This is a genomic window from Agrobacterium sp. LR_9 (assembly GCF_041954855.1).
Lineage (GTDB): Bacteria > Pseudomonadota > Alphaproteobacteria > Rhizobiales > Rhizobiaceae > Agrobacterium > Agrobacterium leguminum.
Genome location: NZ_JAVAYA010000001.1, coordinates 224,082 through 280,846 on the forward strand (window position 1 = coordinate 224,082; position 56,765 = coordinate 280,846).

Sequence of the window (56,765 nt, forward strand, 5' to 3'; positions counted from 1 at the left end):
CTTCCCGTTCCGAGACTCCGGTAATTCTGGCTGCCTTTGCGGCCAGCTCCTGAAGCAACTGCTTTTTGGAATTCACCTTGAGGGCGGGAATAATCGCATCTTGTTGCAGCAAATCTGCCAACGCCATTCTCTTTTTCCTTCATGCCATCGAGACGATGCAGGAGGCAGGTGCACTTGCGCGCTCTGCCTCCCACGTCTTGTCAGACTGTTCAGCTCTTGATCGTTTCCGCGTCGATCCAGCCAATATTGCCGTCATGACGCCGGTAAACGATGTTGAGATATTCCTTGCCCGGGCTGCGGAACAGCAGAACCGGTTCGTCCGTCATGTCGAGCGCCATCACGGCGCTGGCGACGGACATTGTCTTAATCTGTTTCGAACTCTCCGCTACGATGGTGGGTGCGTAATCCTCGGGAACCTCGTGGTCCTCATCGGGAATAGCATCCATCACCGTATAGGCGATTTCCTGCGACACGCCATTCGCACCATTGTGGTGGTCCTTAAGCTTGCGCTTGTAGCGGCGCAGGCGCTTCTCGATCCGCTCTGCGGCCGCATCGAAGCTGGCCTGCGGATCATTTGCCTGACCCGCCGCATGCAATACAACGCCGGTATCGAGATGCAGCTTGCAGTCCGCGGCAAAACGCGATCCGGACTTCTCCACGGTCACCTGGCCTGAATACCCCCCATCGAAGTATTTGGTAACCGCCAGACCTATATTGTCCTCGATCCGCTGACGGAAAGATTCACCGATCTCCATATGTTTACCAGATACACGCACACTCATGGAAATTTTCCTTTTTGTAGTGATTTGCGAGTACCAGCTTACGTCAAGCCGCGCGCGCATCCAAGCGTTTCGAAGACCTTAAAAAGCCCTCATTCGAATTTTACGCCCATGGACGGTGGAGATGAATCCGTTACAAATGACCTTGCTTACGTGTGCGGCGGGCTTCTAGCCCTTGCCGTGACGAGAGTCAATGGTGCGGCAAAAAACCGCCATAAACGTGATCGCGGCCGCCCCTCAGAAGGCGGACAGCTTGGCCATCGCCTTCTTTTCCCGGCGCCTTTGCACGGAGGAGGGGATGTTCATCGCTTCGCGATATTTGGCGACAGTGCGGCGGGCGATATCTATGCCGCTCTTTTTCAGATTGTCGACGATATCATCGTCTGAAAGAACCGCCTCGGCGGCCTCCTGTGCGATCATGGCCTTGATGCGGTGGCGCACCGCTTCTGCCGAATGGCTGTCTCCGCCTTCCACGGCGCTGATCGACACGCTGAAGAAATATTTCAGCTCGAACAGACCGCGCGGCGTCAGCATGTATTTTTTCGATGTCACCCGGCTGACGGTGGATTCGTGCATCTTGATGGCGTCGGCCACCGTCTTGAGGTTCAGCGGGCGCAGATGATCCACGCCATTGACGAGAAAGGCGTCCTGCTGGCGCACGATTTCCGTCGCGACCTTCATGATTGTCCGGGCGCGCTGATCGAGGCTGCGGGTCAGCCAATGCGCCGTCTGCATGCACTCGGCCAGAAAATCCTGATCCTCGCCTGCACGTGCCTTATGTTTAGACACCTCTGCGAAATAACTCTGGTTGATGAGCACGCGCGGCAGGGTCTCGGGATTGATTTCCACCAGCCAGCCGCCGGTGGAGGAGGGACGAACGATAATGTCGGGAACGATGGTCTCCGAAACCATCGAATCGTAACCCGCGCCGGGGCGGGGATTGAGCGTGCGGATTTCCGCCAGCATGTCGAGAAGATCTTCCTCATCGACGCCGCAGATTTTTTTCAAGGAGGCAAAGTCGCGTTTCGCCAGAAGTTCCAGATTGTCGACGAAAGCCCGCATTGCCGGGTCGAGCCGGTCCTTCTGGGCAAGCTGGATTGCCAGACATTCGCTTAAGGAGCGGGAGAATACACCCGGTGGGTCGAAACCCTGAAGCGTCTTCAGAACGTGCTCGACCGCTGACGGTGCCGCTCCCAGCCGTTCGGCGACGTCGTCGACGGCATCCGCCGCAATATAGCCGGTCTCATCAAGCTGGCCGATCAGCGCATCGGCGATCATCCGGTCCTCGGCGGCGGATATGGCGAGCGGCAGTTGCTGATTGAGATGGTCACCGAGGCTCTGTCTGGCCGCGACGAAATCGTCGAGGTCGTAACTTTCCCCCGACTCCTGGCCGGGCATGGATTTCCATTGGCCGGCCAGTTCGGGCGCATCGGCCTTTCTGGGCTCGGCATCGTCGGGAAAGACGTTTTCGAAGCTGGTGTCCAGTTGCTCGCCGAGATTTGCGGCGCGGTCGCCATACCAGTCGTCGCTGTCGGACGTCACCGTCGCGGATCTCTCCGGGCCTTCGCCGTCCACGTCACCGAAACTCTCAGTCTCTGCCGGGGCATCGCTGCTCAAATCGCCATCGTTTGCCGCAATTTCCAGCAGTGGATTGCGCTCCACCTCCTGCGCAATGAACTGCGTCAGCTCGAAATGCGTCATCTGAAGCAGCTGGATGGACTGCATCAGTTGCGGTGTCATCACGAGAGACTGGTTTTGACGCAGCAAAAGGCTGGCAGACAATGCCATGGCGGACGCGAAACTCCCCTTACAGCTTCTCCATCGCCTGATTTTCCAGAAATTTTACTGAGACGACGGAACTTGGCCCAAAAATTGCTTTTTTATCTTGTTTGGTCAAGCGTCAGGGCGGGGCGCGATGAAGAATCTTTCGCGCGCCGATCACGATGATTTTAGGTGGAAACGACCTAAAATCTTAAATCATGATCTAGATCATATAATTAGAGCGGGATTTCAAGCGAAAACCGCAGACGCTTTTCGCGATCCCGCTCCAGGCGTTCAAAGGCTGAAATTATTGCCGAGATAGAGGCGGCGTACATCCGGATTGTTGACGATATCGTCCGGACGTCCATGCGTCAGCACCTCGCCGGCATGGATGATGTAGGCGCGGTCGATAAGACCGAGCGTTTCACGGACATTGTGATCGGTCACGAGAACGCCGATGCCGCGCGCTGTCAGGTGTCTCACCAGATTCTGGATATCGCTGACCGAAATCGGATCGACGCCCGCGAAAGGTTCGTCGAGCAGCATGAAGGTCGGATCGGTCGCGAGTGCGCGCGCGATTTCCAGACGCCGCCGCTCACCACCCGAAAGCGCCACGGCAGGCGACTTCCGCAGTTGCGCGATATGAAACTCTTCCAGCAGCTCATCGAGCTTGCGGTTGCGCTTGGCAGCGTCCGGCTCATGCACTTCCAGCACGGCGCGGATGTTTTCCTCGACCGTCAAGCCCCGGAAGATCGATGCTTCCTGCGGCAGATAACCGACGCCGAGACGGGCGCGCCGGTACATCGGCATGGTGGTGACATCATTGCCGTTGATGGCGATCTTGCCAGTATCCACGGGCACCAGGCCCGTGATCATGTAAAAACAGGTGGTTTTACCCGCACCGTTCGGGCCGAGCAGTCCCACGGCCTCGCCTCGGCGCACGACCAGCGAAACCCCGTTGACGACACGGCGCGTATTATAGGTCTTCGTCAGGCCATGCGCGATCAGCGTGCCCTGATAGGGGGTCTTGTCCGCCGGCGAGGCCGCATCCGCGGATCGGCTGCGCCCGCCGCCGAATATCTTTGAGATCGAGGGTATCTTCACGAGGAAAGACTACTGTTTTTTCTGCGATTTCGGATCGAGCATGATCCGGACAGGGCCGCCGCAGCTTTCCAGCTTGGCCTGTCCCGTATTCATCAGAACGGTGAGCTTGCAGCCGGTGAAGACATTCGTGCCTTCGGACAGCACGACCTGCTTGCCGGTCAGGATGAAGGTCTGCGCCGCCATGTCGAATTCGCCGTGATCGGCCGTCGCCTTCTGGGTCTCGGACGTCAGATAGACATTATTGTCGACGAAGATTTTTTCGATATTGGCGTCGCCGCTGGTGAGCGAAGAACCCTCGCCCTTGTAATTCACGGTCATCTTGCCGGCCTGAAGGGTGGTCGTTCCCTGCACCACTTTCACATTGCCGGTGAAATAGGCCTTGCGCTCCTGATCGCGAATCTCGAGCTGATCGCTTTCAATCGCGATAGGCTGGTCGCCGGAGAGTTTGACGCCCTGCATGTTGCTGGTGGTGTTCTGGGCGAAAGCCACAGTTGCAAGACAGGAAAAGACAAGGCCTGCGGCTGCAAGGCCGGCGGATTTGCCAAGGGAAACGGGACGGGAAATTTGCATCATCTGGACCGGGCTCTCACTTGCCTTCATTCTTGATATTGGATGCAGCGATACGTACCCGTACCTGCCCCGAAAATGTAATTGTCTTGCCATTATCGGCGATGTCAATCGATTGCGCAACAATCGAGCCGTCGTTTGTTTTGATCGAAACCGGCTCCTGGCTGCTCATTTTTCCGGCCTTCAGATCGACATCCGCAGACTGGAACTTCGCTTGTATGCCATTGCTGAGATTGATGTCAAAAGGGGCGGTCATCTTCAGCTTGTTGGTCGCCCGGTCGAAAATGCCTTCCTGGGCGATCACCTGCGCGACACTGTCGTTCACCGGCACTGCCGCCAGAACCTTCTCAAGCGTCATGAGATTGGGGTTGGCGATGTCCTGCAACGCACGGTCGGCGTTCATGGAATAATCGATCCCCTTCTCGTTGCGGCCGGCAACAGCGGGTTTTTCCATCACGATCTTGCCGTCTTCAATTCGGGCGCTCTCCAGAGAGACCTCATCGGGCGCCCAGGTTCGGATAACCGAAACGGCGATGAAAGCTAACGAAATGATTGCCGCGCCGAGCGGCAGAATGATTTTCAGCCGCTTTACGCGCGCAGAATGCCGCAGCGCGGTGTCATAGGCGCCGTTCTGGTCATTGGGCAGCGAAAATGCTGGCGCGGGTTCGCGGAGTCTTTCGAGCATAAGAGTGGGTCCGGAATGCTTCTAGGGCACCATTGTGGCGCACAATCGAAGCTTGTGTCTCTATCTAAATGTCTTTGGCATGAGTGCTTTGTCCTGCCAATATGGTTTTTGTCTGGAGAGGTGCAAGGGAAATGCGAATTTTATCGTAATTCTGGTTTCCTTATTGTTTCCTTGCGGCTTCGCGTTAGAAGAACCATATGGCCTGAAGCGCAAAAGCGGATGACAGAGGTTTTTATGGACAACATGGCGATAGCGGATCGCAGGCGGTTGCGCCGCAAGCTGACTTTCTGGCGGGTTGCCGCCGTTCTCCTGCTTGTCGCCGGCGCTTTCGGTCTTTACCGGTTTTTATGGGATGGACCGCAGCAAAGCGCGAAGCCCCATATTGCCCGCGTCGAGGTCTCCGGCCTGATCACCGACAATACCGAACTTCTCGAGCGGCTCGACAAGATCGCCAAGAGCGAGAACGTCAAAGGGCTGATCGTGTCGATTTCCTCGCCAGGCGGCACCACCTATGGCGGTGAGCGCATCTTCAAGGCCATTCGTGGCGTTGCGGAAAAGAAGCCGGTTGTCTCGGATGTGCGCACGCTCGCTGCTTCGGCAGGTTATATGATCGCATCGGCAGGCGATGTCATCGTCGCCGGCGAGACCTCGATAACCGGCTCGATCGGCGTGATCTTTCAGTACCCCCAGCTTGGCCCGTTGATGGAAAAGCTCGGCGTTTCGTTGCAGGAAATCAAGTCGTCGCCGATGAAGGCGGAGCCTTCGCCGTTCCACGAGGCGCCGGAGGAAGCGAAGACGATGATCCGCGCCATGGTAATGGACAGCTACGGCTGGTTCGTCGATCTTGTGGCCGATCGCCGCAAGCTGCCGCGCGAAGACGTGCTGAAACTGGCGGATGGATCGATTTTCACCGGCAGGCAGGCGCTCGCCAACAAGCTGGTCGATACGCTTGGAGGCGAAAAGGAAATTCGCGCCTATTTCGAAACACGCGGTGTTGCCAAGGATTTGCCGATCGTCGAATGGCGTGCGCCATCATCCCGCTCGCCTTTTGCGGTTTTCAGTGTTGCGCAAATAGCGAAGTTTCTGGGATATGACGATTTAATTCCCTTCGCAGGCCCCGGCCAGCTCGGTACGGACAAGTTGTTTCTTGACGGTCTTGTTTCCGTTTGGCAGGTTGAGCCGCGTTAAAAATCCAATTCTTTCAGGGGGCAACCGTGATCAAGTCTGAACTGGTGCAGATCGTTGCTGCGCGTAACCCGCACCTTTATCACCGTGACGTGGAAAACATCGTCAATGCGGTGCTGGATGAAATCACCGACGCCCTGGCGGCAGGAAATCGTGTCGAGCTTCGTGGTTTCGGCGCATTTTCGGTGAAAAACCGTCCGTCGCGTTCCGGTCGGAACCCGCGCACGGGTGAGTCGGTTTTCGTCGAAGAAAAATGGGTGCCTTTCTTCAAGACGGGCAAGGAACTGCGCGAGCGCCTGAACCCCGGCATGGGTGACGAAGAGGACGATTGATCGTCCTCAGCCCGCGCCGGAAACGGAGCGAGCGGAGCCCCGCAGCGATGGAGTATTCTCGGATGTCGAAAAAAATCATCAACCTCATCATCCTGCTTCCGCTGGCGATTATTCTCGTCATCCTGTGCGTGGCCAATCGTCAATCCGTGACGCTGGCGCTCAATCCATTCCGACCGGAAGATGGCGTTCTGTCCTTCACCGCACCGTTTTTCGTATTCCTGTTTCTGGCGGTCATTTTCGGTGTGCTGCTGGGATCGGCGGCCACATGGTTCGCCCAGGGCAAACATCGCAAACGCGCCCGTATCGAGGCGAAAGAAGCCGTTCGCTGGCACGATGAGGCAAACCGCCAGAAGGCGGCCGCAACCGGGCAGCTGCCGCATGCGGGCCAACTCCCGGCAAAGTGATGGTGCCGACGGTCGCTCCGGCTCTAGTCGAGCGGCGTTCGGAATGCTATTTGCTGGCGCAATAAGACGCGGGCAGAAGCGGAAAGATTTCCATTGAAGAAAAAAGACAGCCGGCCGGGCAATCGCGCGCGCGCCGGGAGCGATAAAAAACAGGTCCATGCCGCAAAGCCGGCGCGCCGTGCGGATGCCGCACCGAAAAGGCGCGAGCCCGATGCGGTGCGCAACGTGCAGAAGGCCGCGCCGAAGGAAAAAACCGTTGTAGCGGTCGCTGTTGAACAGGTTCCTGCGCGCGCGCTTATGCAGCGCACCGGTGAACTGCCGGCAGAACAGGTTCCAGTCATTCTGGAATCAAGCGGCGCGGGCGATTTTCATCTGATTGACAGCGGCAACGGCCTGAAGCTCGAACAGTACGGTGACTACCGCGTCGTTCGTCCCGAGGCGCAGGCGCTGTGGCAGCCTTCCGTTCCTGATCGTGTGTGGCAGAATGCCGATGCCGTCTTTACCGGCGACACGGATGAGGACGGTATGGGGCGCTGGCGTTTCCCCAAGGCGGCTCTGGGTGAAACCTGGCCTCTTTCCCTGCTCGGGGTTGAATTTCTTGGCCGTTTCACCGCTTTCCGTCACGTCGGCGTCTTTCCGGAACAGATCGTTCATTGGGAATGGCTGAAAAATGCCGTCGAGACCGCCGACCGTCCGCTGAAAGTGCTGAACCTCTTCGGTTACACCGGCGTCGCGTCGCTGGTCGCGGCGGCCGCAGGCGCTGAAGTCACCCACGTGGATGCCTCCAAGAAGGCGATTGGCTGGGCGAAGGAAAATCAGGCACTTGCCGGGCTTGAACAGGCGCCGATCCGCTGGATTTGCGAAGACGCGATGAAGTTTATCCAGCGCGAGGAACGTCGCGGCAGCACATACGACATTATCCTCACCGACCCGCCAAAATTCGGCCGCGGCACCCATGGCGAGGTCTGGCAATTGTTCGACCATCTGCCGCTGATGCTCGATATCTGCCGCGAAATCCTGTCGCCCAAGGCGCTCGGCCTTGTGCTTACGGCCTATTCGATCCGGGCCAGCTTCTATTCGATGCATGAACTGATGCGTGAAACCATGCGCGGCGCCGGTGGCGTCGTCGCGTCCGGCGAACTGGTCATTCGCGAAGCCGGGCTTGATGGCAAGACGCCGGGCCGTGTGCTTTCCACATCGCTGTTCAGCCGCTGGGAGCCGAAATGATGAAAGATATGCGCGAAAACACCACGCGCCGGGTTGGCCAGGTCAAGGAAGTGACGAGCCTTGCCAATCCCATCATCAAGGATATCAAGGCGCTCACCCAGAAAAAGGGCAGGGAAGAGACCGGCACCTTCATGGCGGAAGGCCTGAAGCTGGTCATCGACGCGCTTGAACTCGGCTGGACGATCAAGACGCTGGTTTATGCCAAGGCCGCCAAGGGCAAGCCGCTGGTGGAGCAGGCGGCGGTGACGACGGTCGCATCGGGCGGTCTGGTGCTCGAAGTCAGCGAAAAGGTTATCGCCTCGATCACCCGCCGCGACAATCCACAGATGGTCGTCGGCATTTTCGAACAGAAATGGAAGGCGCTGAAGGATATCCGCCCGGAAAAGGGCGAGACCTATATCGCGCTCGACCGGGTTCGCGATCCCGGCAATCTCGGCACCATCATCCGCACGGCTGATGCGGCGGGCGCTTCGGGCGTCATTCTCGTCGGGGATTGCACCGATCCGTTTTCGCTGGAAACGGTGCGCGCCACCATGGGGTCGGTCTTCGCCACGCCCGTCGCCCGCGCTTCGGTCGAGGAATTCCTGTCCTGGAAAAAATCGGCACATGTCAGCGTCGTTGCCACCCATCTGGCCGGCTCGGTTGACTACCGAAAGATCGACTATGCCGGAAAGCCGGTCGTGCTCCTGATGGGCAATGAGCAATCCGGCCTGCCGCCGGAACTCGCCGGCAAGGCCGACCAGCTCGCGCGCATTCCCCAGCAGGGCCGCGCCGACAGCCTCAATCTCGCCATCGCAACTGCCGTCATGCTGTTTGAAGCACGGCGACATCTCCTCGAACTCGCACCGGTGACGTAATGCCCAAAGCGGCTTTGTTCTCGAAATTCGGCCCGGCCTTTGCTCTGATCGTCGCCGCACTGGTGCTGGACCAGATCGTCAAGCAGCTGGTCGAAGCCTATCTGCCGCTGCAGGAGATGGTTCCCGTTGCCCCGTTCCTGGCGCTTTACCGCACCTATAATCTCGGCGTGGCCTTTTCGATGCTGGAGGACATGCATGGCTGGTTCATCGTCAGCATGCGGCTCGTCATCGTGGTCTTCGTCTTATGGCTGTGGCGCAAGACGGCGGCGGACCGCACCTTTGCCCATCTCGGCTTTGCCTTCATTATCGCAGGTGCTGCCGGCAATCTGCTCGACCGTTTTTTTTATGGACATGTCATCGACTATATCCTGTTTCATACGCAGACATGGTCTTTCGCGGTCTTCAATCTGGCTGACAGTTTCATAACCATCGGCGCAGCCTGCGTCATTCTCGACGAGTTTTTGCACGCCCGGACGGCTAAAAAGTAAAATTTTAGGGTTTCAGCCAAACATATCAAAACCGCTGCCGTGGTAGCGGTTGCCTATGAGCGAACTGGCAAGACTTCGGCAGAAGGTTTCAGACGAGCTGGGCCTGGCCGCGACGGCGGCGCAGCCGGCGGATCGTGTCGAGGCAACAACGCGCCATGCTGATGAAGAACATGCGACCGATACCAGGTCGATTGCGCTCTATGTCGCCGCGTCGTTATCGGTCGGGGCTTTTTCCGCAGCCCTGATCGCGCTTGCGGTGCCTTATGCGGTTACCGTTGCGCTGGCGACCTTCTTTGGCGCGGTTCTCGTCGGTGTGCTGCTCTATGCGCTCTTTGATGAATCTTTCCATCAACCCACCGCACGGGCTGCGGATTCCGATCTTCGGCTGCGGCAAACGCAAAACCGCTCTCTGATTGCAGAGATGCAGGAATTCATGGGCGATATCGTCGTGATCCGTGACATGAACAGGCGCATTGTCGAAGCGAACCGGATCTTTCGCGAAATGACCGGCTGTGCGGCCCCCGAAGGGCTGAGCTGCGAGGAAATCGGCATCGCTTTCCGTCCGGGCGACAAGGTCCATGCCTATGATGTGGAGATCGCAACCACGTTCGGTCAGCGCATCTTTTCCTGGCATGATGTCGTGACCCGCGATCTGGCAAGCAGCCGTCTCCTCATCAGCAGCATCGCCAGAGACGTGACCGAAGAGCGGCTTGCGCTCGGCGAGCGCGAGGACGCCCGGCTGCGCGCCGAAAAGGCCGATGCCGAAAAGGCGCGGCTGCTTGCCACCGTAAGCCATGAAATCCGCCTGCCGCTTTCCGGTATGCTCGGCATGAACCATCTTCTGTCGCAGACGAGGCTCAACGAGGAGCAGCGAAATTATCTCGATGGCATGCGGCAATCCGGCCAGTCGCTGGTGCAGCTTGTCGAGGATTTGCTGGATTATTCGACCATGGAGGCCGGCCGCTTCAGGCTCAATCCGCGCGCGGAAAACCTGCGCCGGCTGATCGAGAGCATCGTCGAGATGCTGGCCCATCGCGCCCATGAAAAAGGCATAGAAATAACCTCCTTCGTTGCGCCGAATGTGCCCGATCATCTCGATTTCGACCCGGCGAGGCTACGTCAGGTCCTCTTCAATCTCCTCGGCAATGCCGTCAAATTCACGCAGGAAGGCGGCGTCGTCATCCGGGCGCGCATGGCCGACGACGAATTGCACATTGCCGTCGAGGATACCGGCCCGGGCATGAGCCGGGCGGAACAGGCCCGTATTTTTGGGGAATTCGAGCAGGCGGGCCCGTTGTCGCAGCGAAGCGCCGGCACCGGCCTTGGACTTGCGATTTCCGCCCGTATCGTGCGGGAATTCGGCGGCCGCCTCACGGTTTCGAGCCGCAAGGGCAAGGGCAGCACTTTCAAACTGGCGTTTCGCCCCGCGGGCGCGCCTGCCGAAATGGCAGATCCGGCAAGGCCTCATTGCCTGCGGCATACAAATGTCCTGCTCATCGCACCAAAGGGCGTGGCGGCGGCGGTGACGATGGAGGCGATCGAGGCTTTCGGCGGTCAATGCACTCTCATCCATCAGCCTGAGGATCTGGAAAAGCTGAGGAAGAGTTCTGCCACACGGGTGGCCGACCTCACCGACATCATCGTCGACCGGCGCATTTCGCCGCTCTTCAGGGACGCCCTGAGGGATTGGCCGCAACAGAATATCCGCCGCACGCTGCTGGTCAGCCCCGAAGAGCGGCCGTCGACCATGCATGTGGCCTTCGATGCCTGGTTGATCCGGCCATTACGGGAAAAATCCCTGATCGACGTCCTGTGCGGCCGTCTGCGCGGCATTGAGCGGCGCGACGCCATCAACGACAACCACCCGGATGTGGGATTTTCCTCACGGGTGGCGGAAGGGGCGAGCGGTATCGAGATACTCGTGGCCGAAGACGATGCCGTCAATCAGCGCATCATCCGCGCCGTTCTGGAAAAAAGCGGCTATATCGTCCGCGCTGTCGAGGATTTTGAGGCGTTGCGGCAATCTGTGGAGCCGGGCGCATCCCGCTTGCCTGACCTCATCGTCTCCGATCTCAACATGCCGGGCGGCGAGGGGCTCGATGTGCTTCCCGACCTTCTCCATACGCTGAAGGGCGAAAGAAATATTCCCGTCATCGTGCTCAGTGCAGATGCGAGTGACGCGACTGCCGAAATCCTGCTTGAGGCCGGTGTCGGTGCGGTTTTGACCAAGCCTGCCGACCCGCGACGGCTGGTTGAGGAAATTCGCCGTCTGCTGGAGGCGAAACGCCTGTCGCTATCATAACTTGACAGACTCGCGCTGGCGGCATTTTGTCACTATTCTGTCGTCAATTAGTGATTTATGACAGGAAAATTCTTTGGTGGCGGAGCGATTCCCCATGGTTGCCGAAATCCTCAATCACGACATTTGTGAAAACAATGTTGTCATTCATCCTCGTCCCGAGGCAGCTCAGGACAATGAGGGTCTTTTCGGCCGTATCGGCACGCTGGAAACACGGCTCGCCAGAAATGAACGCGAGATCGATGCCGCGCAATCCGTGCGTTACCGTGTTTTCGTCGAGGAAATGAAGGCGCGGCTTCCCGCGGAAGCCATGCGCCGCAAGCGCGACATCGATGCCTGGGACAGCGTCTGCGACCATCTGCTGGTGCTCGACAAGGCGATCGAAGGCGACAGCGAAGACCAGATCGTCGGCACCTATCGCCTGCTGCGGCAGGAAATCGCGCTTGCCAATAACGGTTTTTATTCCGCCAGCGAATTCGACATCGCCGGTCTCGTTGCGCGCCATCCCGGCAAGCGTTTCATGGAGCTTGGCCGTTCCTGCGTGCTGCCCGAATATCGCACCAAACGCACCGTCGAGCTTCTGTGGCAGGGCAACTGGGCCTATGCCGTGAAACACCGCATGGATGCCATGATCGGTTGCGCCTCCTTCCCCGGCGTGCAGCCGGAAGCCCACGCGCTTGCCTTGTCCTTCCTGCACCATAATTGCGTGGCCAAGGGCGAGTGGGAGGCCTCCGCCCTTCCCGAGCTTTATCATGAGATGGACCTCGTTCCGGCCGAAGCGCTCAACGCCCGCAAGGCGCTGAACGCCATGCCGCCGCTGATCAAAGGCTATATGCGCCTTGGCGCCATGTTCGGCTCCGGCGCGGTCGTGGACCATGCCTTCAATACCACAGACGTCCTCGTAGTCCTGCCGGTTTCGTCCATTGCCGGCCGTTACATCAGCTATTATGGCGGCGAGGCCGAGCGCATCAACGGCTGACCGGGTTTCGGCGCAGCCGGGCGGGATGTTCCTGTGGGCAGCGTTCCCGCGCGTGTTGTGTTGAGGTGGAGATTGCCGCTAGTGTCGGCCCTTCTTTTCCGCAACACGATATGACATCGGCAGGCCATTGACGGACGTTCTGACAACCGCTTCCCTGATCTCGGAAGAGAGCCGCGCGACGGCCACTCCGATGATGGAGCAATATATCGAGATCAAGGCGAACAATCCCGGTTCGCTGCTGTTCTACCGCATGGGCGATTTTTACGAATTGTTCTTTGACGATGCGGTCGAAGCCTCCCGCGCTCTGGGCATCACATTGACGAAACGCGGCCAGCATATGGGTCATGATATCCCCATGTGCGGCGTCCCCGTCCATGCGGCGGATGATTATCTGCAGAAACTCATCCTGCGCGGTTATCGCGTCGCCGTCTGCGAACAGGTGGAAGATCCGGCGGAAGCCAAGAAGCGCGGATCGAAATCCGTGGTCAAGCGTGATGTGGTGCGGCTTGTCACGCCCGGCACGCTGACCGAGGAAAAACTGCTATCGCCGACGGAATCCAACTATCTGATGGCGCTCGCCCGCATTCGCGGCAGTGCCGAGGCGCAGTTTGCGCTCGCCTGGATCGATATTTCCACCGGCGTCTTCCGTCTGGCGGAAACGACGCTGACGCGGCTTCTGGCCGATATCTGGCGCATCGATCCGCGCGAGCTGATCGTCGCCGACAGCCTCTTCCATGACGAGGAACTGCGGCCGGTCTTCGATGTGCTTGGCCGCGTGGCCGTGCCGCAGCCGGCGATCCTCTTCGACAGCGCCACGGCGGAAGGGCGCATCGCGCGTTATTTCAGCGTCTCGACGCTGGACGGCTTCGGCACCTTTTCGCGGGTGGAAATGGCGGCCGCCGCCGCTGCCGTCGCCTATGTCGAGAAAACCCAGATCGCCGAGCGCCCGCCGCTTGGTGCGCCGGAGCGCGAAAGCGCCGCTTCGACCCTTTTCATCGATCCCGCCACCCGCGCCAATCTGGAACTGGTGAAGACGCTGTCGGGCGAAAGGGACGGATCGCTGCTGCATGCCCTGAACCGCACGGTAACAGGCGGTGGCGCGCGGCTTCTTGCCGAGCGGCTGATGTCGCCCTTGACCGACCCGGAAAGGATCAACGCTCGCCTCGATGCCGTGGCCTATCTGATCGATGACATCTCGCTGTGTGACGGCCTGCGTGATGCGCTGAAACAGGTTGCGGATATGCCGCGTGCGCTCTCCCGCCTTGCGCTGGAGCGCGGCGGCCCGCGCGATCTCGGCGCCATCAGGCAGGGGCTGGCTTCTGCCGAGAAGATTGCCGCCATTCTCGATCAGGGATTGTTGCCGGACGAGCTGGCGGCGGCGCTCGCGGATTTGAAAGCCCTGCCCGGCGGTCTCGAAGCCATGCTCGGCTCGATGCTTGCCGACGATCTGCCGCTTCTGAAGCGTGATGGCGGCTTCCTGCGTGAAGGCGCCAATCCCGAACTCGACGAGGTGCGGGCGCTTCGCGACCAGTCGCGCCGGGTGATTGCCGGGCTGCAACTGAAATATGCCGATGAGACCGGCATCAAGTCGCTCAAGATCAAGCACAACAATGTGCTTGGCTATTTCATCGAGGTGACGGCAGGCAATGCCGATGTGATGATAGCGACGGACGAGGCCAAGGCGCGTTTTATCCACCGCCAGACCATGGCGGGCGCCATGCGCTTCACCACCACCGAGCTTGCCGATCTTGAAAGCCGCATTGCCAATGCCGCTGCGCAAGCTTTGACCATGGAACTGGAAGCCTTCGAGCGCATGGTCAAGGCCGTTGTTCAACAGGCGGAAGCGATCAAGGCCGGCGCACTGGCACTGGCGGTGATCGATGTCGCCTCTAGCCTTGCTTATCTCGCGACCGAACAGGCCTATTGCCGTCCGATTGTTGATGCCTCCATGACCTTTGCGATCAAGGGCGGGCGGCATCCGGTGGTGGAGCAGGCGTTGCGGCGACAGTCTGCCGGACCCTTCATCGCCAATAATTGCGATCTGTCAGCCGTCAACGGTGGTAAGAACGGCGCGATATGGCTGCTCACCGGCCCAAATATGGGCGGTAAATCGACCTTCCTGCGCCAGAATGCGCTGATCGCCATCCTCGCGCAGATCGGTTCCTTCGTTCCGGCGGAAGCCGCCCATATCGGCGTCGTCGACCGGTTGTTTTCCCGTGTCGGCGCATCGGACGATCTGGCGCGCGGCCGCTCGACCTTCATGGTGGAAATGGTGGAAACCGCCGCCATTCTCAATCAGGCGACGGATCGTTCACTGGTCATTCTGGATGAGATCGGCCGGGGTACGGCGACCTTTGACGGTCTTTCCATCGCCTGGGCGGCGGTGGAGCATCTGCACGAGGTCAATCGTTGCCGTGGTCTCTTCGCTACCCACTTCCACGAATTGACCGTGCTGTCGGAAAAGCTCGGCCGCCTTTCCAATGCCACGATGCGGGTGAAGGAGTGGGAAGGTGACGTCATCTTCCTGCACGAGGTCGGACCGGGTGCTGCGGATCGTTCCTATGGTATTCAGGTGGCCCGGCTTGCGGGCTTGCCTGCATCGGTGGTGGAACGCGCCCGCGAGGTGCTGACGAAGCTTGAAGATGCCGACCGCAAGAACCCGGCCAGCCAGTTGATCGACGATCTGCCGCTGTTCCAGATCGCGGTTCGCCGCGAGGAAACCCGCAAGGCCGGACCATCGAAGCTGGAGGAAGCTCTGAAAGGCTTCAACCCCGACGAAATGACGCCGCGTGAGGCATTGGACGCGCTCTATACGTTGAAGAAAGAACTTGGCAAGGCTTAAGAGGATAGACTGCCTGTCCATCGCCTTTAAAACTCGCTATAGGACACTCCCATCGCAAGTGGTGGGATTTCCCACAGGACATGGATACCGGCATAGATGGCCATCAAGGACCTGGATTTTTCCGACATTCTCGATGTATCGGCGCTGAAGCGCGACTGTGACATCATCTTCAAGGAAGACGGCAAACGCATCGCCGATATCAAGTCCGATCTACTGCCGATCTTCCGCAAGGCCAGTACGGAAGGCCGGGAAAAGGCCAGAGAACTACTGAAAGCCGATGGCAGCGGCATTGACTGCGCCCGGCGCATCTCCTGGCTCCAGGATCGGCTGATCGAAACGCTCTATGATCTCGCCTGCCAATACGTCTATCCGAAAGATGCGCCGCAGATCGCGGTCGCCGCGGTTGGCGGTTACGGACGCGGCACACTGGCGCCGGGATCGGATATCGACCTCCTGTTCCTGTTGCCGGCCAAGAACACGCCCGACATGCACAAGGCCGTGGAATTCGTGCTCTACCTCCTCTGGGACCTCGGTTTCAAGGTCGGCCACGCCACCCGCACGGTGGATGAATGCATTCGCCTCTCCAAATCCGACATGACGATCCGCACGGCGATTCTGGAAGTGCGGGCGATCTGCGGCAAGAAATCCCTGACCGACGATCTCGAAAAACGCTTCGAGTCGGAAGTCGTCACCGGCACCGGCCCGGAATTCATCGCCGCAAAGCTCGCCGAGCGCGACCAGCGCCACCGCAAGGCGGGCGATACGCGTTATCTGGTGGAGCCGAACGTCAAGGAAGGCAAGGGTGGCCTGCGCGACCTGCACACGCTGTTCTGGATCGCCAAATATTATTATCACGTCCGCGATACGGCCGATCTGGTCAAGCTCGGCGTCCTGTCGCGGCCTGAACTCAGGCTGTTCGAAAAGGCCGATGATTTTCTCTGGGCTGTGCGTTGCCAGATGCATTTCATCACCGGCAAGGCGGAAGAGCGCCTTTCCTTCGACATCCAGCGTGAGATTGCTGATGCCCTGAATTATCAGCCGCGCCCCGGCCTTTCCGCCGTCGAGCGCTTCATGAAGCACTATTTCCTCGTTGCGAAGGATGTCGGTGACCTGACCCGCATCGTCTGCGCCGCTCTGGAAGACCGGCAGGCGAAGGATGTGCCGGGCCTTTCCGGCGTTCTCAGCCGCTTCGCCCATCGGGTTCGCAAGATTCCGGGTTCCGTGGAATTTGTTGAAGACCGGGGCCGCATCGCGCTTGCCAAGCCAGATGTCTTCAAGAACGACCCGGTCAATCTGATCCGGCTGTTCCACATTGCCGATATCAACAATCTCGAACTGCATCCCGATGCGCTGCGTGTCGTCACGCGTTCGCTGTCGCTCATCAATGACGAGCTGCGGGAAAACGAAGAGGCAAACCAGCTCTTCCTGTCGATCCTGACGTCCCGGCGCGATCCGGCGCTGACCCTGCGCCGCATGAACGAGGCAGGCGTGCTCGGCAAGTTCATCCCCGAATTCGGCAAGATCGTCGCGATGATGCAGTTCAACATGTATCACCACTATACGGTGGATGAGCATCTGATCCGCTCCGTCGGCGTGCTTTCGGAAGTGGACAAGGGAACGGCTGTCGATGCCCACCCGCTCGCCAACCAGCTGATGCCGAGCGTCGAGGAACGTGAGGCGCTCTATGTTGCCGTTCTGTTGCATGATGTGGCAAAGGGCCGGCAGGAAGACCACTCGATTGCCGGCGCGCGTGTGGCCCGCAAGCTCTGCCAGCGTTTTCGCCTCACCGGCAAGCAGACCGAAACGGTGGTCTGGCTGATCGAGCAGCATCTTTTGATGTCCATGGTCGCCCAGACGCGCGACCTGCACGACCGCAAGACAATCACCGATTTCGCCGACAAGGTGCAGTCCATGGAGCGGCTGAAGATGCTGCTGATCCTGACGGTCTGCGATATCCGCGCCGTCGGTCCTGGCGTTTGGAACGGCTGGAAGGGGCAGCTGCTGCGTTCGCTTTATTACGAGACCGAACTGCTGCTGTCGGGCGGCTTCTCGGAAGTCTCCCGCAAGGAGCGCGCTCAGATCGCCCGGCAGGCGCTCTACGACGCCCTCGACGACTGGGGCCAGAAGGCGCGGCGTAAATATACCAAGCTGCACTACGAGCCCTATCTGCTGACGGTGGCGCTCGAAGACCAGGTGCGCCATACCCGCTTCATCCGTGAGGCCGACAAGCAGGAAAAAGCGCTGTCGACCATGGTGCGCACCCATTCCTTCCACGCCATCACCGAAATCACCGTGCTGGCGCCCGACCATCCGCGTCTGCTGTCCATCATCACCGGCGCCTGTGCTGCCGCCGGCGCCAATATCGCCGATGCGCAGATCTTCACGACGTCCGATGGGCGGGCGCTCGATACGATCCTCATCAACCGCGAATTTCCGATCGATGAGGACGAGACGCGGCGCGGCAACAATGTCGGCAAGCTCATCGAGGAGGTTCTCTCCGGCAAGCAGCGCCTGCCGGAAATGATCGCCACGCGCACCAAGAGCCGCAAGAAGAAGAGCGCCTTCACCATTCCGCCCTCGGTCATCATCTCAAACGGGCTTTCGAACAAGTTCACCGTTATCGAAGTGGAATGCCTCGACCGGCCGGGGCTTCTGGCGGATATGACGGCCGTTATCGCGGATCTGTCGCTCGATATTCACTCCGCCCGCATCACCACCTTCGGCGAAAAGGTCATCGATACATTCTATGTGACGGACCTCTTCGGCCAGAAGGTGACGAATGACAACCGGCAGGCCAGCATCGCCACGCGCCTGAAGGCGGTGATGAGCGAGCAGGAAGACGAATTGCGAGACCGTATGCCGAACGGCATCATCGCCCATCCAGACGTGGCGGCCCTGCCGGCCGCGCGAACGGCAAAGGCTTGAGATTATGAGCCTGATCGGCAAGTTCGCCACAGTCGGCACAGCCACGCTCGGCAGCCGCATCTTCGGCTTCCTGCGCGAAACCCTGATGGCCGCCGCCGTCGGCACCGGCCCGGTGGCGGATGCCTTCAATGCTGCTTTCCGTTTCCCCAATACCTTCCGGCGGCTGTTTGCCGAAGGCGCTTTCAACTCGGCCTTCGTGCCGCTATTCGCCAAGGAAATCGAGGCGAACGGCATGGAAGGCGCGAGGCGCTTTTCCGAGGAAGTCTTCGGCGTCCTGTTCACCGTGCTTCTGGCCCTGACGATCCTGATGGAACTGTCGATGCCGTTCATCGTGCGCACGGTGATCGCGCCGGGCTTTCTGGAAGATCCGGTGAAATTCGACAACACCGTCCATCTCGCCACCATCATGTTCCCCTATCTCGCCTGCATGTCTCTGGCGGCAATGATGGGCGGCATGTTGAACTCGCTGCATCGTTATTTCGCAGCCGCAATTGCTCCCGTTTTCCTCAACATCATCCTCATCGGCGTGCTCGCTTTGGCATGGTGGAAGAACTACGATCCGCTTCAGGTAGGTTATGCGCTCTCCTGGGGTGTGATGGCGGCGGGTCTGGTGCAGCTCGCCATTGTCTGGATAGCCGTGCGCAATGCCGGCATGCGCATCGGTTTCCGCAGGCCCCGGCTGACGAAGAATGTGCAGCGCCTCCTGGTTCTTGCGCTGCCGGCAGCGATTACCGGCGGCATCACCCAGATCAATCTGCTGATCAACACCAATATCGCCTCTGCCGGCGAGGGCGTGATCTCGTCGCTTGCCTATGCCGACCGAATCTACCAGCTGCCGCTCGGCGTCGTCGGCATCGCGGTGGCCACCGTGCTTCTGCCGGAATTGGCGCGGGCGTTGCGCGGCGGGCATATGGTGGAGGCGGGAAGCCTGCAGAACCGCTCGGTCGAATTCGTACTGTTCCTGACATTGCCCGCTGCCGCAGCACTTCTCGTCATGGCGGAACCCATCGTGCGCTTCCTTTACGAGCGCGGCAACTTCTCGCCTTCGGCCACGATCACCGTCGCGCAAATCCTCGGTATCTATGGTCTTGGCCTGCCGGCTTTCGTGCTGATCAAGGCCTTCATTCCGGGCTTTTTCGCCCGCGAGGATACGCGTACGCCGATGATCTTCGCGGCGATTTCCGTCGTCGTGAACGTCTCCCTGGCGCTGACACTGTTTCCGCGTCTTGGGGGCCCCGGCATCGCCATCGCCGAAATCACCGCCGGCTGGGTCAATGCCGCCCTGCTGTTCGGCATGCTTTTATGGCGCGGGCACTGGCATGTGGATATTCCGCTGCTCACCCGCATTCCGCGTTTGCTGCTGGCAGCGGCCTTGATGGCCGGTTTCGTGCATTATGCGCTCACCTGGCTGACTTTCGAACTGTCTTCCGCCTCGTCCATTTTCGTGCGGGCCGGCACCATCATGGCTCTCGTTTTCGCAGCCATGCTGGTCTATTTCGTGCTGGCCTTTGTTTCGGGCGGAGCCGATATCGGCATGGTCAAGCGAGCCATCCGCAAGCGCGGCAAAAAGAACATCGAGACGGAGGCGGGCTGATGTCCTTTGCCGAGAACCGCCGCATCGCGCTCGTCACGCTTGTCGTGGACGATTACGATCGGGCGAAGGCGTTTTATTGCGACATTCTCGGGTTCGAATGCCTGTCCGATCAGCCGCTTGGCGACGGCAAGCGATGGCTGGTGGTGAAGCCGCAAGGCACCGATGGCGGCGCCCTGCTGCTTGCCGAGGCGGACGGTGAACCGCAGAGGCTTGCCATCGGCAACCAGACCGGCGGGCGTGTCGGATTTTTCCTGCACACCGATAATTTCCAGCGCGATTATGAGACCATGCTCGCCCGCGGCGTGCGCTTTCTGGAAGAACCGCGCCACGAGGTTTACGGCTCCGTTGCGGTCTTTGTAGACCCTTATGGCAATCGCTGGGATCTTCTGGAGCCGCGCGGCTGACATGCCCTGAAAGCGCTTGATTGCGAGGGGCTGCGGGTGCATAAGCGCGCGTGCAATTCCAATCACGGGGCGGGGCCCTCCACAAGCCTTTTCGAGGACGACAATGAACGCATTCAAGCCGCTGGTTTTCTCGGGCGTCCAGCCGACCGGCAATCTGCATCTCGGTAATTATCTCGGCGCCATCCGCAAATTCGTGGCGCTGCAGGAAGATAACGACTGCATCTATTGCGTCGTCGATATGCATGCCATCACCGCCCAGCTCGTTCATGCGGACCTGAAGGCGCAGACCCGCTCGATTGCGGCCGCCTTCATCGCCTCGGGCATCGACCCTGTAAAACATATCGTCTTCAACCAGTCGGCCGTGCCGCAGCATGCGGAACTCGCATGGGTGTTCAACTGCGTGGCGCGCATCGGCTGGATGGAGCGCATGACGCAGTTCAAGGACAAGTCCGGCAAGAATGCCGAACAGGTCTCGCTCGGCCTGCTGGCCTATCCGAGCCTGATGGCTGCCGACATTCTCGTCTATCGCGCCACGCATGTTCCGGTTGGTGATGACCAGAAGCAGCATCTGGAACTTGCCCGCGATATTGCCCAGAAATTCAATATCGATTTCGGCGATCATATCCGCAAGGCGGGTCTCGGGCTCGATATCACCGTGGGCGATGAGCCGGTGCACGCCTATTTCCCGATGGTGGAGCCGTTGATCGGCGGTCCGGCACCGCGCGTGATGTCGCTCAAGGACGGCACCAAGAAAATGTCGAAGTCCGACCCTTCCGATCTTTCGCGCATCAACCTGATGGATGATGTCGATGCGATCTCGAAGAAGATCAAGAAGGCAAAGACCGATCCGGACGCGCTGCCGAGCGAAGTGGAAGGCCTGAAGGGCCGTCCCGAGGCCGAAAACCTCGTCGGCATCTATGCTGCTCTCTCCGACAGGACCAAGGCGGATGTTCTTTCCGAATTCGGCGGACAGCAGTTCTCGGCGTTCAAGCCGGCCCTCGTCGAGCTTGCGGTTAATGTTCTGGCCCCCGTCAACAACGAGATGCGCCGCCTTCTCGATGACCCGACCCATATCGACGCCATCCTCAAACAGGGCGGCGAGCGGGCACGCACCATCGCCGAAAAGACGATGAACGAGGTGCGCGACATCATCGGCTTCCTGCGCTGACAGGTCGCTGCTGCGCGAATGCGGCGGGCGGTTTGCGCCTGCCGTGATTTGATATAATCTCCGCCCGAAACGTCGGGCGGTTTTACGGATCACGGCGGACCTAGGGAGTGCAGAATGGTTTCAAAACGGCTGTCGCGTCTGGAAGGGCATCGTCGCAAATTTCTCGCTGTTATCGATGACACACCGGAATGCGAAAGGGCCGTGCACTATGCCGGTCGTCGTGCCAAGAACTCCAATGGCGGGCTGGTGCTGCTTTACATGATCCCGGAAGGCGATTTCCAGCAATGGCTGGGTGTCGAGCAGATCATGCGGGCCGAAGCGCGTGAGGAGGCGGAAGCCACGCTCGCCAAAATCGCCCAGAAGGTGCGCGAGACCATCGGCATTGAGCCGGAAGCCGTCATTCGCGAAGGCAGCGCCACCGAGCAGATTCACGGGCTGATCGAGGAAGACCGCGATATAGCCATTCTGGTGCTCGCGGCTGGCTCGACGAAGGAAGGGCCGGGACCGCTTGTTTCCTCCATCGCCGGACGTGGGGCAGCCTTTCCCATTCCCGTCACCGTGTTGCCGGATACTTTGTCCGATGAGGAAATCGACGCTCTCTGCTGATCCGGGTCCCGGACAAGATTTAGGGGCTGACGATTTCTTGAATGTAATTATCATGTCAGGGCTTGAAGTGCAGCTTCGCCGGGCGTATTTTTTGGAAGAATTCTAAATTACGGGGCGTGAACGGCGACCTCGAAGGAGACAGACGATGTTCATTCAGACGGAAGCCACGCCGAACCCGACGACGTTGAAGTTCCTGCCGGGCAAAGTGGTGCTGGAAAGCGGTACGGCTGAGTTTCTCAACCCTTCGCAGGCGCAGGCTTCGCCGCTGGCGGAGCGCCTCTTCACCATTCCGGGTGTGACCGGCGTTTATTTCGGTTTCGATTTCATCACCGTCACCAAGGACGGTGCGGAATGGCAGCACCTGAAGCCTGCCATTCTGGGCTCGATCATGGAACATTTTATGTCCGGCCGCCCGATCATGGGCACGGCTGTTGCGGCTGAAGTGTCGGATGAGGAGGGCGAATTCTTCGAAGAGGGTGACGAAACCATCGTCGCCACCATCAAGGAGCTGCTGGATACCCGCGTCCGCCCCGCCGTGGCGCAGGATGGCGGCGATATCACCTTCCGAGGTTTCCGCGATGGTACTGTGTTCCTGAACATGAAGGGCGCCTGCTCGGGTTGCCCGTCCTCCACCGCCACGCTGAAGCATGGCGTTCAGAATCTGCTTCGCCATTTCGTGCCGGAAGTGCGCGAAGTCGAAGCGGTATAAAAGCGCAAGCCAGGCCATCATGATTGTTCTCGCACTCGACACCTCAGGTGTGGATTGTTCCGCATGCGTTTATGACAGCGCCTCCGACAGGGTGCTCGGCGAGGTATGCGAAACGATCGGCAAGGGCCATGCCGAAAGGTTGATGGCGGTGATCGACGGTGCCCTGGAGCGGGCGCAACTGTCGCTCCAGAATATCGGGCGCATCGCCGTGACCATCGGGCCGGGGTCTTTCACCGGTATCCGCGTCGGGATCGCCGCCGCGCGCGGCTTTGCCCTGTCGCTCGGCGTCGAGGCCGTGGGCGTCACCACGCTTGAAACGCTGGCGCTTCATCATCTGCTTGCAAATCCCGGCCGGTCCGTGGCCGTTGCGCTGGATGCCAAGCGCGGCGAAGCCTATCTCCAGACATTCGGTGCGGATGGATCGCCGCTGAGCGATGCTGCGCTTCTGCCCCTGGACGACGCCAAAACGGTTACCACCGGTTTTGATGGCGCCGTTATCGGTTCAGCCGCGCCGCTTTTGGCGGGGTTGGAGGCGGGTTCGGGACCGGATCACTTCCCGATTGCCTCGGTCGCGCGTGCTGCTGCGCGCAAGCCAGCTGGCCAGCCGAAACCCGCGCCGCTTTATCTGCGCGGGCCGGATGCCCGGCCGCAGACCGGTTTTGCGCTGGCACGTCAGGGCGTTGCCTGATAGGGCATTCGTCAACATGTGCGAATGATTCCTGTGATGCCCGATTCCTGTTATGTTTGACGACTATCTGACCTGGAAGCCCTATTTCGAGATCGTGCCGATGCAGCATGAGGATTGCGCCGCGGTGGCGGAGTTGCATGCGCTGCGCTTTCCGCGCCCGTGGAACGACGGGGAGTTTTCCGGGCTGCTGACGCAAGGGTCGGTTTTCGGTGCTGTCGCACGCCAGACCAACGCCTTTTTCAGCAAGCCGCTCGGTGGTTTCGTGCTGGCGCGGGAAGTGGCGGGTGAGGCGGAAATCCTGACCGTTGCCGTGGCGGACAAGTTCGCACGCGCCGGTCTCGGCTGGCGTCTGATGCAGTCGGCCATCCGCGAGGCGATGATGCGCGGCGCCGAAACCATGTTTCTTGAGGTGGATAATAATAATGCCTCTGCGCTGGGGCTTTACAGGAAGCTCGGCTTCAAAACCGTCGCGGAACGCAAGGCCTATTACACCGCAAAGGATGGAACGAAGTCGACGGCGCTTGTCATGCGCCGCGATCTTCGCTAGTTCCCTGCGACAGGCATTTTTCGGCGAAAGCCGCAAACCGGAATTCTCAAAAGGCCAGAAGACGTGACAGACCTTTCGAAAACGCTGGAGGAGCTTTGCGCCGAACGCGGCATGCGGATGACGGATCAACGCCGTGTCATCGCCCGCGTCCTTCAGGAGTCAGCCGACCATCCCGATGTCGAGGAGCTTTACCGCCGCTCCTCCGCCGTGGATCCGCGCATCTCGATTTCCACCGTCTACAGAACGGTGAAGCTGTTCGAGGATGCCGGCATCATCGAGCGTCACGATTTTCGCGACGGCCGTTCGCGCTATGAGACCGTGCCCGAGGAACATCACGATCACCTGATCGACTTGAAGAACGGCGTGGTCATCGAATTTCATTCCGCCGAGATCGAGGCACTTCAGGAAAAGATCGCCAGGGAACACGGCTTCAAGCTCGTGGATCACCGGCTGGAACTTTACGGCGTGCCGTTGAAGCCCGGCGAACACTGAGACGCCGGTGAGCAGACGGGCGTTCCAATCATGATGTGGCTCCGGACAGCCTATATCGCGGTCGTTCTTCTGATCGTCACGCTCATATTGCTGCCGCTGCAACTGTTGGGCCTTGCCTTCGACTGGCGGCTTCGCCGCCGCATTCCGCGCCTCTGGCATCGCATCGCCTGCCATGTTCTCGGCATCCGCGTGCATGTGCATGGCGATGTGGAGCGGGCGAAACCGCTGATGCTTGCGGTCAATCACGCCTCGTGGAAGGACATCCTCGTTTTGGGCAGCATTGCCGACGTGGTGTTCATCGCCAAGACGGAAGTGCGGGACTGGCCGGTGTTCGGCTGGCTTGCCCGCTTGCAGAAAAGCATCTTTGTTCAGCGTGAGCAGAAACGCAGCACCGGCGCGCAGGTGAGCGAGATCGCCAGCCGCATGGCCGATGGCGAGATCGTCGTTCTGTTTCCCGAAGGCACCACCTCGGACGGCAACCGCATGCTTGCCGTCAAATCCTCGCTGTTCGGTGCGGCCTCCACCGCCGCTGAACAGGTGCCGGGCAAGCTGGTTTATGTGCAGCCGGTCGCCATCGCCTATACCAGGGTGCAGGGCATGGCCATGGGGCGCTACCATCGCGTCATCGCCGCCTGGCCGGGCAGCATCACGCTCGTGCCGCATCTTCTCGGCATCATCAGGGCCGGCGCCATCGATGTCGACGTGACATTCGGTGACAGCGTTCCGTTTCACAGCACGGATAACCGCAAGCGCCTGGCGACCGATATCGCCGCCTCCATCCGCTCCATGCTGGCCTTCAGCCTGCGCGGCGGCTGGCGGAATTAGCGAGATCGTAGCTTTTCCGGCATTTTTCTGTTTAATCTGGCCGTGAAAAACACTAGATAGCCGCCATGACCCAGGAAACGCTTGGCCTCGACGCCCCACCCATGATTGCCCGCGAGGGTTCGAACAGCAGAAAGGTCTTCATCAAGACCTATGGCTGTCAGATGAACGTCTACGATTCCGTCCGTATGAGCGATGCGCTGGCGAAGGACGGCTACGTTCAGACGGAAGATATGGGCGAGGCGGATCTGGTTCTGCTGAACACCTGTCATATCCGCGAAAAGGCGGCTGAAAAGGTCTACTCGGCGCTAGGCCGCCTGCGCGACATGAAAAAATCGCGCGAAGAGCAGGGCCGCGAATTCATGATCGGCGTTGCCGGTTGCGTTGCGCAGGCGGAAGGCGAGGAAATCCTTCGCCGTGCGCCCGCCGTTGATGTCGTCATCGGCCCGCAGACCTATCATCGCCTGCCGGACGCCCTGAAGCGGGTGCGCGGCGGCGAGCGTGTCATCGAGACCGAATATGCGGTTGAGGATAAGTTCGAGCATCTGCCGGTGGCCGAAAAGGCGACGCTGCGCACGCGCGGCGTGACGGCGTTTCTGACTGTGCAGGAAGGTTGCGACAAGTTCTGTACCTTCTGTGTCGTGCCCTATACGCGCGGTTCGGAAGTCTCCCGCCCCGTGCGCCAGATCGTCGATGAGGCGATGAAGCTCGTCGATGCCGGCGTGCGCGAAATCACACTGCTCGGCCAGAATGTGAATGCCTGGCAGGGCGAAGGCCCGAAGGGCGAGAAATGGGGTCTGGCCGAACTGCTTTACCGGCTGGCGGAAATTCCCGGCCTCGCACGGCTTCGTTACACCACTAGCCATCCGCGCGACATGGACGAGCGCCTGATCGGCGCGCATCGCGATCTGCGCCTCCTGATGCCCTATCTGCATCTGCCGGTGCAGTCCGGCTCGGACCGCATTCTGAAAGCGATGAACCGTCGCCATACGGGTGAGGAATATATCCAGCTTATCGAAAAAATCCGCGCCGCCCGCCCTGATATTGCCATGTCGGGAGACTTTATTGTCGGTTTCCCCGGTGAGACGGATCGCGATTTCGAAGATACGATGGCGATGGTCGAGACGGTGAAATATGCGCAGGCCTTCTCGTTCAAATATTCCACCCGTCCCGGTACGCCGGGAGCCGATCTCACCGATCAGGTTGCGGAAGAGGTGAAGGCTGAGCGACTGGAAAGATTGCAGGCCCTGTTGCTGCGGCAGCAGAAGGAATTTGCGGAATCGCTGGTCGGAAAAACCATGGATGTGCTGCTGGAAAAGCCCGGCCGCATGCCTGAGCAGTTGATAGGTCGCTCTCCATGGCTGCAATCCGTGAATCTTGATGCAAAGACTTTGAAAATCGGTGACATTGTTAATGTACGAATCACCGCAACGGGTCCAAACAGCTTGTTTGCCGAGGTGGCAGGGAGTTAGAGTGAGGAGCCGACACTGATTGGGACAGGAGCCTGACCGCTTGAACGCACACGAATTGGTATCAAATTCATCGCGCCAGCCACGCCAAGCCGCGACCGACGCCAATCACTTCGTCCTCACGTTCGAGAATAACAGGATAGCGGGAGAGCTATTCGGTCAGTTCGATCAGAACCTGAAGCTCTTGGAGCAGCGCCTCAATATCGACGCCCGCCCGCGCGGTAATTCCGTCGCCATCACCGGCGATGTCGTTGCCACCAATCAGGCTCGTCGGGCGCTGGATTTCCTCTATGAACGGCTGCTCAAGGGCGGAACCGCCGAGGTCTCCGATGTCGAAGGCGCGATCCGCATGGCCATGGCCGCGGACGACCAGCTGACCTTGCCGACGATGGAACGCAAGGCGAAGATTTCCATGGCACAGATTTCCACCCGCAAGAAGACCATCGCTGCCCGCACGCCGACACAGGATGTCTACATGCGGGCGCTGGAGCAGTCCGAACTGGTTTTCGGCGTCGGCCCCGCCGGCACCGGCAAGACCTATCTTGCCGTGGCGCATGCGGCGCAGCTTCTGGAGCGCGGCGCGGTTGACCGCATCATCCTGTCGCGCCCCGCCGTCGAAGCGGGTGAGCGTCTGGGCTTCCTGCCGGGCGACATGAAGGAAAAGGTCGATCCTTATCTGCGTCCGCTTTACGACGCGCTTTATGACATGATGCCGGGTGACAAGGTGGAGCGAGCCATTCAGGCGGGCGTCATCGAAATCGCACCGCTGGCCTTCATGCGCGGCCGCACGCTGGCCAATGCCGCCGTCATTCTGGACGAAGCCCAGAACACCACGACCATGCAGATGAAGATGTTCCTCACCCGTCTTGGTGAGAACGGCCGCATGATCGTGACCGGTGACCCAAGCCAGGTGGATTTGCCGCGCGGCGTGAAATCCGGTCTTGTCGAGGCCCTGCAAATCCTCACCGATGTCGAAGGCGTGTCCGTCGTGCGCTTCAAGGATGTCGATGTCGTTCGTCATCCGATGGTGGCGCGTATCGTCCGGGCTTACGAATCCCACACGGCCGTGCCGGATGAAAGCCTCGTAAAGGGCAGCTGACGTAAAGCAATGACAGCTCTGGATATTCAAATCAGCGTCGAGGCCGAAGGCTGGTCCTCGGAAGAGGATCTGCTGGCCTTCGCCACCAGGGTGCTGGATGTGGCGGTCGATTTCCTGAAGCGGGAAGAGGACCAACCCTTCCCGAAAATGCCGGTGGAACTGTCGCTGGTCTTCACCGACGACGAAAATATTCGCGAAATCAACGCTGAGTGGCGCGACAAGGACAAGGCAACCAATGTCCTGTCTTTCCCGGCTTTTCCGCTGGAGCCGGGCGGAATGCCGGGCCCCATGCTGGGCGATATCGTCATCGCGCGCGAGACGGTTGAACGCGAGGCCCTTGAACTTGAGAAGAGTTTCGGGGATCATCTGACCCATCTGCTCGTTCATGGGTTCCTGCATTTGTTCGGTTATGACCACATGGACGAGGAAGAAGCGGAAGAAATGGAGTCGCTTGAGACTCGCATTTTGGCGGTGCTTGGCCTATCTGATCCATACGCGGGTCAGGAACCGCTTTAAATATTGTCTGGAGCCATGAACGAACATTCTGCACGACCTGCCAATGAGGGCAGAGAAAACGGCGAGCAGTCCTCTTCGGAGGAGGGCAGTAGTCACTTACGTCACGACTACAACGCCAAGCCTAAATCGACCATCTGGTCACGCATCGCACGGTTGCTGAAACCATCCCAGGGCGAGCGCCTGCGCGAGGATTTGACCGACGCGCTGATGGACGACACCGAAATCGGTGCGGCCTTTTCGCCCGAAGAACGGGCGATGCTCAACAATATCCTGCGTTTCCGCGAGATTCGGGTCGAAGATATCATGATCCCGCGTGTGGACATCGACGGTCTCGATGAGAATATGACGATCGGCGATGCGCTGATCCTCTTTGAGGAAACCGGGCGTTCGCGCATGCCGGTCTATGACGAGACGCTGGATAATCCGAAGGGCATGATCCACATTCGCGATCTGCTGGCCTATGTCGCCAAGCAAGCCCGCAACAAACGCCGGGCCGGTTCGCGAAGCGTCGCTTACGGTGAGGTGAAGGCGCCGCGTTCACCGCGGCCGAATTTCGACCTGGCACGTGTCGATCTCGAGCAGACGGTCGCCGCTGCCGGGTTGGTGCGCAAAATTCTTTTCGCACCGCCCTCCATGCTGGCCTCCGACCTTTTGAAGACGATGCAGGCCCAGAGAACCCAGCTTGCGCTGGTGATCGATGAATATGGCGGCACCGACGGTCTCGTCAGCCACGAGGATATCGTCGAGATGGTCGTGGGTGACATCGATGACGAGCATGACAAAGACGAGGCGATGTTTTCGCGTCTTTCAGCCGATGTGCTTGTCGCGGATGCGCGTGCAGAACTCACCGAACTCGCCGAGGCGATCGGGCCGGAATTCGATGTGCGTGAACATCTGGAGGAAATCGATACGCTCGGCGGTCTCATCTTCTTCGCGCTCGGCCGCATTCCGGCCAAGGGCGAGGTGGTCAGGGCCGTGCCAGGTTTCGAATTCCAGATCCTCGATGCGGATAGCAGGCGCATCAAGGGCGTTCGTATCGTCCGCGATCACGGCTCCGAAGGTGAGGATGATCGCGCTCCGGGCGAAGCGGGCGCCAATGAGGTGATTGCGCTGCCTGCGCCGGATGTTCGCCTTATCACGCACCAGCAGAACGCCGATTAAGAAAGGGTGACGGGGTTTTTCCCCGTCGCTTCCACCTTTCGACATATCAATGCGACAGGTATGAATGCCCGTGTTCGGCGTCGAAAAGAACAAGTGGCGCTTCGGTCGCCACGCCTCCTGTGGACTGCGAATCTTTTTTCCTTTACGTCGGGTCTGAGGGGAAATTCCGTGGCGCGGCCTTGTCGGCGGCGGGCTTTTCCGGACGCGCATAAACGGAGATGGCATGGAGCGTCTTGCAGGCAGGGTAATGCTGGCCGGCGGCATGAGCCGCGCAGTTATGGCGATTGCTGCAGGTGCGGTCGGGGCGCTCGCTTTGCCTCCATTCGGCTTTTTTGCAGCGCTGTTTTTCTCTTTCACTCTGCTTGTCTGGCTTGTGGATGGCTGCACTGGAAAACCGGGCGGCGGCCTCTTCAGCCGCATCCTGCCAGCCTTCGGCATCGGCTGGTGTTTCGGGCTTGGTTACTTCGTCGCTGGCCTGTGGTGGCTCGGCAATGCTCTCCTGCTGGAAGCCGATGAATTCGCCTGGGCGCTGCCGCTCGCCATCCTTGGTCTTCCCGCTTTTCTGGCGTTGTTTTACGGTTTTGCGGTTGCCGCAGCCAATCTCCTCTGGTCGGAGGGCCTCGGCCGTATCGCTGCACTTGCTGCCGCGTTCGGCTTTTCGGAATGGCTGCGCAGCTTCCTAGCCACCGGCTTTCCCTGGAACGCCATCGGTTACGGCATCATGCCCATCCCGATCATGATGCAGTCGGCACATCTGCTTGGTCTTTTCAGCGTGACGACGCTTGCGGTTTTCATATTCGCCTCGCCGGCGCTGATAGGCACGAAAAAAGGCATGTGGTCGGGTCTTGCCGTGGCGGGGCTGCTACTGGCCGGCCATTTCGGTTATGGCTTCTACCGTCTCCAGACGCCGTCGGAGGTGCCCGCAGACGCACTGACCGTTCGGATCGTGCAGCCTTCCATCGATCAGTCACGCAAGATGCTGAACGCGGACAGGGCGGAGATTTTTGGCGAGCACCTGCGGCTCTCGGCTCTGCCGCCCGGCGAAGGGAAAAAGCGCCCTGATATCATCGTCTGGCCGGAAACCTCGGTGCCGTTCATTCTGACGCAAAACCCGGATGCTCTGGCGGAAATCGCCAAAACGCTGGAAGATGGGCAGGTGCTGTTCACCGGCGCCGTGAGAATGGAAGATCAGGGGGCAGGCCGCCCGCCGCGTTATTATAATTCGGTCTATGCGATCGACAGCCAGGGCGAGATCATCGGCGCGACCGACAAGGTGCATCTCACTCCTTTTGGCGAATATGTCCCCTTTGAAGGCATCCTGCGGGAGTTCGGCATCGACAATGTCATCGCCCTGCCGGGAGGTTTTTCCGCCGCTTCCTCGCGCACGCCGCTCACGCTTCCTTCGGGCAAGACCTTCTATCCTCTCATCTGTTACGAGATCATTTTCCCGGGTGAGATGACGCCGGGGCTGGCCGGCTCGGCCGCCATCCTGAATGTGACCAATGATGGCTGGTTCGGTGATACGCCCGGCCCCTATCAGCATTTTCTGCAGGCGAGGGTCCGGGCCGTTGAGACGGGCGTGCCGGTGATTCGCGGTGCCAATACCGGAATTTCCGCCGTCATAGACCCCTATGGCCGCATTATTGCGGGGCTCGATTACGGCCGGGTGGGAATTGTTGACGCCACTTTGAGTGGTGGGTCAAACGACGCATTTACTTACGACATACATCGGACGTATTTCTGGTTGATTTTTTCTATCTTGATGATCGTTGCGGTATTTCCCGCCTTGAGTTTCGCTCGGCGCCAGAATTGACCGGGAACCCCTGTAATTGCATAGTGAATACGTCAGTCGTAAAACAAGTTTAGACGCTGTCGAATTGCCGACTCATTTCTTCGAATAGTAATGAAGCGAGATATCAACCCTTTCCGAGTGTCAGGACCGCATGATGACCGAGAATAAGAAAAAGCCTAACCCCATCGACATTCATGTCGGAAGCCGAATTCGCCTTCGCAGAACCATGCTCGGAATGAGCCAGGAGAAGCTGGGTGAAAGTCTCGGAATTACCTTTCAGCAAATCCAGAAGTATGAAAAAGGCACGAACCGCGTTGGCGCCAGCCGCCTCCAGAATATTTCCGCGATCCTCAATGTGCCCGTTTCCTTTTTTTTCGAAGATGCACCCGGCGATCAGGCTGGCGGCACACCCGGCATGGCGGAGGCGTCGAGTTCCAACTATGTGGTCGACTTTCTGTCCTCGGCTGAAGGTCTGCAGCTGAACCGCGCCTTCGTGAAGATCGCCGACCCGAAGGTTCGCCGCCGTCTCGTCGATCTCGTCAAGGCGCTCGCCGCCGAAGGTGACGCCGAGTAAGCGCAGCCCGCGCGACGCAGAAAATTTCCGGCACGGGATGCCGGGCACTCAACGGTCCGCAAGGACCGTTTTTTTGTGCCCGATTGGAAAGGAATTCTCACATAAAGATATATTTATGTGGTTGTGTCCTTGTTTTTCACGGCCGAAATGACTAACAAACTCCAAGACCGTTCTTTGAGGGGAATCCCGCATGCGTGCCAATTATCTGTTCACCAGCGAGTCCGTGGCCGAGGGTCATCCGGACAAGGTTTGTGATCGTATTTCCGATGAAATTGTGGATCTCATCTATCGTGAAGCGTCCAAGACGGGCGTTGACCCGTGGACCGTGCGCATTGCCTGCGAAACGCTTGCGACGACCAACCGCGTCGTTATCGCCGGTGAGGTTCGGGTTCCCGATACGCTTCTGAAGAAGGACAAGGACGGCAAGGTCCTCAAGGACGCCGCTGGCCACCCGGTTATCAACCCCTCGAAGTTCAAGTCTGCCGCCCGCAAGGCGATCCGCGACATTGGCTACGAGCAGGATGGTTTCCATTGGAAGACCGCCAAGATCGACGTTCTCCTGCATCCGCAGTCTGCTGATATCGCGCAGGGCGTGGACAACGCCTCCGACAAGCAGGGCGACGAGGGCGCCGGCGACCAGGGCATCATGTTCGGTTACGCCTGCAAGGAAACGCCGGACCTCATGCCGGCTCCGATCTATTATTCCCATCGTATCCTGCAGCTGCTCGCCACCGCCCGTAAAAGCGGCGAAGGCGAAGCGGCCAAGCTCGGCCCCGACGCCAAGAGCCAGGTCACGGTTCGTTACGTCGACGGCAAGGCGGCCGAAGCCGTATCCATCGTTCTGTCCACGCAGCACCTCGATGCAAGCTGGGATTCGAAGAAGGTTCGCGCCGTTGTCGAACCCTATATCCGCGAAGCTCTGGGCGACCTGAAGATCGCTGACGATTGCCAGTGGTACATCAACCCGACCGGCAAGTTCGTCATCGGCGGTCCCGATGGTGACGCCGGCCTGACGGGTCGCAAGATCATCGTCGACACCTATGGCGGCGCTGCGCCCCACGGCGGCGGTGCATTCTCCGGCAAGGACACGACCAAGGTCGACCGTTCCGCCGCCTACGCCGCCCGTTATCTCGCCAAGAACGTTGTGGCTGCAGGTCTCGCCGAGCGCTGCACGATCCAGATTTCCTACGCAATCGGCATCGCCCAGCCGCTGTCGATCTATGTCGATCTGCATGGCACCGGCAAGGTCAGCGAAGATCAGGTCGAGGCCGCGATCCGCAAGGTCATGGACCTGTCGCCGTCGGGCATCCGCCGTCATCTCGATCTCAACAAGCCAATCTACGCCAAGACGTCTTCCTATGGCCATTTCGGCCGCAAGGCCGGCCGTGACGGCTCCTTCTCCTGGGAGAAGCTCGATCTGGTGAAGCCGCTCAAGGAAGCTTTGAGCGCTTGAAGCATTTCCAGTAAAATTGCGTAGCGGTTTTACGTCCGGAAATGCGTCAACCAGATATCGCGCTTGTTATTTGACGGCGATTGAGAGATACCGTCACCAACTTTGTAACCCGCACAGTGCCTCATGTGGCGCTGTGCGGGTTAAGTCTATTTGTTCTTGAGAGTATGAGATGACGGAAGAACGGCGTTCGCGCGCGACGGAAGCATTTTTTGGCAGACGCAAGGGCAAGCCCCTGCGCAATCAGCAGGTCGACACAATCGAGAACCTGTTGCCTTTGCTGAAAATCGATCTGGAAAGCGCCCCGCCGCAAAATCTCGCCGCTCTTTTTCCCGCGGATGTGCGGTCGATCCGTCTGGAGATAGGCTTTGGCGGCGGCGAGCATCTCGCCCACCGCGCGGTTGAAAACCCGGAGACGGGTTTCATCGGCGTGGAGCCCTTCGTCAATTCCATGGCCAAGCTGCTCGCCGCCGTGCGTGAACGCGAGCTGATGAATATCCGCCTTTACGACGATGATGCGACGCAATTGCTGGACTGGCTGCCCGAGGGATCGATCGATCATATCGACCTTCTCTATCCTGACCCGTGGCCGAAGAAGAAGCACTGGAAGCGTCGTTTCGTTTCAGACGTCAACCTCGCCCGCTTCCATCGCGTGCTGAAACCCGGCGGAAAGTTCTGCTTCGCTTCCGATATCGATACTTACGTCAACTGGACGCTGCAGCATTGCGCCCGCCATGGCGGCTTCGAATGGACAGCGACGAGTGCTGATGACTGGCGCACGCCCTACGCCAACTGGCCGGGCACGCGTTATGAGAACAAGGCGAAAAGAGAAGGCCGCAGCTCGGCCTATCTCACCTTCATTCGTCGTTGAGCGGCTGAGCCCTCAGAGGGCCGCATCCACTTCCGCGGCAAGCGGAATGGAAGGCTGGGCGCCGGCGCGGGTGCAGGCGAGCGAGCCTGCGACGGCGGCGCGCTTCAGCGCCCTTTCGAAATCCATACCCTGATCGAGGCTGGCGGCGAGATAACCGCAGAAGGTGTCGCCCGCACCGACCGTATCGACCGGTTCGATCTTGAGGCCGGAAGCCCGGAAAACCTTGCCGTTGCGCATGGCGATCACGCCATCGGCACCGAGCGTCACGATCAATGTCTGGCCGGTCCTGTCATGCAGGGCTTTCAGTTCGTTTTCCCGCTCAGAACCGGAAAGGCCGTTCTTTCCGATCAGCAATTCGAACTCGGTTTCATTGGCGATGACGATATCGGCAAGGCCCGCAAGCCGCGGCCCATCGGCGGTCAGTGGCGCAGTATTGATGACGGTGGTGACGCGCTTTGCCTTCGCAGCCGTCAGCGCCGCTTCGATAGCGGGCGCGGGTATCTCGAACTGCAGCATCAAAATATCGCCCGCCGACATTTCCGCCAGGGCTTTCGCGGCGTCGGATGCGGAGACTTCACCATTGGCGGCGGGAATGACCGAGATCATGTTTTCCCCGCCTTCGCCGATAAGGATCACTGCCGTACCGGTAGGGCCGGGCGTGGTTTTAACCAATGACAGATCGGTTCCCGCGTCGCGCAGCAATGTCAGCGCCGGCACTGCAAAGGTGTCATCGCCCGCAGCCCCTGCCATCTTGACCGAGGCGCCCGCACGCCGTGCGGCCAGCGCCTGGTTGGCTCCCTTGCCGCCAGCGGCCGTGGAGAAGGTCTCGCCCGTCACGGTTTCACCCGGCTTGGGCAGGCGTTTGGCGGTGGCGACGAGGTCCATGTTGATGGAGCCGAAAACAGTAATCATGGAGGGCGTATCCGTATAGAATTCAAGCAAGGCGGCGACTTTGCCCGAGCGGATCACTCGTCGTCAACCACCCGCAACTTTGCCGTTCCCGCCCTGTTCTCGGCAAAGCGTCGAGCCTGCTCTATTTCCCCATGCGACGTCTCTTTTTCCGTCGGTGAAAAATCGAGACCTTCGATTTTCTGGCCGCGCGCCAGCACCTTGTCGGAGGAGATCAGCATCATGTCGATATCCTTTTGCGCCAATCCAAAATGGGCCTGCAGCTTGCGCGTCCGGTCGTCCAGCCGCCGCACATCGTCCATCAGCAATGCCACTTCACCCTGAATGAGATGCGCCTGCTCGCGCATGCGCTGATCCTTGAGCACGGACTGGATGACCTGTACCGACAGCATCAGAAGTGACGGCGAAACGATGACGACGCGGGCGCGGTGAGCGCGCTGCACCAGATATTCGAAGTGCTGGTGAATATCGGCGAAGATCGATTCGGACGGCACAAAAATGAAGGCCGTATCCTGGGTTTCGCCGCGAATGAGATACTTCTCGGCGACATCGCGAATATGCACCTCCATATCGCGGCGGAACTGCTGCACGGCGGCGCGTTTGGTTTCGGGCGTCTCGTCCGCCTTGATGGCGTTCCATGCCTCCAGCGGAAACTTGGCGTCGATGACGAGCGGCGGGGCATTGTTGGGCATCTTGATGGTGCAGTCAGGCCGATAACCGTTCGAAAGCGTCGGCTGCAACTGGAAGGCCCCGGCCGGAAGCGCATCGGCAATCAGCGTCTCCATGCGGGCCTGTCCGAAGGCGCCGCGCGTCTGCTTGTTGGAAAGGATGGCCTGAAGCCCGACGACGTCCTTGGCCAGATCCTGAATATTGCCCTGCGCGGCATCGATGACCGCGAGGCGCTCCTGCAGGCGGCTCAGATTCTCATGCGTCGACCGGGTCTGCTCCGTCAGTGTTTCGCCAAGGCGTTGCGACATGCCGTCGAGGCGCTGGTTCAGCGTCTGGCTCATCTCGGTCTGGCGGGTGCCGAGCGTTTCCGCCATGGCGGCGATGCGGCCATGCAGTTCGGACTGTGTTTTGAGGAGGTCGGAGATTTCGCCGTCGGCTCCTGCTTTTTTCGCACGGCTCGCCGTCACCAGCCAGGTCGTGGCCAGACCGAAAACCAGAGCCGCGAGCAGCGCGCCGAAGCTGATGTCGACGGAGCCGGCCCGTAACGCGGGATCGAGGAGAACGGAGAAATCTATGCTCATAATTAAATCTAGCAGGTTTCTTGTGATTCGGAAGATCAAAACAAGAACATTCCTGCGGCGGAAATGAGTCGGGCGGGACGGATGCCGGAGGCTGATTGAACCTCGTGTTTTTTATTTCCTCCGCGCAAGAGATACGTTATGGGAAGCCATGACCATCAAACCGCTTATCATTTTGCCCGATCCCGTGCTGCGCCAGCAATCGAAGCCCATCGAAAAGGTGGATGCCGAGGTGCTGCGTCTTGCCGACGACATGCTGGAAACCATGTATGATGCGCCGGGTATCGGCCTCGCCGCCATTCAGATCGGCGTGGCGCGCCGCATGCTGGTGATCGACGTTGCGCGTGAAGGCGAGGAAAAGACCCCGATCGTCTTCATCAATCCGGAAATCCTCAAGGTGTCGGACGATGTCTCGACCTATGAAGAAGGCTGCCTCTCCATCCCCGATTATTACGCCGAGGTTGAGCGTCCCGCGTCGCTCACGGTGCAATATGTCGGCCGTGACGGCAAGCAGCAGACGGTCGAGGCGGACGGCCTGCTCGCCACCTGCCTGCAGCACGAGATCGATCACCTGAACGGCGTTCTCTTCATCGACCATATTTCGCGGCTGAAGCGCGACATGGTCATCAAGAAATTCACGAAAGCGGCCCGCGCAAAGATCTGATCCGTACTCTGCGGACCGGAATGGATGACGGGGCAGGGGGCGACGATGGCTCTTCGCATCATTTTTATGGGTACGCCGGATTTTTCCGTTCCCACCCTGCGTGCACTGGTGGAGGCCGGCCACGAGATCGTTGCCGTCTACACCCAACCGCCGCGTCCCGGCGGCCGTCGTGGCCTGGATCTGCAGAAGTCCCCGGTGCATCAGGCCGCCGAACTGTTGGGCCTGCCTGTGCTGACGCCGGTGAACTTCAAGGCAGAGGAAGACCGACAGCAGTTCCGGGATTTCAATGCCGATGTTGCGGTTGTCGTGGCTTACGGGTTGCTGCTGCCTGAAGCGATCCTCAGCGGCACGCGCCTTGGCTGTTATAACGGCCACGCCTCGCTGCTGCCGCGCTGGCGTGGCGCTGCCCCCATCCAGCGGGCCATCATGGCCGGCGATGCCGAGACCGGCATGATGGTCATGAAAATGGAAAAGGGGCTCGATACCGGCCCCGTCGCGCTGACCGCCAGGGTCACGATCGATGAGAACATGACCGCCGGAGAATTGCATGACAGCCTGATGCTGGCCGGCGCGCGGCTGATGCGGCAGGCTATGGACAAGCTGGAAACCGGTGACCTGCCGCTCGTCACGCAGGCGGAAGAAGGCGTGCTCTATGCCGCGAAGATCGACAAGGGCGAGACCCGCATCGATTTTTCGAGGCCGTCGCAGGACGTGCATAACCACATTCGCGGCCTTTCGCCGTTTCCCGGCGCATGGCTGGAAATGGACATCGGCGGCAGGGCGGAACGCGTGAAGGTTCTGGCCTCCGAACTGGCAAGCGGCATGGGAGAAGCGGGCGCGGCGCTGGATGACGCCCTTACTATTGCCTGCGGCAGCGGCGCCGTGCGGCTCACCCGTCTGCAGAAGGCGGGCGGCAAGCCGATGTCGGCGGCCGATTTCGTGCGCGGCACACCGGTTCCGACCACAACGAGGCTCGGCTGATGCCACGTTTCCGCATGACTGTCGAATATGACGGCACGCCTTATTATGGCTGGCAGAGACAGGATAACGGCCCCTCGGTTCAGGGTGCGCTCGAGGCTGCGGTTCGCTCTCTGACGGGAGAGAGCGTCTCCATTCGCGGCGCCGGCCGCACCGATTCCGGCGTGCATGCCGTCGGGCAGGTCGTCCATGTCGATCTTTCCCGAGACTGGGAGCCCTACAAGCTTCGTAACGCGCTCAATGCGCATCTCGCCATGGCGGGTGAAGCCGTGGCCGTCCTCGATGCTGCTTCCGTGACCGAGGATTTCGACGCCCGGTTTTCCGCCCTTCGTCGGCACTACCTTTACCGCATCATCTGCCGCAAGGCCCGGCTGGCGCTGGAGCACAAGCGGGCATGGTGGGTGTCGAAGGACATGGACCATGAGCGCATGCATGAAGCCGCCCAGATGCTTGTCGGCCGGCATGATTTCACGACCTTCCGCTCCGTGCATTGTCAGGCGAACAGCCCCGTGCGCACGCTCGACCGGCTGGATGTGACGCGCACCGGCGATCTCATCGAGATACGTGCGACCGCGCAAAGCTTCCTGCATAACCAGATCCGTTCTTTCGCGGGCACGCTGAAACTGGCGGGCGAAGGCGCGATGACGCCGGAGGATGTGCGCGCCGCACTGGAGGCGCGGGATCGCAAGGCCTGCGGGCCGGTCGCACCGCCGGACGGTCTCTATTTCATGCAGGTCGATTATCCCGACGTCATTCCGCCGCGTCGCAGGTACCCTGAAGCCGATATGGCTGAGGACGCGGACTGACCGCTAAAACCCAGGCCAGTTCTCAGGCCGGATAAACGCCGAGAAAACGCTGCAGCGCTTCCGACAGAAGCATGCCGGGCACCAGCAGCGTCATGACGATGGCCGAGACGAGCAGTGACTGGTCGCGGATGAAGAACCGCACAATTCGCGAGAAGGCGAAGACCAGCGACAGAAGCAGCGCCAGCCAGAGAATGGCGATCAGCCCCTGCAAGGGCGGCAGGAAGAAGGCGATCAGGATCAGAACCGCATAGGCGTAGGAAAAGGGCAGCGACAGCCAGTTCATGGTGGTGACGAGCGGCGCGAATTTTTCCCGTGCGCCGAAGGCAAAGAGCAGCATGCCGATCAACAGCAGCGGCACGATCCAGCAGATCGCCTCGACCATTGCCAGACGAAAGAAGAAGATGAATCCCGTTCCGGTGCCGGGCGGATAGCTGGCGAGGAAGGCGGCGCGCAGCCACAGCCATGAAACCAGCATGGCGGGCAGGCACCAGAGGGCGGAATAGAAGGACCGCCACATGCCGCGCTCTGAAAGGTCCAGATAGCGTGCGCCGTTATGGTCGCCGAGCAGCAGAAGCCACAGGCCCGTCAGATAGAGCCTTATTTCACTTGCCGTCGGCATGGGCGAACCAGCGTTCGATAAAGGTCTCGTAAATGCGCGTCAGCGTCTCGAGATCGGCAACCGCCACACGCTCATCGACCATATGCATGGTCTGCCCGACGAGGCCGAATTCCACCACCGGGCAATAATCCTTGATGAAACGCGCATCCGAGGTGCCGCCGGTGGTCGAAAGCTTCGGTTCCTTGCCCGTCACGGCTTCCACCGCGCCGGAAAGCGACGAGATGAGGGCATTGTTCCGGGTAAGAAAGACATGGGCCGGGCGGTCGGCCCAGACGATATCGTATTTCACCGGTGCACGGTCGGGGCGAAGCTCACCTTCTGCTGCGGCGGCATCGAGGCGGCGGATGATTTCCGCGCGCAGGCTCTCTGCAGTCCACGTATCGTTGAAACGGATGTTGAAGGAGGCCGTCGCCCGCGCCGGGATTACATTGGTGGCGGCATTGCCTGTATCGACGGTCGTTACTTCCAGATTGGAGGGCTGGAAATCGTCGGTGCCATGATCGAAGGGCGGATGCATCAGCGCATGGGTCAGTTGCAGCAGACCGCGAATGGGGTTGTCGGCGAGATGCGGATAGGCCGCATGGCCCTGCACGCCATGGACCGTGATGCGGCCGGAAAGCGATCCCCGGCGGCCGATCTTGATCATGTCGCCAAGCTGGTCCGGATTGGTCGGTTCGCCCACCACGCAGGCGTCCCAGGTCTCACCTTTGGCAGCCGCCCATTCCAGCAGCTTGGAGGTACCGTTGATCGACGGGCCTTCCTCATCGCCTGTAATCAGGAAAGAAACGGACCCCCGCGGCTTGCCGTGTTTTTCAATATGGCGGGCAATGGCGGCAACGAAACAGGCGATGCCGCCCTTCATGTCCACCGCACCGCGACCGAACATTTCGCCGCCGGCGATTTCCGCCGCAAAGGGCGGATGGCTCCATGCGGCCTCGTCGCCCACCGGAACGACATCCGTATGGCCCGCAAACATCAGATGCGGACCCTCGGTGCCGAGCCGGGCGTAAAGGTTCTCCACGTCAGGCGTTCCCGCCTCGCTCGCCACCATCCTGTCCACCTGGAAACCAAGCGGCGAAAGCAGGGTGTCGAGCAGGGAAAGCGCGCCGCCTTCCGCAGGCGTCACCGAAGGGCAACGGATGAGGGCGGCGAGATTGGCAACGGGATCGGTCGTGGTCATGGCAGTCGCTTTATATCAGTCGCGCAGAAGCTCATTGATGCCGGTCTTGGAGCGGGTCTTTTCATCGACGCGCTTGACGATGACGGCGCAATAAAGGCTCGGGCCCGGTTCGCCGTTCGGGAAAGGCTTGCCCGGCATGGTGCCGGCAACGACGACGGAATAGGGCGGCACTTCGCCATAGGTGATCTCACCGGTGGCGCGGTCGACGATCTTGGTGGACTTGCCGATGAAGACACCCATGCCGAGAACGGCGCCTTCACGCACGATGCAGCCTTCGACGACTTCCGAACGTGCGCCGATAAAGCAATTGTCCTCGATGATCGTCGGGCCCGCCTGCAAGGGCTCCAGAACGCCGCCGATGCCGACGCCGCCGGAGAGGTGCACATTCTTGCCGATCTGCGCGCAGGAGCCGACGGTTGCCCAGGTATCTACCATCGTGCCTTCATCGACATAGGCGCCGAGATTGACGAAGGAAGGCATCAGCACCACGTTCTTGGCGACATAGGCGGAGCGGCGCACGACGGCGTTCGGCACGGCGCGGAAACCGGCGGCGCGGAACTGGTTTTCACCCCAGTTTTCGAACTTCGACGGCACCTTGTCCCACCAGGTAGATTCGCCCGGTCCGCCGGTCACGATCTCCATGTCGTTCAGGCGGAAGGAGAGAAGAACGGCCTTTTTCAGCCACTGGTTCACCTTCCAGCTTCCGTCAGCCTGCTTTTCGGCCACGCGTGCCTTGCCGCTATCGAGAAGTTGAAGAGATGTGTCCACGGCGTCGCGAACCTCGCCCTTCGTCGATACGTTCACACCATCGCGGTTGTCGAAGGCGGTTTCGATGATGGTTTCGAGGGAGGTGAGATCCGTAAGGCTCATGGAAAATTCCTTAAAGTCGCGTGGTGTTCGTGGTCACGGATGGTCCCGCGCCGCTGGAAGGCTTTGGTCATTTGATCTAAGGGAGTGTTGGAAAGGCGTCAATGTGATTTGGGTGATTTGGCGCGTCAGACGAAAGGCATGGAAATGACACGACTGAAAAACGGCAAGTTGCGGCGCAAGGACGGGGTATGGGACCCGTTGAAGCGCAGTGCCGTGGACAAGCAGCAGGCCGAGGTCGTTCAAAAAACACCGCAGTCGGATTCCCCGTCCTATCGCCTCGCCTATGTGGACATGGATTTCCTCTGCCGCGAGGAATTGCGCCCCGTCAGGCTTCAATTGGAACTGCTGAAGACGGAAATGGCGCTGACCGAGCGCGGCATCAAATCCACTGTCGTCATGTTCGGCGGCGCCCGCATTCCCGAACCCGGCGGTGAGGCCTGGGCGGCGCGCAATGAGACGCAGAAGCGCAATCTGGAGCAATCCTCGGTCTATTATGACGAGGCGCGTAAATTCGCCCGTCTCTGCACCGACTATGCCGCGAAATCCGACCACCTCGAATATGTGGTGGTCACCGGCGGCGGTCCCGGTGTCATGGAAGCGGGCAATCGCGGCGCTGCCGATGCCGGCGGTCCGTCCATCGGCCTCAACATCGTCCTGCCGCACGAGCAGGCGCCGAACCCCTATGTGACGCCGGAGCTGAGCTTCAACTTCCACTATTTCGCCATTCGCAAGATGCATTTCCTGATGCGGGCGAAGGCGGTGGTTATCTTCCCCGGCGGTTTCGGCACGCTGGACGAATTGTTCGAGGCCTTGACGCTCATCCAGACGAAACGCATGGAGCCCATTCCGCTCATCCTCTTCGGCGAGAAATTCTGGCGATCGGTGATCAATTTCGAATTCCTGGCGGATTTCGGCACCATCGCGCCGGAAGACATGAATCTTCTGCATTTCGCCGAAACGGCCGACGATGCATGGAAAATCATCTCGGCCCACTACGAACACTGATTATGCTTGGCGCGACGAAGTAATTTTAGGGCTTAATTAGCAATCTTCTTCTAATTTTGCCCCGTCGCGCTGCAGCGCACTGTCCCTTGTGGACGGGCCTCCATGACGGAGATTTCTCATCCGTTGACGTCAGCCTTTTCGGGCGGGCGATTTGATCGAGGCCAAAATGTTCAATTTCCAAGTGAAGTCGCTTGCGACCAAGCTGATCCTCGTAACCGGCTGCGCCATCACCACGGTTCTCGTTGCATCGAATTCCTTCCTTATTTCCCAGACGAGTGAGCGCGTGCACGCGCTGACCATGGATCAGGCCAATACCGAAGCGCGCGCCATCGCCAACGTCATCGCCGCCGATGTCGGTGAACTCGGCAGCGCCGCGCGCTCCATGGCCGGCGTTATCGGCCGTGCGCATCAGGCGAAATCGATGGATCGCCCCGGCATCGTCAACATCCTCAAGGCCAATGTCGAGCAGAATGCCTTTGCTTTCGGAAGCTGGTTCTGCGAGCAGCTCGGTCTCTTTGACGGGCAGAGCAAGGAGATTGCGGGCAGGCTCGATCTCGGCACCAATGAAAACGGTGCGTTTGCGCCCTATTGGTCGAAGACCCAGAAGGGCGACATCCAGTTCTCGACCTTCAAGAATGATTATGCGGCGGAATGGTATGCGCTCGCTTCCAAATCCGGTAAGGGCGCCATTACCCAGCCCTATCTCGCAGAAGGCACGGAAGTACCCACAACCATGACCTCGCTTGCCTATCCGGTCATGTCGGACGGCAAGATGATCGGCGTGGCAGGTGTGGATATCTCGCTGGCCTCGCTGTCGCAGAAGCTGCAGGCGCTGCACCCTTTCGAGACCGGCCGCGTAACGCTCGTTTCGCAGGGTGGCCAGTGGCTGGTGCCGCCGACGCCCGCGCAGAACATGAAAGCCTATGACGGAGACGGTGCGAGCACCGTTCAGGCGGCGATTACGTCCGGCAAGCAGGGCCTCATCGAAAATCTCGGCCTCGATACGGACGCGCCCTATAATCGTCTCGTTTATCCCTTCGCCGTTCCGGGTCTCAACGCGACCTGGGTGGTGCTGGTGGATATTCCCCATCAGGCCCTGAACGCACCGGTTCAGGAACAGACATACATGATGATCATCGGCGCGATCGTCATTCTCGCCGCCGTCATCACCGCGCTTTATTTCGCCGTGCGCCATTTCGTCCGCAATCCGCTTGCCTCCCTGGTGTCCGACGTCAGGACGCTGAGCGACGGTCGCTACGATGTGCCCGTTTCCGGACAGGAACGCCGGGATGAGACGGGTGCAGTGGCTACTGCGCTTGAAGGTTTCCGCGCGAAGCTTGCCGGCATCCGCGAGATGGAGGCCGAAGCCGAGGCCCAGCGTAGTCACGCGGAAACGGCGCGCCAGCGCTCGGAATCCGAGCGTACTGAAAACAGCCGGATGCAGCAGCACATTGTCGGCGTGCTGGGTGCTGGTCTCAATGCGCTTTCGCAGGGCAATCTCACCTACCGCATCGAGGACGAGTTCCCCGGCGAATATGCGAAGCTGCGCGAAGACTTCAACTCGGCGCTTGCGAGCCTTGAGGAAACGGTTTCCACCGTCAACGCAACCGTCGTCAGCATCGGCAACGGCACGGGCGAGATCACTCGCGCCGCCAGCGATCTTTCGCACCGCACGGAACAGCAGGCCGCAAGCCTGGAAGAAACCGCCGCCGCCCTCAATGAGCTGACGGCGCAGGTCAATTCCAGCGCGGAAAACGCCGCAGAGGCGGCCGGAGCCGTCAGCCATGCCTGCGACGACGCAGGCAAGTCGGGTGAGGTCGTGCAGCAGGCCGTAAACTCCATGGAAGGCATCGCGCAATCCTCGGCCGAAATCTCGCGCATCATCGGGGTTATCGATGAGATCGCTTTCCAGACCAACCTCCTGGCGCTGAATGCGGGCGTCGAGGCAGCCCGCGCCGGTGATGCCGGCAAGGGCTTTGCCGTCGTCGCACAGGAAGTGCGCGAACTGGCGCAGCGGTCCGCAACCGCCGCCAAGGAGATCAAGGGTCTCATCAACACCTCGGCCACCCAGGTGAACGAGGGCGTCCAGCTCGTCGGCAAGGCCGGTGAGACGATGAAAAAAATCGCCGATCAGGTTCTGCAGATCAACCAGTTGATACGGCAGATTTCCGCTTCAGCCAGCGAACAGGCGGTAGGCCTGAAGGAGATCAACTCCGCCGTCACGCAGATGGATCAGGTCACCCAGCAGAATGCGGCGATGGTGGAAGAAACTACGGCGGCCAGCGTGACGCTGAACAGCGAGGCAGAAACGCTGAAGTCGCTCGTTGCCGGTTTCTCCGTTTCCGGCGGCCATTCCAGCCAGCAACTGCGCGCCACGGCGGCGGCAATGCGCGCACCCGTCGCTCCGGCGCAGGCGTCGGCCCGCCCGACCGCGCCCCGCGCCCGTCCGAGAACCAGCGGCGCAAACGCTTTGGCGCAGGATGACTGGACGGAATTCTGACGCGCCATTTCCGTCTCAAATAAAAAGGGCCGCTGGTATCGCCAGCGGCCCTTTTTTAATGTCCTCTTCCATCAGAGACGGGCGAAACGTTCCGTCAGCAATTCGAAGAAGCCGTCGGCATCCACATTGCGCATCACGCGGGCATTGGCGGGCCGTTCGGTAACCTTCCACCAGTCCACCACGGTCATGCCCATGGTGAGTTCGGAGTGGACCTCAATTTCGACATTGCACTCGCGACCCTGAAACAGTTCGGGTTTGACGAGATAGGCAATGACAGTCGGATCATGCAGTGGGCCGCCATCCGAGCCGTATTTTTCGATGTCGAAACGCTCGAAGAATTCCAGCATTTCCGCCATGGCGATGGCCGGCCGTGTGCCAATGTCGCGAATGCGGTTGACCCGAACCTTGGTTGTCAGCAATTGATGGGTGACATCGAGCGGCATCATGACGATCGGCATGCCGGAGCGGAAGACGATATCGGCGGCCTGCGGGTCGACATAGATGTTGAATTCCGCCGCCGGGGTGATGTTGCCGCCCTCGAAGAAGCCGCCGCCCATCATCACCAGTTCCTTGACGCGGTCGGCGATTTCCGGCGCCTTCAGGAGCGCCAGCGCCACGTTGGTCAGCGCGCCGAGCGTGCAGAGCGTTACGGTGCCGGCGGGTTCCCGCATCAGCGTTTCGATGATGAAATCGACCGCATGCTGCTTTTGCGCTTCCATGGTCGGCTCATCGAGAACCGGGCCATCGAGGCCGGTGCTGCCGTGAACGTGCTCGGCGGTGATGGGCTTGCGCACCAGCGGCTTCTCGGCGCCCTCATAGACGGGAATATCGGTGCGGCCGCACAGTTCGCTGATGATGCGGATGTTGCGGCTGGTCAGCTTCAGCGGAACGTTGCCGGCGACGGCGCACAATCCGAGAATGTCGATTTCCTCCGGGCTTGCGAAGGCGAGCATGATTGCCGCCGCATCGTCCTGGCCCGGATCGGTGTCGATAATGATTTTTCTGCGTTCTGCCATGTCTTGCCCGCCGTTGAGATGAGCGCTTTTTTCGAGCGGCGGGTGCTCACTTGTCAAGCCTCATTCCCGGTGTTCCCTTTGCTCGTCGCCGCGTCTTGCGTATTGCGGTTGTGCTTCCCATATTGCAGGGGCCGGTGCGATTGACCGGCGAGGTTGCCGGAAGCGGGACCGCGAAACGTCGCTTGGTTGCAAGGACAAAAGAGACATGAGCCGCATGACGCCATTCACCCACCCGCTTTTGCTGGGTTTTGATGCCATGGAAAAAACGCTGGAGCGCATGGCGAAGGCCAATGACGGCTATCCTCCCTATAATATCGAGCGCCTGCCGGGCAGCGGCGATGTGCCGGAACGCCTGCGCATCACCATCGCGGTTGCCGGTTTCTCGCAGGACGATCTGGATGTGACGACGGCCGATAACCAGCTCGTCATTCGCGGACGCCAGCAGGAACAGGAGAAACGCGATTTTCTCTATCGCGGCATCGCGGCGCGCCAGTTCCAGCGGGTTTTCGTGCTTGCCGATGGCATGCAGGTCAGGGAAGCGCGTCTGCGCAACGGGCTTCTTTCCATCGATCTGGTGCGGCCGGAAATTTCAAACGTGGTGAAGAAAATTAATATTTCCGTCTCAGAGTAGAACGTGAACGCCGGAATCCGACACGAATCGCTCGGCGTGAAGAAGGAGGCTGAAATATGCTGTTGAAAGAAGCGCATGCGCGTCTCACCCAATCCCAGCTCGCCCATATCGGCGAAGGAGAAGTGGGATATATCCGCAAGATCCGCGCGGAAGACGTCAGCCGCTGTTTCCCGGAAGCGCCCGATCTCGATCCGCAATTGGACCTTTGGGCGCTGTTCGGTGCAGATGGTACGCCGATCCTCCTGACGGACAACCGGTCCAGTACGTTTTTCAAGGCTGCCGAAGACGATCTCCAGACCGTCAGCCTGCATTGAAGAAAAAAGCCCGCTTTTGAGCGGGCTTTTTCTTTAGCGGGTTAAAGGAACGGGCGGTCCGGCATGTCGTCGATGGAGATGACGCCGTCCTTGTTCTTGTCCAGCCGTTCGAACATCTTTTCGCCGGCGGCGGTGAATTCGGCCTTGCTGACCTGACCGTTCTCGTCGGTATCGGCCCAGCGGATCAGCGAGAAACCTGCGCCCTTGCCGCCATGCTTGCCCCAGCCCTGATGGCCAAACCGGCCGCCATGTTCGCGCTCGGCATGTCTTTCGGCGCGCTTGCCCTCGGGGCCTTTCCCCTCTTCGGCTTTGGCGTCCTCACGCTCGGGGCGCGGATTGGCGGCGCGGAAAGCTTCCATCTTCGCCTGACGATACTCACGCATTTCCTTCGGCGTGATCGAGCCGTCCTTGTCCTTGTCAATCTCGGTGAAGAGCGCGTCCTGACGGGCGGCGAATTCCTCCTTGGAAATCTTGCCGTCCTTGTTGCTGTCAGCCACCTTCAGCAGGTGAACGAAGGCCGCTTCCTGGTGGATCGGCATGCGCTCGCCATGGCCTTTGCCCGGAGCGGGTGGGGCGGCGAAGCTTGCCGTCGCGGCCGTGCCGATCAAAAGGGCTGCGCCAAGAGCAGACAGGGCGATTTTTCGTGTGGTCATCGTCATTACCTTTCTTTGGTGTCCCTGAAGAGAAGATAATGACGTCCAGCACGCCTCACCACTTAAACATCCGTAAGGTGGATGAAGCTTCGGTAATGTTCGCTGCTCAGCCTGCAATGGCTTTTGTCAGGAAGCCGGTCAGGTCGTCGGTGATGTAGTCGATATGCGCATCCGTGGCCGCTGGGATTTCCCAGCGCTCCATGATGACGCCCTCGAGATTGGCGGGGACGAGCAGAACGGTCTTCATGCCGAGCGCCTTGGGCGCCGCGAGATTGCGCGGCAAATCCTCGAACATGGCGGCTTTTTGCGTGTCGAGTTTCGCAAGCGCCGCGAACTTCTCATAGGTCGCGCTGGCCGGTTTCGGCAGATAGCCCGCGGCGACAATATCGAAAATATCCTCGAAATGATCGAGAATGCCGAGCGCACCGGCCGCCGCCTGCGCATGTTTGACGCTGCCGTTGGTAAGGATGAATTTGCGGCCCGGCAAAGCCTTGATCGCCTCGCCGAGTTCCGGATGCGGCTTCAGCGCCGAATAATCGATGGCATGGGCGCGTTCCAGAAACTCGTCCGGGCTGATGCCGTAATGGATCATCAGGCCCTGAAGCGTCGTGCCGTGGTCGTGATAATAGCGCTTCTGCAGTGCCCGGGCCTCGTCGGGATCGAGCTTCAGAAGCTCCGCCACATAGGCCGTCATGTTACGGTCGATCTGCGAAAACAGATTGATGTGATGCGGATAGAGCGTGTTGTCGAGATCGAAGACCCATTCGCTCACATGGTCGAAATCAGCGGCTTCGGGCAGGTTTTTCGGCTTTGTGTCCATGGGCTGCTTTATGCCCGTTTCGAAGGCCGAAGAAAATCGAAAAGACGACGATTGATCAGAAAATCGGGCTTGGCTGCGGCCTCCGGTGCATGATACCGCCAAGGCCATGGAACTCTGGATAGGCATCACTTTCGCAAGCGCGTTCTTGCAGAACCTGCGCTCGACCCTGCAAAAGCACCTCAAGGGCATGATGGGCACCACGGGCGCGACCTTCGTGCGCTTCGTTTTCGGCATGCCTTTCGCTCTCGCCTATCTTGCTTTTCTGCATTTCGGGCTCGGCCGCCCTCTGCCGGTGCCGAACATGTCCTTCGCCGTGTGGGCGACGGTCGGCGCCATGGCGCAGATTGCCGCCACCTTCCTGCTGGTGCACCTGTTCTCCTTCCGTAATTTTGCGGTTGGAACGGCCTATTCCCGCACCGAGCCGGCGCAGGCGGCACTGTTCGCGCTTATTTTCATCGGGGAAAGCGTCAATGGCGGCACATTGGCGGCCATCGCCATCTCGGTCGCCGGCGTCATGCTTATTTCGGTGGCGCGCACGGAAGTCACGCCCGCTTCCTTCTTCACGTCGATCTTCAGCCGGACAGCGGGTATCGGCCTTGCCTCGGGGGCTTTCTTCGGCCTGTCATCGGTTGCCTACCGGTCTGCGTCGCTCGCGCTTGCACCGAGCCTTCCCGCTCCGGACGCGATGATGCAAGCGGGCTTTACCCTCGTTGTCGTCATCGTCATGCAGACGGTTTCGATGTTCCTGTGGATCGTCTGGCGCGAGCGGGAAGAGTTGCGGCGCATCGCGAAGGTATGGAAACCGTCGCTGGCGGTCGGTTTCGTGGGCGCTACGGCCTCGTTCGGCTGGTTCACGGCGATGACCCTGCAGCAGGCCGCCGTGGTGAAGGCATTGGCGCAGGTGGAGATGCTCTTCGCCTTCGCCTCGACCGTGCTTTTCTTCAAGGAGAAGATCAACAGGCTCGAACTGTCCGGCTGCCTGCTGATTGTCGTGGGCGTGCTATCGCTTCTGGCATTCGGCTGAACGCCTGTCGTGGCGGACAGGCTTGCCGTCCGCCACCTGAAGCCTGTCAGGGCACGATGAGCGTGCCGGCGCCTTCCGTGAAGATTTCCAGAAGGACGGAATGCGGCGTCTTGCCGTTGAGGATCACCACGCCCTGAACACCGGCCTTGATGGCGTCGATGCAGGTCTCGACCTTCGGGATCATACCGCCGGAAATCGTGCCGTCCTTGATGAGCGCACGCGCCTGCGAGACGGTGAGTTCCTTGATGAGTTCCTTGTTCTTGTCGAGAACGCCGGGAACGTCGGTGAGAAACAGCAGACGCGAGGCGTGAAGCGCACCCGCAATCGCGCCGGCGAAGGTATCGGCGTTGATATTATAGGTGGCACCATCGCGGCCAGGCGCGACCGGGGCGATGACCGGGATCATTTCCGACTTGGCGAGCAGGTCGAGCAGGGTGCGGTCGACTTCCGTGACTTCGCCGACAAAGCCGAGATCGAGCACACGTTCGATATTGCTGTCGGGATCGATGACGGTCTTTTTCGCCTTTTCGGCAAAGACCATGTTGCCGTCCTTGCCGCACAGGCCGATGGCCCATTCGCCCGTCTGGTTGATGAGGGCGACGATTTCCTTGTTGATCGAGCCGGCCAGAACCATTTCGACGATCTCGACCGTCTTGGCGTCGGTGACGCGCAGGCCGCCCTCGAATTTCGATTCGATGCCCATCTTGGTCAGCATCGCGCCGATCTGCGGGCCGCCGCCATGCACGACGATGGGGTTAATGCCCGATTGCTTCAAAAGGGCGATGTCTTCCGCGAAAGCCTTACCGAGCGTGGAATCCCCCATGGCGTGGCCGCCATATTTCACCACGATGGTCTTGTTCTCGTATTTCTGCATGAAAGGCAGAGCCTGTGCGAGCAGCCGCGCCTGAGTTTCGCTTTCGGAAGACGTCATCTAAAAACCTCGGTCTGTGGTTGCGGCTGTTGAAAGCCTGTCACCGCTCTAAAGCAAGTCTTTGACGGATGAAATAACCTCCTGGCCTTATTGTGTCGGCAGCGGTCAAATTTCTTTTTTTTGGCTGTCCCGGCCCCGTAATGAGATTGACATAAAGGCCCAATGGGACCAGCCTTCCATGGAAAGGGGAGGGGTTAATTCAGGGCGATATGGGATGTCGCGCGCCGCGGGAGCGATGCTGACCTGAACGACCGAGGAGCGAGAGACCACATGACGGCACCCGATAGAGACAAGCAAAGCGGTTTGCGGGATGAAGTCCTCGCGGGCGAATATGTGCTGGGTGCCCTGCCGCCGGAAAGCATGGCGCAGCTTGCCAAGCGCGTCAAACGCGACCGCCAGTTCGCCGCCATGGTCAGGCGCTGGCGGGACAATCTGGCGGAAACCGAACATCGCGAAAACGCGACCGTCGCCGCGCTGCTGGAACGGGAGCCAAGCCGCTCCGGCCTGCCATTCAGGGGCCAGCCGCTACGGGGTGGCAGCATGTTCGCAGCCATGCTTTCGGAGGTCTGGCATTCCGTGCGCTTCTGGCGCCTTCTGGCGTTGACGGCGATGCTCTGGACCGCCGTTCTGCTTTTCACCATCGCCTGAGAGGCGTGTCTTTCAAAGAGAGATCGTTCTGACGATCTCGGCCCGCAGGCTATCCAGCCCGAATGATTTTTCCGAGGATGTGGCGAGAACTTCCGGATAGGCGGCGGGACGCTTGCGGATTTTCTCCAGCGTTTCGCCGATCAGCCGCGGAACGCCGGCATCCTTGATCTTGTCCGTCTTCGTCAGCACGATCTGGTAGGAAACGGCCGCCTTGTCGAGCAGGGTCAGAACCTCCTCGTCGTTCTTTTTCACGCCATGGCGGGAATCGATCAGCACGTAAACGCGCTTCAGCGTCGCACGGCCGCGCAGATAATCGAAGACGAGCTTGGTCCAGGCATCGACCTGATCCTTCGGGGCTTGCGCATAGCCGTAACCGGGCATGTCGACCAGCGCCATCGGCGGCAGATCGCCAGCTTCGCCGGAATAACCATCTGGAACGAAATAGTTCAGTTCCTGCGTGCGTCCGGGCGTATTGGATGTGCGGGCAAGCCCTTTGTGGCCCACCAGCGCATTGATGAGCGAGGACTTGCCGACATTCGAGCGACCGGCGAAGGCAATCTCCGGCGGGCCTTCGGGCGGCAGGAATTTCATTGCGGGAACGCCGCGAATGAAAATCCAGGGTCGCCCGAACAGGGGCTTTTCGGTTGCCGTGCCGGTCTCACTCATTTCGATTGCACCGGCTTTCGCTTGAACAGCCCCTTGATGTTATCGAACAGCTCGATCTTGGCGCCCTGGCGCTTCATGATGACGGCCTGCTGGGTGATGGAGAGCGTATTGTTCCATGCCCAGTAGATGACCAGACCGGCCGGGAAGGAGGCCAGCATGAAGGTGAAGATCAGCGGCATCCAGTTGAAGATCATCGCCTGCGTCGGATCGGGCGGCGTCGGGTTCATGCGCATCTGCAGGAACATGGTGATGCCCATGACAAGCGGCCAGACACCGATCATCAGGAAGTGCGGCACATCATAAGGCAGAAGGCCGAAGAGATTGAACAGCGACGTCGGATCCGGCGCGGAAAGGTCGTGAATCCAGCCGAAGAACGGCGCATGCCGCATTTCGATGGTGACGTAGATGACCTTGTAGAGCGCGAAGAAGACCGGGATCTGCAAAAGCATCGGCCAGCAGCCGGCAACAGGATTGATCTTCTCTTCCTTGTAGAGCTGCATCATCGCCTGCTGCATGGCCATGCGGTCATCGCCATGCTTGGCCTTCAGCTCTTCCATCTTCGGCTGCACGCGCTTCATGTTCGCCATGGAAGCATATTGCTTGCTGGCGAGCGGGAAGAAGAGCGCCTTGACGACGATGGTGGTGAGCAGGATCGCCACGCCGAAATTGCCAAAATAACGGAAGAAGAAATCCATCAGTTTGAACATCGGCTTGGTGATGAAGTAGAACCAGCCCCAGTCGATCAGAAGGTCGAACTTCGGAATGGCGTAGGTCGTCTCGTAACGGTCGACCAGCGGCACTTCCTTGGCGCCGGCGAAAACGAGGCTCTTCAGCTCGATCGACTGGCCGGGCTCGACCGTCAGCGGGTCGCTCTTGAAATCGGCCTGATAGCTCGGCTGATTGCCGGTGATGTGCGAATAACGGGTCTCGAACGGCGTCGTCTGTGGCGGAACGATGGCCGCGGCCCAATATTTGTCGGTGATGCCGAGCCAGCCGCCGGTCGCCTTGGCAACCGTTACCGGTGCTTCCTCGACGTCCTTGTATTTTTCTTCCGTCAGGCTGCCGTCTTTGCCCGAAACGCCGAGGAAACCTTCATGGATGACGAAGACCGGGGGAACTGCGGGCTTGTTGTTGCGCGTCACGCGGCCATAGGTGGCAAAGGAGATCGCCGCTTGTCCGGGGTTCTCCACCTTGTCGGCGACCGAGATCATGTAATGCTCGTCGATCGAAACCGTACGGGAGAAAATCACGCCCTTGGAATTGGTGTAGGTGAGGGTGACCGGGGTGGTTTCCGTCAGCTTTTCGCCGCTTGCGAGCGTCCAGACAGTGGTCGGGCCGGGAACGCCGCCGACTTCCTGTGCTGCAACGTAACCGAGTTCGGTGAAGTAACCGTCCTTGGTGTCGGAGGGCGAGAACAGCGTGATGATCGGGCTCGAGTCATCGACGGTCTCATGGTAGTCCTTGAGCCGGATGTCATCGAAGCGGGCGCCGGTAAGGTTGATCGAGCCGGCGATGGCGTTGGTCTCGATGGCCACGCGCTGGGTTCTTGCAATCGACTCTTCGCGGGTCGCCGTGGCGGCAGTCTGCGGTGAGGAGGCGGGCGGTGCGCCTTCAACGGCAGCACCTGGTGCGGCGCCCGGCGCCGGCTGCTGTTGCTGCGTCGTCTGCTGCTGCGCCTGGCGGGCCTCTTCGGCGCGGCGCTGCTGCTCGATACGCGGATTCATGTAAAGGAATTGCCAGGCGAGGACGATGACAACCGAAAGGGCTATCGCGATGAAGTAATTACGGTTCTTTTCCATCATTCTTTCCTGGAGCGGGTCTCCTGGGACCGTTTCGGTTTCGCCGTTCCTTCAATTCGCTCGTTAAGGAGAGACTGAAGTTTCGGGAAGGCCGTATCGAGCACGTCCCTGCGGGCGACAATCACATAGTCATGACCGGGCTTCATTGCGAATCCGGCAGAAAGCCTGACGGCTTCCTTGAGACGGCGGCGCATGCGATTTCGCTCTACCGCGTTGCCTTGTCTTTTCGTTACGGTAAAACCGACGCGAGGCTCGGTTTCCGGGGTTTTCCGGTCAAGCACTTCCAGAAGAAAGGTGCCTCCCCGCAGTTTTTCTCCTGCCTGAACGGCAAGGAAATCCGACCGGTTTTTAAGCCGGCCGGGCAGTTTTCCTGTCTTACTCATGTGCCCGCGACTTTCACCGGGTCACAGAGGCGGCAATTAAGCCGAAAGACGAGCGCGGCCGCGCGCACGGCGGGCTGCGAGAACCTTGCGGCCGCCGGCGGTAGCCATACGGGCGCGGAAGCCATGGCGACGCTTGCGGACAAGCTTGGACGGTTGGTAAGTACGCTTCGACATTTATTTAATACCGCGGTGTGCGGCCCTTCTTGAATTTGCAATAATTTGCAAGAGCGTTTCGTTTTTTGCACGGCTAACCCCGCCTGGGCGAGCTTTCAATGGCCGAGCGTGCGCGGCTTATAAGGGCATAGGCCGAGCAAAGTCAATTGCCGAAGGGGTTTTCGCGCTTCACCTTTTGCGGAAAACGCACCGCCATCTCCTTCGCCGACCGCCGATGGAGGCCGATTCCGGCGCGCAATCGATAAAATCCGAAATTCTTTCTTAACGCAGCGTTGATAAATCTTGTGACGCGAAAAAGTTATGCCAGCTTCCCATTTTCATCGCGCGGCTGGTTTTTGTTGGGGGAACGAAGTTGAGAATTCGCGGTCGTATCAATCTACTTGTCGGGCTGATGAGCCTTGTCGCCTGTACCATTGGCGGGTTGTCCATCTATGCGATCAACGAATTCTGGGTTCGGTCGCATCATTTCGAGGGAACCGCCGAAAGGGCTTACAAGGGCGAGGCGCTCAACCGTCTGGTAACGGCAGTCGTCATGGAGGCACGCGGTGTCTACGCGGCAGCCGATGTGGCGGCAGCCACCCCCTTTGCCGACGGTATGGTCAAAAACCTCGACGCCATGGAAAAGCTCATTGCCAGCTGGGCGCCGCTCGTGCCGGCGGAACAACAGGCGAGTTTCGACAAGCTTGTCGGCCGCTCCAAGGAATTCCGCACTTTCCGTCTGGAAACCGTGCGGCTGGCGAAGGAAAACGGGCCGCAGGCGGCCAGCCAGCAGGGCAATAACGAGGCGAACCGCGCCAACCGCAAAGCCTATCAGGCGGAGATCGACAGCGTCGTGAAAAACGACCTCGCCGAACTCGAAGTCGTGAAGGCAGGAGTAGATTCTTTCAGCACCGCGATATTCTGGGTGATCGTCGGGGTGACGGTTGCCGGTGTCGGCGCGGGAGCCGCCTTCGGTCTCTACATCGGAACGCGGCAGCTCAGCGCCCCCATCCGCAGGGTTTCGCAGGTGATGAATGCCGTGGCCCATGGAAATCTCGACGCGGACGTTCCCTATCTCGGCCGCAACGACGAAATCGGCGAAATGGCTGCGGCCGTCGAGGTCTTTAAGAAAAACGGCAGCGAAGTGCGCCGCATGAATGCGCAGGAAGCCGCCATGCGCGCCAAGAGCGACGATCTGCAGGCCGGCATGGCCATCGTCGTCGACGCTGCGGCCCAGGGCGATTTCAGCCGCCGCATCAACAAGGACTATGGCGACGACAACCTCAATCGTTTCGCCGCGACGATCAATTCGCTCCTCACCGGTGTCCATAATGGCGTATCCGAGACCAGCCGCGTCATCGAAGGCCTTGCGCGGGGCGATCTGACGGAGAGAATGGATGGCGAGTTCCGGGGCGTATTTGCTGAACTCCAGGGGAACGTCAACCAGACGCTGACCAAGCTGCGCGAGACGATGCGCGAAGTGCGCGGCAGCACGGAGGGCATCAGCGGCAACGCGAACGAATTGCGCTCGGCGGCCGACGACCTGTCGAAGCGGACCGAACAGCAGGCGGCGGCGCTGGAGGAAACCTCCGCCGCTCTGGATGAGATTACCGCCGTCGTCCGCAATTCGACCGACCGTGCGCAGGAAGCCAGCGCCATGGTTGCCGAAACGAAGCAGAAGACGGAAGAGTCCGCCAATGTCGTGCGCGACGCCGTGTCCGCCATGGATCGCATCGAGCATGCCTCGCGCGAAATCAGCCAGATCATCAACGTCATCGACGAAATCGCCTTCCAGACCAACCTGCTGGCGCTGAATGCCGGCGTGGAAGCCGCCCGTGCGGGTGAAGCGGGCAAGGGCTTTGCCGTCGTCGCTCAGGAAGTGCGAGAACTTGCGCAACGATCCGCAACGGCAGCGAAGGACATCAAGGCGCTGATCACAAAATCCGGCGAAGAGGTCGGGCGTGGCGTATCGCTGGTGCAGAGAACCGGCGGCGCACTGAGCGAGATCGAGACCCGCGTTCTGGCAATCAACGAGCACATCCATTCGATTGCCACGGCCGCCAGGGAGCAGTCCACCGGTCTGCATGAGGTGAATACCGCCATCAACCAGATGGACCAGGTAACGCAGCGCAACGCAGCAATGGTGGAGGAAACCTCGGCTGCAACCCATAAGCTGAGCAGCGAGGCCGACCATCTTGTGACGCTCGTGGCGCGCTTCAATGTCGGCGCGGAGAATGTGCAGCGCAGCCCCCGCATCGAGCAGCCCGCGAGGCCGATGACGGTTTCCGCCGGACCGGTGGCAGTGTCTGGCAGGACGCCGGCGGTGGCGTCTCCGGCCCGCAAATTGATGAACAGCGTCAGCCGCGCGCTCAATGCCCAGCCTGCGGCAGCACCCGCACATGGCGACTGGCAGGAGTTCTAGACGACCAGCGGTCCGCTTCAAAACCGGCTGACCTTCGAACGCCGCCCCTGCCGGGCGGCGTTTGTTTTTCCGGCAATGAAAACCTTTATTTTGCAGCGCATTGGAAAAATATCCATTAGGTCCTATTATCA

56 protein-coding genes (1 of these 56 only partly in view) are annotated in these 56,765 nt (G+C 60.0%); 37 read left to right on the top strand and 19 right to left on the bottom strand.

Going from position 1 to position 56,765, the window contains the following annotated elements:
- The 6 genes from ptsN to lptC all read right to left on the bottom strand — a co-directional run.
- On the bottom strand, window positions 1-127 hold the start of the coding sequence (ptsN, locus tag RAC79_RS01130) for a PTS IIA-like nitrogen regulatory protein PtsN (protein ID WP_003503792.1). The gene continues 335 nt to the left of window position 1, outside the view; the window shows 127 of its 462 coding nt (coding positions 1-127); it begins with the start codon at window positions 125-127; its stop codon lies off the left edge, out of view.
- Window positions 128-209: 82 nt separating this feature from the next.
- The gene (hpf, locus tag RAC79_RS01135) at window positions 210-782 is read right to left on the bottom strand and encodes a ribosome hibernation-promoting factor, HPF/YfiA family (RefSeq protein ID WP_003520085.1); all 573 of its coding nucleotides are present in this window, start codon (window positions 780-782) and stop codon (window positions 210-212) included.
- Between the two features lie 234 nt (window positions 783-1,016).
- A complete protein-coding gene (gene rpoN, locus RAC79_RS01140) occupies window positions 1,017-2,567 on the bottom strand; it encodes an RNA polymerase factor sigma-54 (protein ID WP_142844087.1) in 1,551 nt (516 codons plus the stop codon).
- A 267-nt stretch (window positions 2,568-2,834) separates the two neighbouring features.
- Entirely contained in the window at window positions 2,835-3,644 is an 810-nt protein-coding gene (lptB, locus tag RAC79_RS01145; protein ID WP_003520083.1) for an LPS export ABC transporter ATP-binding protein, read from the bottom strand.
- A 9-nt stretch (window positions 3,645-3,653) separates the two neighbouring features.
- Window positions 3,654-4,217 carry an LptA/OstA family protein gene (locus RAC79_RS01150; protein WP_003503784.1) on the bottom strand — a complete coding sequence of 188 codons (564 nt, stop codon included), beginning with the start codon at window positions 4,215-4,217 and terminating at the stop codon, window positions 3,654-3,656.
- Window positions 4,218-4,230: 13 nt separating this feature from the next.
- Window positions 4,231-4,896 (bottom strand): LPS export ABC transporter periplasmic protein LptC, encoded by a 666-nt coding sequence (gene lptC, locus RAC79_RS01155; protein ID WP_374996846.1) that lies wholly within the window; start codon window positions 4,894-4,896, stop codon window positions 4,231-4,233.
- A 234-nt stretch (window positions 4,897-5,130) separates the two neighbouring features.
- On the opposite strand from lptC, the gene sppA reads away from it, so the two are divergent.
- The 27 genes from sppA to trmB all read left to right on the top strand — a co-directional run bounded on the left by sppA (window position 5,131) and on the right by trmB (window position 34,396).
- Entirely contained in the window at window positions 5,131-6,084 is a 954-nt protein-coding gene (gene sppA / locus RAC79_RS01160; protein WP_174038999.1) for a signal peptide peptidase SppA, read from the top strand.
- Between the two features lie 2 nt (window positions 6,085-6,086).
- Entirely contained in the window at window positions 6,087-6,413 is a 327-nt protein-coding gene (locus RAC79_RS01165) for an integration host factor subunit beta (protein WP_219256707.1), read from the top strand.
- Window positions 6,414-6,475: 62 nt separating this feature from the next.
- Entirely contained in the window at window positions 6,476-6,817 is a 342-nt protein-coding gene (locus RAC79_RS01170) for a LapA family protein (protein WP_065654584.1), read from the top strand.
- A 93-nt stretch (window positions 6,818-6,910) separates the two neighbouring features.
- On the top strand, window positions 6,911-8,044 hold the full coding sequence (locus RAC79_RS01175; protein WP_174038751.1) for a class I SAM-dependent methyltransferase: 1,134 nt from the start codon (window positions 6,911-6,913) through the stop codon (window positions 8,042-8,044).
- A complete protein-coding gene (locus RAC79_RS01180) occupies window positions 8,041-8,901 on the top strand; it encodes an RNA methyltransferase (RefSeq protein ID WP_174038752.1) in 861 nt (286 codons plus the stop codon). Before RAC79_RS01175 ends, RAC79_RS01180 begins: the two co-directional genes overlap by 4 nt.
- A complete protein-coding gene (gene lspA / locus RAC79_RS01185; RefSeq protein WP_078051339.1) occupies window positions 8,901-9,389 on the top strand; it encodes a signal peptidase II in 489 nt (162 codons plus the stop codon). Before RAC79_RS01180 ends, lspA begins: the two co-directional genes overlap by 1 nt.
- 55 nt (window positions 9,390-9,444) lie before the next feature.
- The gene (locus RAC79_RS01190) at window positions 9,445-11,691 is read left to right on the top strand and encodes a hybrid sensor histidine kinase/response regulator (RefSeq protein WP_174038753.1); all 2,247 of its coding nucleotides are present in this window, start codon (window positions 9,445-9,447) and stop codon (window positions 11,689-11,691) included.
- 94 nt (window positions 11,692-11,785) lie between these two features.
- Complete coding sequence (locus RAC79_RS01195) at window positions 11,786-12,667, top strand: GNAT family N-acetyltransferase (RefSeq protein WP_065654580.1); 882 nt, start codon at window positions 11,786-11,788, stop codon at window positions 12,665-12,667.
- Window positions 12,668-12,794: 127 nt separating this feature from the next.
- Complete coding sequence (gene mutS, locus RAC79_RS01200; protein ID WP_174038754.1) at window positions 12,795-15,509, top strand: DNA mismatch repair protein MutS; 2,715 nt, start codon at window positions 12,795-12,797, stop codon at window positions 15,507-15,509.
- Window positions 15,510-15,605: 96 nt separating this feature from the next.
- Complete coding sequence (locus RAC79_RS01205) at window positions 15,606-18,434, top strand: [protein-PII] uridylyltransferase (protein WP_174038755.1); 2,829 nt, start codon at window positions 15,606-15,608, stop codon at window positions 18,432-18,434.
- Window positions 18,435-18,438: 4 nt separating this feature from the next.
- A complete protein-coding gene (gene murJ / locus RAC79_RS01210) occupies window positions 18,439-20,028 on the top strand; it encodes a murein biosynthesis integral membrane protein MurJ (protein WP_174038756.1) in 1,590 nt (529 codons plus the stop codon).
- Complete coding sequence (locus RAC79_RS01215) at window positions 20,028-20,432, top strand: VOC family protein (protein ID WP_174038757.1); 405 nt, start codon at window positions 20,028-20,030, stop codon at window positions 20,430-20,432. The genes murJ and RAC79_RS01215 overlap by 1 nt, the downstream gene beginning before the upstream one ends.
- Window positions 20,433-20,535: 103 nt before the next feature.
- On the top strand, window positions 20,536-21,600 hold the full coding sequence (trpS, locus tag RAC79_RS01220; protein ID WP_174038758.1) for a tryptophan--tRNA ligase: 1,065 nt from the start codon (window positions 20,536-20,538) through the stop codon (window positions 21,598-21,600).
- A 114-nt stretch (window positions 21,601-21,714) separates the two neighbouring features.
- Entirely contained in the window at window positions 21,715-22,206 is a 492-nt protein-coding gene (locus tag RAC79_RS01225; protein WP_003503758.1) for a universal stress protein, read from the top strand.
- A 145-nt stretch (window positions 22,207-22,351) separates the two neighbouring features.
- Window positions 22,352-22,915: a NifU family protein gene (locus tag RAC79_RS01230; protein ID WP_020812436.1), complete on the top strand. Its 564-nt coding sequence runs from the start codon at window positions 22,352-22,354 to the stop codon at window positions 22,913-22,915.
- Window positions 22,916-22,934: 19 nt separating this feature from the next.
- Window positions 22,935-23,603, top strand: a complete 669-nt coding sequence (gene tsaB, locus RAC79_RS01235; RefSeq protein ID WP_374996847.1) for a tRNA (adenosine(37)-N6)-threonylcarbamoyltransferase complex dimerization subunit type 1 TsaB — start codon at window positions 22,935-22,937, stop codon at window positions 23,601-23,603.
- A gap of 52 nt (window positions 23,604-23,655) precedes the next feature.
- Window positions 23,656-24,150, top strand: a complete 495-nt coding sequence (locus RAC79_RS01240) for a GNAT family N-acetyltransferase (RefSeq protein WP_020812438.1) — start codon at window positions 23,656-23,658, stop codon at window positions 24,148-24,150.
- 63 nt (window positions 24,151-24,213) lie between these two features.
- Window positions 24,214-24,642 carry a Fur family transcriptional regulator gene (locus RAC79_RS01245; RefSeq protein ID WP_003503749.1) on the top strand — a complete coding sequence of 143 codons (429 nt, stop codon included), beginning with the start codon at window positions 24,214-24,216 and terminating at the stop codon, window positions 24,640-24,642.
- Window positions 24,643-24,672: 30 nt separating this feature from the next.
- Entirely contained in the window at window positions 24,673-25,467 is a 795-nt protein-coding gene (locus RAC79_RS01250; protein WP_125145228.1) for a 1-acyl-sn-glycerol-3-phosphate acyltransferase, read from the top strand.
- Window positions 25,468-25,532: 65 nt separating this feature from the next.
- Entirely contained in the window at window positions 25,533-26,936 is a 1,404-nt protein-coding gene (gene miaB, locus RAC79_RS01255) for a tRNA (N6-isopentenyl adenosine(37)-C2)-methylthiotransferase MiaB (protein WP_059759364.1), read from the top strand.
- Window positions 26,937-26,976: 40 nt separating this feature from the next.
- The gene (locus RAC79_RS01260; protein WP_078051331.1) at window positions 26,977-28,032 is read left to right on the top strand and encodes a PhoH family protein; all 1,056 of its coding nucleotides are present in this window, start codon (window positions 26,977-26,979) and stop codon (window positions 28,030-28,032) included.
- 9 nt (window positions 28,033-28,041) lie between these two features.
- On the top strand, window positions 28,042-28,548 hold the full coding sequence (gene ybeY, locus RAC79_RS01265) for an rRNA maturation RNase YbeY (protein WP_174038760.1): 507 nt from the start codon (window positions 28,042-28,044) through the stop codon (window positions 28,546-28,548).
- 15 nt (window positions 28,549-28,563) lie between these two features.
- A complete protein-coding gene (locus tag RAC79_RS01270; RefSeq protein WP_078051329.1) occupies window positions 28,564-29,709 on the top strand; it encodes a hemolysin family protein in 1,146 nt (381 codons plus the stop codon).
- 223 nt (window positions 29,710-29,932) lie between these two features.
- Window positions 29,933-31,522, top strand: a complete 1,590-nt coding sequence (gene lnt, locus RAC79_RS01275) for an apolipoprotein N-acyltransferase (RefSeq protein WP_174038761.1) — start codon at window positions 29,933-29,935, stop codon at window positions 31,520-31,522.
- A gap of 133 nt (window positions 31,523-31,655) precedes the next feature.
- Complete coding sequence (locus RAC79_RS01280; protein WP_003520055.1) at window positions 31,656-32,075, top strand: helix-turn-helix domain-containing protein; 420 nt, start codon at window positions 31,656-31,658, stop codon at window positions 32,073-32,075.
- 190 nt (window positions 32,076-32,265) lie between these two features.
- On the top strand, window positions 32,266-33,528 hold the full coding sequence (gene metK / locus RAC79_RS01285; RefSeq protein WP_003520054.1) for a methionine adenosyltransferase: 1,263 nt from the start codon (window positions 32,266-32,268) through the stop codon (window positions 33,526-33,528).
- A gap of 169 nt (window positions 33,529-33,697) precedes the next feature.
- Window positions 33,698-34,396, top strand: coding sequence for a tRNA (guanosine(46)-N7)-methyltransferase TrmB (trmB, locus tag RAC79_RS01290; protein WP_078051327.1), 699 nt, complete (start codon window positions 33,698-33,700; stop codon window positions 34,394-34,396).
- A gap of 12 nt (window positions 34,397-34,408) precedes the next feature.
- Here trmB and RAC79_RS01295 read toward each other — a convergent pair whose 3' ends face one another.
- Together RAC79_RS01295 and RAC79_RS01300 are read right to left on the bottom strand one after the other, a co-directional pair.
- On the bottom strand, window positions 34,409-35,308 hold the full coding sequence (locus RAC79_RS01295) for a ribokinase (protein WP_142844081.1): 900 nt from the start codon (window positions 35,306-35,308) through the stop codon (window positions 34,409-34,411).
- A 53-nt stretch (window positions 35,309-35,361) separates the two neighbouring features.
- Entirely contained in the window at window positions 35,362-36,555 is a 1,194-nt protein-coding gene (locus RAC79_RS01300; RefSeq protein ID WP_161987698.1) for a DNA recombination protein RmuC, read from the bottom strand.
- 148 nt (window positions 36,556-36,703) lie between these two features.
- On the opposite strand from RAC79_RS01300, the gene def reads away from it, so the two are divergent.
- The 3 genes from def to truA are packed head-to-tail and all read left to right on the top strand — an operon-like array spanning window position 36,704 to window position 39,000.
- Window positions 36,704-37,216, top strand: a complete 513-nt coding sequence (def, locus tag RAC79_RS01305) for a peptide deformylase (protein ID WP_003503724.1) — start codon at window positions 36,704-36,706, stop codon at window positions 37,214-37,216.
- 45 nt (window positions 37,217-37,261) lie between these two features.
- A complete protein-coding gene (gene fmt / locus RAC79_RS01310; protein ID WP_174043862.1) occupies window positions 37,262-38,197 on the top strand; it encodes a methionyl-tRNA formyltransferase in 936 nt (311 codons plus the stop codon).
- Complete coding sequence (truA, locus tag RAC79_RS01315; protein ID WP_065654567.1) at window positions 38,197-39,000, top strand: tRNA pseudouridine(38-40) synthase TruA; 804 nt, start codon at window positions 38,197-38,199, stop codon at window positions 38,998-39,000. Before fmt ends, truA begins: the two co-directional genes overlap by 1 nt.
- A gap of 22 nt (window positions 39,001-39,022) precedes the next feature.
- Here truA and RAC79_RS01320 read toward each other — a convergent pair whose 3' ends face one another.
- From RAC79_RS01320 to dapD, 3 genes are read right to left on the bottom strand one after another with little or no spacing between them, the layout of a single operon-like run.
- On the bottom strand, window positions 39,023-39,619 hold the full coding sequence (locus RAC79_RS01320) for a hypothetical protein (RefSeq protein WP_003520047.1): 597 nt from the start codon (window positions 39,617-39,619) through the stop codon (window positions 39,023-39,025).
- Window positions 39,603-40,799 carry a succinyl-diaminopimelate desuccinylase gene (gene dapE / locus RAC79_RS01325; RefSeq protein WP_174038763.1) on the bottom strand — a complete coding sequence of 399 codons (1,197 nt, stop codon included), beginning with the start codon at window positions 40,797-40,799 and terminating at the stop codon, window positions 39,603-39,605. Before dapE ends, RAC79_RS01320 begins: the two co-directional genes overlap by 17 nt.
- A gap of 15 nt (window positions 40,800-40,814) precedes the next feature.
- Window positions 40,815-41,669, bottom strand: a complete 855-nt coding sequence (dapD, locus tag RAC79_RS01330) for a 2,3,4,5-tetrahydropyridine-2,6-dicarboxylate N-succinyltransferase (RefSeq protein WP_003520045.1) — start codon at window positions 41,667-41,669, stop codon at window positions 40,815-40,817.
- A gap of 138 nt (window positions 41,670-41,807) precedes the next feature.
- Between dapD and RAC79_RS01335 the strand changes: the two genes are divergently transcribed.
- Together RAC79_RS01335 and RAC79_RS01340 are read left to right on the top strand one after the other, a co-directional pair.
- A complete protein-coding gene (locus tag RAC79_RS01335; RefSeq protein WP_031234344.1) occupies window positions 41,808-42,674 on the top strand; it encodes an LOG family protein in 867 nt (288 codons plus the stop codon).
- 166 nt (window positions 42,675-42,840) lie between these two features.
- Window positions 42,841-45,174: a methyl-accepting chemotaxis protein gene (locus RAC79_RS01340; protein ID WP_142844077.1), complete on the top strand. Its 2,334-nt coding sequence runs from the start codon at window positions 42,841-42,843 to the stop codon at window positions 45,172-45,174.
- Window positions 45,175-45,245: 71 nt separating this feature from the next.
- Here RAC79_RS01340 and RAC79_RS01345 read toward each other — a convergent pair whose 3' ends face one another.
- The gene (locus RAC79_RS01345; protein WP_174038764.1) at window positions 45,246-46,190 is read right to left on the bottom strand and encodes a nucleoside hydrolase; all 945 of its coding nucleotides are present in this window, start codon (window positions 46,188-46,190) and stop codon (window positions 45,246-45,248) included.
- A 205-nt stretch (window positions 46,191-46,395) separates the two neighbouring features.
- Here RAC79_RS01345 and RAC79_RS01350 point away from each other — a divergent pair, with 205 nt between their 5' ends.
- On the top strand, window positions 46,396-46,821 hold the full coding sequence (locus RAC79_RS01350) for an Hsp20 family protein (protein ID WP_003520041.1): 426 nt from the start codon (window positions 46,396-46,398) through the stop codon (window positions 46,819-46,821).
- Window positions 46,822-46,877: 56 nt separating this feature from the next.
- Entirely contained in the window at window positions 46,878-47,135 is a 258-nt protein-coding gene (locus RAC79_RS01355) for a DUF1150 family protein (protein ID WP_003520040.1), read from the top strand.
- A gap of 41 nt (window positions 47,136-47,176) precedes the next feature.
- Here the strand turns inward: RAC79_RS01355 and RAC79_RS01360 are convergent, their stop codons facing one another.
- Complete coding sequence (locus RAC79_RS01360; protein WP_174038765.1) at window positions 47,177-47,794, bottom strand: EF-hand domain-containing protein; 618 nt, start codon at window positions 47,792-47,794, stop codon at window positions 47,177-47,179.
- Window positions 47,795-47,894: 100 nt separating this feature from the next.
- A complete protein-coding gene (locus RAC79_RS01365; RefSeq protein WP_065654562.1) occupies window positions 47,895-48,608 on the bottom strand; it encodes a pyrimidine 5'-nucleotidase in 714 nt (237 codons plus the stop codon).
- A 106-nt stretch (window positions 48,609-48,714) separates the two neighbouring features.
- Here RAC79_RS01365 and RAC79_RS01370 point away from each other — a divergent pair, with 106 nt between their 5' ends.
- Entirely contained in the window at window positions 48,715-49,632 is a 918-nt protein-coding gene (locus RAC79_RS01370; protein WP_065654855.1) for a DMT family transporter, read from the top strand.
- Window positions 49,633-49,678: 46 nt separating this feature from the next.
- Here the strand turns inward: RAC79_RS01370 and argB are convergent, their stop codons facing one another.
- Window positions 49,679-50,563, bottom strand: a complete 885-nt coding sequence (argB, locus tag RAC79_RS01375; protein WP_003503698.1) for an acetylglutamate kinase — start codon at window positions 50,561-50,563, stop codon at window positions 49,679-49,681.
- A gap of 270 nt (window positions 50,564-50,833) precedes the next feature.
- Between argB and RAC79_RS01380 the strand changes: the two genes are divergently transcribed.
- Window positions 50,834-51,211: a hypothetical protein gene (locus RAC79_RS01380; RefSeq protein ID WP_174038766.1), complete on the top strand. Its 378-nt coding sequence runs from the start codon at window positions 50,834-50,836 to the stop codon at window positions 51,209-51,211.
- A gap of 12 nt (window positions 51,212-51,223) precedes the next feature.
- On the opposite strand, the gene yihA is transcribed toward RAC79_RS01380, so the two are convergent.
- From yihA to rpmH, 4 genes are read right to left on the bottom strand one after another with little or no spacing between them, the layout of a single operon-like run.
- Window positions 51,224-51,877, bottom strand: coding sequence for a ribosome biogenesis GTP-binding protein YihA/YsxC (gene yihA, locus RAC79_RS01385; RefSeq protein WP_035263945.1), 654 nt, complete (start codon window positions 51,875-51,877; stop codon window positions 51,224-51,226).
- Window positions 51,874-53,676, bottom strand: coding sequence for a membrane protein insertase YidC (yidC, locus tag RAC79_RS01390; protein ID WP_078051316.1), 1,803 nt, complete (start codon window positions 53,674-53,676; stop codon window positions 51,874-51,876). The genes yihA and yidC overlap by 4 nt, the downstream gene beginning before the upstream one ends.
- Window positions 53,676-54,059 (bottom strand): ribonuclease P protein component, encoded by a 384-nt coding sequence (gene rnpA, locus RAC79_RS01395; protein WP_174038767.1) that lies wholly within the window; start codon window positions 54,057-54,059, stop codon window positions 53,676-53,678. Before rnpA ends, yidC begins: the two co-directional genes overlap by 1 nt.
- A gap of 36 nt (window positions 54,060-54,095) precedes the next feature.
- A complete protein-coding gene (gene rpmH / locus RAC79_RS01400) occupies window positions 54,096-54,233 on the bottom strand; it encodes a 50S ribosomal protein L34 (protein WP_003493611.1) in 138 nt (45 codons plus the stop codon).
- 352 nt (window positions 54,234-54,585) lie between these two features.
- Between rpmH and RAC79_RS01405 the strand changes: the two genes are divergently transcribed.
- A complete protein-coding gene (locus RAC79_RS01405; RefSeq protein WP_078051315.1) occupies window positions 54,586-56,634 on the top strand; it encodes a methyl-accepting chemotaxis protein in 2,049 nt (682 codons plus the stop codon).
- The last annotated feature ends 131 nt before the right edge of the window (window positions 56,635-56,765 follow it).

Coding starts and splice junctions, on each gene's coding strand:
- RAC79_RS01170 (WP_065654584.1), top strand. CDS start 6,476: ATGTCGAAAAAAATCATCAACCTCATCATCCTGCTTCCGCTGGCGATT.
- RAC79_RS01270 (WP_078051329.1), top strand. CDS start 28,564: ATGAACGAACATTCTGCACGACCTGCCAATGAGGGCAGAGAAAACGGC.
- dapE (WP_174038763.1), bottom strand. CDS start 40,799: ATGACCACGACCGATCCCGTTGCCAATCTCGCCGCCCTCATCCGTTGC.
- RAC79_RS01240 (WP_020812438.1), top strand. CDS start 23,656: ATGTTTGACGACTATCTGACCTGGAAGCCCTATTTCGAGATCGTGCCG.
- RAC79_RS01370 (WP_065654855.1), top strand. CDS start 48,715: ATGGAACTCTGGATAGGCATCACTTTCGCAAGCGCGTTCTTGCAGAAC.
- murJ (WP_174038756.1), top strand. CDS start 18,439: ATGAGCCTGATCGGCAAGTTCGCCACAGTCGGCACAGCCACGCTCGGC.
- lptC (WP_374996846.1), bottom strand. CDS start 4,896: ATGCTCGAAAGACTCCGCGAACCCGCGCCAGCATTTTCGCTGCCCAAT.
- RAC79_RS01350 (WP_003520041.1), top strand. CDS start 46,396: ATGAGCCGCATGACGCCATTCACCCACCCGCTTTTGCTGGGTTTTGAT.
- lspA (WP_078051339.1), top strand. CDS start 8,901: ATGCCCAAAGCGGCTTTGTTCTCGAAATTCGGCCCGGCCTTTGCTCTG.
- RAC79_RS01230 (WP_020812436.1), top strand. CDS start 22,352: ATGTTCATTCAGACGGAAGCCACGCCGAACCCGACGACGTTGAAGTTC.
- RAC79_RS01340 (WP_142844077.1), top strand. CDS start 42,841: ATGTTCAATTTCCAAGTGAAGTCGCTTGCGACCAAGCTGATCCTCGTA.
- metK (WP_003520054.1), top strand. CDS start 32,266: ATGCGTGCCAATTATCTGTTCACCAGCGAGTCCGTGGCCGAGGGTCAT.
- RAC79_RS01360 (WP_174038765.1), bottom strand. CDS start 47,794: ATGACGATGACCACACGAAAAATCGCCCTGTCTGCTCTTGGCGCAGCC.
- lnt (WP_174038761.1), top strand. CDS start 29,933: ATGGAGCGTCTTGCAGGCAGGGTAATGCTGGCCGGCGGCATGAGCCGC.
- argB (WP_003503698.1), bottom strand. CDS start 50,563: ATGACGTCTTCCGAAAGCGAAACTCAGGCGCGGCTGCTCGCACAGGCT.
- hpf (WP_003520085.1), bottom strand. CDS start 782: ATGAGTGTGCGTGTATCTGGTAAACATATGGAGATCGGTGAATCTTTC.
- fmt (WP_174043862.1), top strand. CDS start 37,262: ATGGCTCTTCGCATCATTTTTATGGGTACGCCGGATTTTTCCGTTCCC.
- rnpA (WP_174038767.1), bottom strand. CDS start 54,059: ATGAGTAAGACAGGAAAACTGCCCGGCCGGCTTAAAAACCGGTCGGAT.
- RAC79_RS01295 (WP_142844081.1), bottom strand. CDS start 35,308: ATGATTACTGTTTTCGGCTCCATCAACATGGACCTCGTCGCCACCGCC.
- sppA (WP_174038999.1), top strand. CDS start 5,131: ATGGACAACATGGCGATAGCGGATCGCAGGCGGTTGCGCCGCAAGCTG.
- yihA (WP_035263945.1), bottom strand. CDS start 51,877: ATGAGTGAGACCGGCACGGCAACCGAAAAGCCCCTGTTCGGGCGACCC.
- RAC79_RS01205 (WP_174038755.1), top strand. CDS start 15,606: ATGGCCATCAAGGACCTGGATTTTTCCGACATTCTCGATGTATCGGCG.
- rpmH (WP_003493611.1), bottom strand. CDS start 54,233: ATGTCGAAGCGTACTTACCAACCGTCCAAGCTTGTCCGCAAGCGTCGC.
- RAC79_RS01250 (WP_125145228.1), top strand. CDS start 24,673: ATGATGTGGCTCCGGACAGCCTATATCGCGGTCGTTCTTCTGATCGTC.
- RAC79_RS01365 (WP_065654562.1), bottom strand. CDS start 48,608: ATGGACACAAAGCCGAAAAACCTGCCCGAAGCCGCTGATTTCGACCAT.
- RAC79_RS01355 (WP_003520040.1), top strand. CDS start 46,878: ATGCTGTTGAAAGAAGCGCATGCGCGTCTCACCCAATCCCAGCTCGCC.
- RAC79_RS01320 (WP_003520047.1), bottom strand. CDS start 39,619: ATGCCGACGGCAAGTGAAATAAGGCTCTATCTGACGGGCCTGTGGCTT.
- RAC79_RS01215 (WP_174038757.1), top strand. CDS start 20,028: ATGTCCTTTGCCGAGAACCGCCGCATCGCGCTCGTCACGCTTGTCGTG.
- trmB (WP_078051327.1), top strand. CDS start 33,698: ATGACGGAAGAACGGCGTTCGCGCGCGACGGAAGCATTTTTTGGCAGA.
- dapD (WP_003520045.1), bottom strand. CDS start 41,669: ATGAGCCTTACGGATCTCACCTCCCTCGAAACCATCATCGAAACCGCC.
- RAC79_RS01380 (WP_174038766.1), top strand. CDS start 50,834: ATGACGGCACCCGATAGAGACAAGCAAAGCGGTTTGCGGGATGAAGTC.
- RAC79_RS01345 (WP_174038764.1), bottom strand. CDS start 46,190: ATGGCAGAACGCAGAAAAATCATTATCGACACCGATCCGGGCCAGGAC.
- trpS (WP_174038758.1), top strand. CDS start 20,536: ATGAACGCATTCAAGCCGCTGGTTTTCTCGGGCGTCCAGCCGACCGGC.
- RAC79_RS01180 (WP_174038752.1), top strand. CDS start 8,041: ATGATGAAAGATATGCGCGAAAACACCACGCGCCGGGTTGGCCAGGTC.
- RAC79_RS01300 (WP_161987698.1), bottom strand. CDS start 36,555: ATGAGCATAGATTTCTCCGTTCTCCTCGATCCCGCGTTACGGGCCGGC.
- truA (WP_065654567.1), top strand. CDS start 38,197: ATGCCACGTTTCCGCATGACTGTCGAATATGACGGCACGCCTTATTAT.
- RAC79_RS01150 (WP_003503784.1), bottom strand. CDS start 4,217: ATGATGCAAATTTCCCGTCCCGTTTCCCTTGGCAAATCCGCCGGCCTT.
- RAC79_RS01225 (WP_003503758.1), top strand. CDS start 21,715: ATGGTTTCAAAACGGCTGTCGCGTCTGGAAGGGCATCGTCGCAAATTT.
- RAC79_RS01195 (WP_065654580.1), top strand. CDS start 11,786: ATGGTTGCCGAAATCCTCAATCACGACATTTGTGAAAACAATGTTGTC.
- RAC79_RS01190 (WP_174038753.1), top strand. CDS start 9,445: ATGAGCGAACTGGCAAGACTTCGGCAGAAGGTTTCAGACGAGCTGGGC.
- def (WP_003503724.1), top strand. CDS start 36,704: ATGACCATCAAACCGCTTATCATTTTGCCCGATCCCGTGCTGCGCCAG.
- miaB (WP_059759364.1), top strand. CDS start 25,533: ATGACCCAGGAAACGCTTGGCCTCGACGCCCCACCCATGATTGCCCGC.
- RAC79_RS01335 (WP_031234344.1), top strand. CDS start 41,808: ATGGAAATGACACGACTGAAAAACGGCAAGTTGCGGCGCAAGGACGGG.
- tsaB (WP_374996847.1), top strand. CDS start 22,935: ATGATTGTTCTCGCACTCGACACCTCAGGTGTGGATTGTTCCGCATGC.
- yidC (WP_078051316.1), bottom strand. CDS start 53,676: ATGGAAAAGAACCGTAATTACTTCATCGCGATAGCCCTTTCGGTTGTC.
- rpoN (WP_142844087.1), bottom strand. CDS start 2,567: ATGGCATTGTCTGCCAGCCTTTTGCTGCGTCAAAACCAGTCTCTCGTG.
- RAC79_RS01280 (WP_003520055.1), top strand. CDS start 31,656: ATGACCGAGAATAAGAAAAAGCCTAACCCCATCGACATTCATGTCGGA.
- ybeY (WP_174038760.1), top strand. CDS start 28,042: ATGACAGCTCTGGATATTCAAATCAGCGTCGAGGCCGAAGGCTGGTCC.